Annotated in this window: 39 protein-coding genes and 1 pseudogene (1 of these 40 running past the window's edge); 13 read left to right on the top strand and 27 right to left on the bottom strand. The window is 64.5% G+C overall.

Annotated features, from left to right (window positions below):
• Nucleotides 1–667: the 3' portion of a helix-turn-helix transcriptional regulator gene (locus AC3WQM_RS00200; protein ID WP_492677172.1), read on the top strand. 545 nt of this gene lie to the left of the window's left edge; the window shows 667 of its 1,212 coding nt (coding positions 546–1,212); the start codon falls outside the window, past its left edge; its stop codon occupies nt 665–667.
• Between the two features lie 971 nt (nt 668–1,638).
• Here the strand turns inward: AC3WQM_RS00200 and AC3WQM_RS00195 are convergent.
• From AC3WQM_RS00195 to AC3WQM_RS00175, 5 genes are all read right to left on the bottom strand, one after another.
• Nucleotides 1,639–1,857, bottom strand: coding sequence for a hypothetical protein (locus tag AC3WQM_RS00195; protein ID WP_492676427.1), 219 nt, complete (start codon nt 1,855–1,857; stop codon nt 1,639–1,641).
• A 114-nt stretch (nt 1,858–1,971) separates the two neighbouring features.
• Nucleotides 1,972–3,660, bottom strand: a complete 1,689-nt coding sequence (locus AC3WQM_RS00190; RefSeq protein WP_492676426.1) for a class I SAM-dependent methyltransferase — start codon at nt 3,658–3,660, stop codon at nt 1,972–1,974.
• Nucleotides 3,661–3,669: 9 nt separating this feature from the next.
• Nucleotides 3,670–3,951 carry an exodeoxyribonuclease VII small subunit gene (gene xseB / locus AC3WQM_RS00185; protein WP_492676425.1) on the bottom strand — a complete coding sequence of 94 codons (282 nt, stop codon included), beginning with the start codon at nt 3,949–3,951 and terminating at the stop codon, nt 3,670–3,672.
• Nucleotides 3,948–5,696, bottom strand: a complete 1,749-nt coding sequence (gene xseA / locus AC3WQM_RS00180; RefSeq protein ID WP_492676424.1) for an exodeoxyribonuclease VII large subunit — start codon at nt 5,694–5,696, stop codon at nt 3,948–3,950. The genes xseB and xseA overlap by 4 nt, the downstream gene beginning before the upstream one ends.
• 276 nt (nt 5,697–5,972) lie before the next feature.
• Nucleotides 5,973–6,425 carry a hypothetical protein gene (locus AC3WQM_RS00175; RefSeq protein ID WP_492676423.1) on the bottom strand — a complete coding sequence of 151 codons (453 nt, stop codon included), beginning with the start codon at nt 6,423–6,425 and terminating at the stop codon, nt 5,973–5,975.
• 553 nt (nt 6,426–6,978) lie between these two features.
• Between AC3WQM_RS00175 and AC3WQM_RS00170 the strand changes: the two genes are divergently transcribed.
• Complete coding sequence (locus AC3WQM_RS00170) at nt 6,979–8,505, top strand: hypothetical protein (RefSeq protein WP_492676422.1); 1,527 nt, start codon at nt 6,979–6,981, stop codon at nt 8,503–8,505.
• Between the two features lie 144 nt (nt 8,506–8,649).
• Here the strand turns inward: AC3WQM_RS00170 and AC3WQM_RS00165 are convergent, their stop codons facing one another.
• Together AC3WQM_RS00165 and AC3WQM_RS00160 are read right to left on the bottom strand one after the other, a co-directional pair.
• A complete protein-coding gene (locus tag AC3WQM_RS00165) occupies nt 8,650–9,426 on the bottom strand; it encodes a hypothetical protein (RefSeq protein WP_492676421.1) in 777 nt (258 codons plus the stop codon).
• Nucleotides 9,427–9,530: 104 nt separating this feature from the next.
• Nucleotides 9,531–10,904, bottom strand: a complete 1,374-nt coding sequence (locus AC3WQM_RS00160; RefSeq protein ID WP_492676420.1) for a YozE family protein — start codon at nt 10,902–10,904, stop codon at nt 9,531–9,533.
• A gap of 603 nt (nt 10,905–11,507) precedes the next feature.
• Here AC3WQM_RS00160 and AC3WQM_RS00155 point away from each other — a divergent pair.
• The 3 genes from AC3WQM_RS00155 to tnpC all read left to right on the top strand — a co-directional run bounded on the left by AC3WQM_RS00155 (nt 11,508) and on the right by tnpC (nt 13,895).
• Nucleotides 11,508–11,888, top strand: a complete 381-nt coding sequence (locus tag AC3WQM_RS00155) for a transposase (RefSeq protein ID WP_492676419.1) — start codon at nt 11,508–11,510, stop codon at nt 11,886–11,888.
• Complete coding sequence (gene tnpB, locus AC3WQM_RS00150) at nt 11,885–12,220, top strand: IS66 family insertion sequence element accessory protein TnpB (protein WP_492676418.1); 336 nt, start codon at nt 11,885–11,887, stop codon at nt 12,218–12,220. The genes AC3WQM_RS00155 and tnpB overlap by 4 nt, the downstream gene beginning before the upstream one ends.
• 70 nt (nt 12,221–12,290) lie before the next feature.
• On the top strand, nt 12,291–13,895 hold the full coding sequence (gene tnpC / locus AC3WQM_RS00145; RefSeq protein ID WP_492676417.1) for an IS66 family transposase: 1,605 nt from the start codon (nt 12,291–12,293) through the stop codon (nt 13,893–13,895).
• A 652-nt stretch (nt 13,896–14,547) separates the two neighbouring features.
• Here tnpC and AC3WQM_RS00140 read toward each other — a convergent pair.
• On the bottom strand, nt 14,548–15,492 hold the full coding sequence (locus tag AC3WQM_RS00140) for a LysR family transcriptional regulator (RefSeq protein WP_492676416.1): 945 nt from the start codon (nt 15,490–15,492) through the stop codon (nt 14,548–14,550).
• Here AC3WQM_RS00140 and AC3WQM_RS00135 point away from each other — a divergent pair.
• Entirely contained in the window at nt 15,483–15,719 is a 237-nt protein-coding gene (locus tag AC3WQM_RS00135; RefSeq protein WP_492676415.1) for a hypothetical protein, read from the top strand. The genes AC3WQM_RS00140 and AC3WQM_RS00135 overlap by 10 nt on opposite strands.
• Before the next feature lie 10 nt (nt 15,720–15,729).
• On the opposite strand, the gene AC3WQM_RS00130 is transcribed toward AC3WQM_RS00135, so the two are convergent.
• The gene (locus AC3WQM_RS00130) at nt 15,730–16,035 is read right to left on the bottom strand and encodes a hypothetical protein (protein ID WP_492676414.1); all 306 of its coding nucleotides are present in this window, start codon (nt 16,033–16,035) and stop codon (nt 15,730–15,732) included.
• Nucleotides 16,036–16,156: 121 nt separating this feature from the next.
• Here AC3WQM_RS00130 and AC3WQM_RS00125 point away from each other — a divergent pair, with 121 nt between their 5' ends.
• Nucleotides 16,157–16,438 (top strand): HU family DNA-binding protein, encoded by a 282-nt coding sequence (locus tag AC3WQM_RS00125; RefSeq protein WP_492676413.1) that lies wholly within the window; start codon nt 16,157–16,159, stop codon nt 16,436–16,438.
• 234 nt (nt 16,439–16,672) lie between these two features.
• On the top strand, nt 16,673–16,978 hold the full coding sequence (locus AC3WQM_RS00120; protein WP_492676412.1) for a hypothetical protein: 306 nt from the start codon (nt 16,673–16,675) through the stop codon (nt 16,976–16,978).
• A 15-nt stretch (nt 16,979–16,993) separates the two neighbouring features.
• Here AC3WQM_RS00120 and AC3WQM_RS00115 read toward each other — a convergent pair whose 3' ends face one another.
• Nucleotides 16,994–17,902 (bottom strand): LysR family transcriptional regulator, encoded by a 909-nt coding sequence (locus AC3WQM_RS00115; RefSeq protein WP_492676411.1) that lies wholly within the window; start codon nt 17,900–17,902, stop codon nt 16,994–16,996.
• Nucleotides 17,903–18,425: 523 nt separating this feature from the next.
• Between AC3WQM_RS00115 and AC3WQM_RS00110 the strand changes: the two genes are divergently transcribed.
• The gene (locus tag AC3WQM_RS00110; RefSeq protein ID WP_492676410.1) at nt 18,426–18,632 is read left to right on the top strand and encodes a hypothetical protein; all 207 of its coding nucleotides are present in this window, start codon (nt 18,426–18,428) and stop codon (nt 18,630–18,632) included.
• 12 nt (nt 18,633–18,644) lie between these two features.
• Here AC3WQM_RS00110 and AC3WQM_RS00105 read toward each other — a convergent pair whose 3' ends face one another.
• The 7 genes from AC3WQM_RS00105 to AC3WQM_RS00075 form a co-directional block, all read right to left on the bottom strand.
• On the bottom strand, nt 18,645–18,884 hold the full coding sequence (locus AC3WQM_RS00105; protein ID WP_492676409.1) for a hypothetical protein: 240 nt from the start codon (nt 18,882–18,884) through the stop codon (nt 18,645–18,647).
• 212 nt (nt 18,885–19,096) lie between these two features.
• Nucleotides 19,097–25,768, bottom strand: a complete 6,672-nt coding sequence (locus tag AC3WQM_RS00100; RefSeq protein ID WP_492676408.1) for a prealbumin-like fold domain-containing protein — start codon at nt 25,766–25,768, stop codon at nt 19,097–19,099.
• Between the two features lie 736 nt (nt 25,769–26,504).
• Nucleotides 26,505–33,917: an OmpA family protein gene (locus AC3WQM_RS00095; RefSeq protein WP_492676407.1), complete on the bottom strand. Its 7,413-nt coding sequence runs from the start codon at nt 33,915–33,917 to the stop codon at nt 26,505–26,507.
• Between the two features lie 297 nt (nt 33,918–34,214).
• Nucleotides 34,215–37,130, bottom strand: a complete 2,916-nt coding sequence (locus AC3WQM_RS00090; RefSeq protein WP_492676406.1) for a hypothetical protein — start codon at nt 37,128–37,130, stop codon at nt 34,215–34,217.
• Nucleotides 37,131–37,327: 197 nt separating this feature from the next.
• Nucleotides 37,328–37,903, bottom strand: coding sequence for a hypothetical protein (locus AC3WQM_RS00085; protein ID WP_492676405.1), 576 nt, complete (start codon nt 37,901–37,903; stop codon nt 37,328–37,330).
• A 708-nt stretch (nt 37,904–38,611) separates the two neighbouring features.
• Complete coding sequence (locus AC3WQM_RS00080) at nt 38,612–39,532, bottom strand: response regulator transcription factor (protein ID WP_492676404.1); 921 nt, start codon at nt 39,530–39,532, stop codon at nt 38,612–38,614.
• A gap of 363 nt (nt 39,533–39,895) precedes the next feature.
• Entirely contained in the window at nt 39,896–40,840 is a 945-nt protein-coding gene (locus AC3WQM_RS00075; protein ID WP_492676403.1) for a LysR family transcriptional regulator, read from the bottom strand.
• Between the two features lie 470 nt (nt 40,841–41,310).
• Here AC3WQM_RS00075 and AC3WQM_RS00070 point away from each other — a divergent pair, with 470 nt between their 5' ends.
• From AC3WQM_RS00070 to AC3WQM_RS00060, 3 genes are read left to right on the top strand one after another with little or no spacing between them, the layout of a single operon-like run.
• Entirely contained in the window at nt 41,311–41,847 is a 537-nt protein-coding gene (locus tag AC3WQM_RS00070; protein WP_492676402.1) for a hypothetical protein, read from the top strand.
• Between the two features lie 35 nt (nt 41,848–41,882).
• Nucleotides 41,883–42,080, top strand: coding sequence for a hypothetical protein (locus AC3WQM_RS00065; protein WP_492676401.1), 198 nt, complete (start codon nt 41,883–41,885; stop codon nt 42,078–42,080).
• Between the two features lie 22 nt (nt 42,081–42,102).
• Nucleotides 42,103–42,420 carry a hypothetical protein gene (locus tag AC3WQM_RS00060; protein WP_492676400.1) on the top strand — a complete coding sequence of 106 codons (318 nt, stop codon included), beginning with the start codon at nt 42,103–42,105 and terminating at the stop codon, nt 42,418–42,420.
• A 53-nt stretch (nt 42,421–42,473) separates the two neighbouring features.
• Here the strand turns inward: AC3WQM_RS00060 and AC3WQM_RS00055 are convergent, their stop codons facing one another.
• From AC3WQM_RS00055 to AC3WQM_RS00030, 6 genes are all read right to left on the bottom strand, one after another.
• Complete coding sequence (locus AC3WQM_RS00055; protein ID WP_492676399.1) at nt 42,474–48,668, bottom strand: autotransporter-associated beta strand repeat-containing protein; 6,195 nt, start codon at nt 48,666–48,668, stop codon at nt 42,474–42,476.
• Between the two features lie 317 nt (nt 48,669–48,985).
• A complete protein-coding gene (locus tag AC3WQM_RS00050; protein WP_492676398.1) occupies nt 48,986–49,240 on the bottom strand; it encodes a hypothetical protein in 255 nt (84 codons plus the stop codon).
• A 104-nt stretch (nt 49,241–49,344) separates the two neighbouring features.
• Nucleotides 49,345–49,788 (bottom strand): hypothetical protein, encoded by a 444-nt coding sequence (locus tag AC3WQM_RS00045; RefSeq protein ID WP_492676397.1) that lies wholly within the window; start codon nt 49,786–49,788, stop codon nt 49,345–49,347.
• Between the two features lie 155 nt (nt 49,789–49,943).
• Nucleotides 49,944–50,921, bottom strand: coding sequence for a Bug family tripartite tricarboxylate transporter substrate binding protein (locus AC3WQM_RS00040; protein ID WP_492676396.1), 978 nt, complete (start codon nt 50,919–50,921; stop codon nt 49,944–49,946).
• 30 nt (nt 50,922–50,951) lie between these two features.
• Nucleotides 50,952–52,217: a DUF1254 domain-containing protein gene (locus AC3WQM_RS00035; RefSeq protein ID WP_492676395.1), complete on the bottom strand. Its 1,266-nt coding sequence runs from the start codon at nt 52,215–52,217 to the stop codon at nt 50,952–50,954.
• 23 nt (nt 52,218–52,240) lie between these two features.
• Nucleotides 52,241–53,458, bottom strand: a complete 1,218-nt coding sequence (locus AC3WQM_RS00030; protein ID WP_492676394.1) for a CoA transferase — start codon at nt 53,456–53,458, stop codon at nt 52,241–52,243.
• 90 nt (nt 53,459–53,548) lie between these two features.
• Between AC3WQM_RS00030 and AC3WQM_RS00025 the strand changes: the two genes are divergently transcribed.
• On the top strand, nt 53,549–54,538 hold the full coding sequence (locus AC3WQM_RS00025; RefSeq protein ID WP_492676393.1) for a LysR family transcriptional regulator: 990 nt from the start codon (nt 53,549–53,551) through the stop codon (nt 54,536–54,538).
• A 43-nt stretch (nt 54,539–54,581) separates the two neighbouring features.
• On the opposite strand, the gene AC3WQM_RS00020 is transcribed toward AC3WQM_RS00025, so the two are convergent.
• From AC3WQM_RS00020 to AC3WQM_RS00005, 4 genes and pseudogenes are all read right to left on the bottom strand, one after another.
• The gene (locus tag AC3WQM_RS00020) at nt 54,582–54,806 is read right to left on the bottom strand and encodes a hypothetical protein (protein ID WP_492676392.1); all 225 of its coding nucleotides are present in this window, start codon (nt 54,804–54,806) and stop codon (nt 54,582–54,584) included.
• A 109-nt stretch (nt 54,807–54,915) separates the two neighbouring features.
• Nucleotides 54,916–55,164, bottom strand: a pseudogene (locus AC3WQM_RS00015) (IS30 family transposase); the annotation flags it as partial.
• Nucleotides 55,165–55,357: 193 nt separating this feature from the next.
• Entirely contained in the window at nt 55,358–56,350 is a 993-nt protein-coding gene (locus AC3WQM_RS00010; protein WP_492676391.1) for an alpha/beta hydrolase, read from the bottom strand.
• A gap of 326 nt (nt 56,351–56,676) precedes the next feature.
• The gene (locus tag AC3WQM_RS00005) at nt 56,677–57,366 is read right to left on the bottom strand and encodes an SRPBCC family protein (RefSeq protein ID WP_492676390.1); all 690 of its coding nucleotides are present in this window, start codon (nt 57,364–57,366) and stop codon (nt 56,677–56,679) included.
• Nucleotides 57,367–57,671 lie beyond the last annotated feature (305 nt).

Genomic DNA, 57,671 nt, shown 5'->3' with positions numbered 1-57,671 from the left:
CAAGATCCTGCTGCCGCACCTGAAGCTCGCGGTGCATCTGCATTCGCAGGGTGACGTGCTGGAGACCGAACGCGAGCTCTACGCGGGCACGGTCGACCGCATGCAACTGGGCATGGTGATCCTGGACGAGGCCGGCAAGCTCCTGAAGATGACGACGATCGCCTCCGAGATCCTCAAGGAGAACGACGGCCTCGGCATGTCGCAAGGCGCCATCAAGGCCGACTACCGCCAGGGGGACCGCGAGCTGCAGCAGCTGATCACCGAGGCGCTGTCGACCGCGACCAAGTGGAAGCCCGCCGTCGCCGCGGCCCTGGCCATCACCCGACCGTCCGGACGCGCCAAGCTCGGCGTGATCGTGCGCGCGATCCCGCTGAACGCCTGGTCCGAAGGCAAGCGCCGCCCCTCGGTCGCGGTGATGATCCGCGACCCGGAGCGCAAGTCCGAGGCCTCGCACGAGATCATGCGCAACCTCTTCGACCTCACGCCCGCCGAAGCCGCACTGGCCATGCAGCTGGCCAACGGCCAGACGCTGGAAGAGGCCTCCGAAGAACTCGGCATCCGCAAGAACACCGCGCGTGCGCACCTGCGCTCCATCTTCTCCAAGACCGGCGTGACCCGACAGACCATGCTGGTGCGGTTGATTCTCAGCAGCCTGTCGATGGGATGAAACGCCGCGCTGCCAACGCGGCCCCTCGGGCTCGAGCGCAGGCACACCTCACCGGGCCGGCTGCCGCGACACGCATGTCCAACGTCAGGTCGAAGGGAAGGCCGGCGTCGGGCACGGGGCACTTGAGCGACTGCGGCCGGTGGTGGATTCAACCGGTCGCTGCAACGCATTCGCCAAGCGTCTCCGCCGGTGTTTGAAGCCAGGCGTCTTGTGCGGCTTCTCATTCAATTGCTCGCCATCGCGTTGAGCTGAAGTTGCGAGCACCGCCTTGACAATGCCTGGTTCGGCCAAGGCGCCATACGCAAGCAGTGGGCTCTCGCACATGCGCTGGAACTCTCAGGATGAGCTTTCGCGCGACGTCCCTCCCCCTCCCCTCCCCATCAACGCCCCGCCTCTGCATCCAGAGGGCGGGGCTTGTTGCTGGATGGAGATCGATTCCACCCCTTCAAGGAGGCAACGTGATGCACCTGAACCTTGTACAGGTGACCTCCAGTCGGCTCTGGATCGAGAAGACCCAACGCGAAGAGTTGCTGCCGCTAAAACCCGTACGACGTCAAGGTGACGAAGCGCATCCCCCTGTCGGCCCCTTGCCGGCCGCGACTGGGGCATGGCGAAGGCTGCCCCTGGGTTTGCAGCACACCCGCGCCTTTGTCAGGCACAAAGAAAAACGGGTCAGAGCTTGTGGCTCTGACCCGTTGATCTATCTACTGATTTGGTCGTGTGAAACCGATCTAAAGATCGCCCGCAAGCCGCATGAATGCTGGATTTTTCCGATTTTGAGAAACTGCTGTACCCCCTTTTGTACCCCCTCCCTGAGATCCTCTTAGCTAGTTGACTTTTCGCAACATTCTTGGGGTTCTCAACTGAACCGCGAGACTTAATGAACTGCTGGCCGCCTTGAGACAGCTGAATGGGCATAGCGGTGCGGCGCGCGTCACACGCCACGCGCGACCTAGAAGATCGGCAGGCTCTCAAGATTTGTCCCGGGTCGACTTGTCCTTCTTGGTTTTCAGGTACTCGGTCTCGACCGGCATGATTTCCAGATGTGCGCCCATCAGCCAGGATTTGTCAGCCTTCTGCACGATGGTCGTGAACTTGCTCCCCGCCTTCATTTTCTCGACCGCCTGCGGACGGGTCATTTCGACAGGCTTGCCGGCGCTGAATTTTCCTTCCGCGCCAACTTCAAACACTTTGAGTCACTGGGTATGAGTGTCGTCACTGTTGTAGCGAACGTGACTGAGCGCCCATGTTGGCGATGGCCCGCGCTGCTGCCGGCACCGGATTCCTGTGCGTCGTTGGCCGCCCTAAATCGACCATCGCTCAGCGCCTCGCTGCAGCGCAGTGACCTCCACAGCCTCGCGAAACCGCCCAAACATGGCGTCCGCCCAGCCAAGTGAATCAGTAGGTGGGCTTCCTAAAAACTGGGTCGCCTGACGATCAAACAACACAGGATGCGCGGCTCGCAGCACCGCCCAATCCTCCATCACTGCTAGGCGCCTGTCGCTGAGAAGCTGGGCCGATGGAAGCTTGTCAGACTTGTTGGCGTTGACTTGGTGGTCCGCCTGCAGGAGGTTCCACAGGTCGTTGCTCGCCCATAGCGCAAACGGGATCGCGTGGTCGACCACGAACCGCTGCTTCAGCGGGCGCCCCGACCAGGTACACCGTGTGATCCCGGCCCGCTCGTACGCTTGACGGGCAAGCATGGTGGCTCTCTCGGGATCGGGCCGGGCCAGCAGCAGCGGGAGCACATCCCCCGACGTCACGGCTTGCCGGTACCCAAAGCGCTCGGACAGTGCAGCCCAGCGCAGGACCACCGCATCGGCGATCCAGTGGCCCAACAGGCTCAGCTCGTTCCAGATACCCGCAGGAAGAATCACCAGGCCGGTGCGACGGTCGAACTCGAATACCGTCCCTGTATCCAACGCGCCGCCCGAGAAGGCAACAGGCCCCAGACGTATCGTCTCCGCAATGGTTCGAAGGGTGGATTTCAGCTGCGCCTGGACTTCTGGCGAGAGCCGCCCAGACTGCCAATCCAGGTGCCAGGCGCTGAGCCCACCATAAGCGCCCTGCTCCCGGTACGGCTGCATCAGCGCAGTGAGCGCCGCCCTGAATTTCACCGGCTTTGCATCCCCTGCCCCTTCCGACTGAGACTGCGGAATAAACCGAGAGGCGGCAAAGATGGGCCAGTAGTACATCAGCCACTTCTCAGCGATGCGCATCAGCGGCACGCCGACGGTGCCATCTGCATGCCAAACCGCCACCTTGCTCTCATGCATCGCCAGATCTGCCAAAGCTCGGAACAGCGCCAGCTTGTAGGTGGCGACTTTTCGATCCCTGTTGAGCACGCCTTCAATCTGATCGATGGATCGCAGTGAGCCTGTGGATTGCAGCTCCAGCAGAAGCGTGTACCAGGTGGTACCCGTGCGCGCCAGCGCATCGTCGGAGTTCCAGCGCCCGACGCATTGGAAGCCGAGCCGCTCGAACAGCAGCTGGATTTCCTCAGCGGTATACCCTTCGAACAAGCGTCCACTCGCGTCGCGCTGCTCCACCAGGCCCTCGCCCCTCGACAACGGCAGCGAGAGCAGCACTCGCCCACGCGGCTTCAGCAAGGCGCGCATGGCCAATGCAGCATCGAAAAGTTCGTGGTCCGGCACATGCATAAGCACCGCGCTGCACAGGATTCCATCGAACCCTCCACCGAACGGCAGGCCCGGCGCGGGCAGGGAAGCCGCTTGAAGCCGTTCCAGCAGCTCGGGATGGGCCGACAGGGCCGCCGTGCGCAGACCGTCGGTTGGTTCAATGCCGTAGGCGTCATACCCGCTGCGCAGCAAGTGCGCCAGGTCTCGCCCGGAACCAGCCCCGATGTCTAGCACCCGACCGCCTGCCACGAATGCAAGAGGAAAGTACTTAGCGACAGGGCTTTCCACGGACTCGTACCGGCCCGCGACGTCCTTCGCGTTGTCTTGGTAGAAGCGTGCGGTCGCGGTGTCCATCAGGGGTGATCAGAACGGGATATCGTCTTCACCATCTGGAGCTGGGGTTGCCCTTGACGCACTCGCGCCGGGTTTCGAGACCTGCTCGTCGGAGGTGCGCTGCGGGGCGCCACCCAGGGCCTTTTCCAAGGCCGTCTCCACCGCATCGATGCGCTCCTGGCACACCTTGTAGGCAGCCACGGACTCCTCGACGATGCGCAGGAGATCGTCGATATTGGGCTCGGACTGCTTTCGCAACGTCTCGGCGTGGCGCTGCAAGACGCTGTAGGACTCTTTGAACGTGGTACTCATGGTTGATTGTCCTCTTGGAGCTTGGCACGCCTGGCTCCGTCTCTGAACTGAATGGTGATCTGCGCCTCGGCGCTGGACGCGCTGGTGATGGCGTTGCCGTCGGCATCGCGCACGAGGGCAAAGCCGCGGCTCAATGTCTTTTCCGGGCCCTGCCCTGCAATCTCGCGCATGAGAGCCTGGGTATCGGTCTTGGCGCTCGCCACGGCCTGGCGGGATCGTGCTGCAACGTCCTCGAATGCTCTACTGGTGGTATCTGCCACGAAGCGAAGATCGGCCGTCGCCTTGTCGAGCACATAGGCTTGGTTGGTCCGGATGCCGGCGCGGGCGGTTTGCAGGGACTGCCGCGCCTCGGCGCGGATCTCGGCCAGCAGGGCCGGCACCGTACTGCGGGCATCGGCCAGTTGGTGGGCTGCGAGGCGGCGCACATCGTTCAACTGACGCTCCGTGCCCTCCGCGGCCACGCGCACTGCCTGCGCGGCATCGAGCTGGGTTTGCGCGAGCAGTTCGCGCGCCTCTTGGCGGCTGCGCGCGACTTCGTGTCGTGCTCCCGCTTCGATGGCGGCATAGCGTTCCACCACGGTACGCCGGGTCGCTCCAATGACCTTGGTCGCGTCTCTGATCACGCCGGCGAACAGCGCCTTGGCTTCCTGCGCCCGCTGCAGGATCAACCGTTCGACCCCGACAATGACTTTGGAAGGCGTATCAAAGCGGATGTGCGCCACTTCATCGAGCACAGTGTTGTCGCGTTCATGGCCAATTCCGGTGAGTACAGGAACCTCCAGCTCGCACACAGCCCGCACCAGCGCATAGTCGTTGAGCCAGGCCATGTCGTTGATGGCACCGCCCCCTCGAATGATCGCCACGGCATCGGGCAGAGGGTCACTGCCCTCGTCGCCCGTTCCCATGTGGGCCAGAGCTCCCAGTAGCGCTCGACGGATCTCCGCGGCCGCGCCGTCACCCTGAAAACGGCTGTGCACGTACACAAAGCGGCAAATGCCCAGTGCCTGCAGGCGGCTGGCCTCCGATTGGAAATCACCCAAACCAGCACCGCCCTCCGGGGCGATGACCAGCACCAAGTTGTAGTCCCAAGGTGTTGGCAATCGCCGATTGAGGTCGAAGAGGCCCTCACGCTGCAGGCGGTCTCGGACTTCCCGCTTGCGCGCCTCGAGGTCGCCGAGTGTGTATTCCGAGTCGATGGCATCGACCTCGATGCTGAAGCCGAACTGCGGCTTGAAGACGGGGCGAGCCCGCACCAAAAGCTTGATGCCGGGGCCCACCTGAGCGCCCGTAGCCTCTTCGAACTTGGGCAAGATCTGACTGGCCGTGCTGGCCCAGATGACGGCATTCGCTTTGGCGGTGATCACACCCGAGGCATCCCGCTCGGACACCTCCAGGTAAACATGTCCGTTGCGCATGCGCGTATCCACCACCTCGACCATGGTCCAGACACCGGCCTTGAAAGCTTGCGTCACTGCCGCGGAAACGCCCTGCAGCAGTTGGGAGAGCGGCACACCTTTCTTGTCAGGCACCGCCAGGTCGCGCGACTCTGCCGGAGCCTGAGCCAGCAGATCCCTGGAAGGACTCACGGCGACAGCACCGCTATCCTGCAGCAGCCATTGGGAGAAGGGAGCCAGATCACGCCCCTCGGGCACGTACCACTGCCGGCGGCCCGGGTCCCATCGGGCGCCAAGCGCCTTCACCCGATCCTTGTCCGCGAAGGACGAAACCAGATACGTAGGGCTCATGCCGCTGAAGGCAACGGTGGCCCAGCATCGCACTGGCCTTGCCGCCAATCCTCCATGCTGGCGAACTCCCTCGTGCAACCGGAGCACACGAGCCGCTGGCCACAACGCATAGCGCCCTGCGCGTCACGCTCAACGACCCTACGGTAGTTGGTCGAGCCGCAATAGCCGCAGCGGTTCAGGGGAACAGATTGATCACCTGTCATCGTTGTTCACTCATATCAAATCCATCCACTCCGACTTCTATCGCCCTGCAACCGGTAGAGAACCGCCAAGTGCTCAAAGCAATATTTCCCGCGATTTCAACCAGACCGGTTCGAAAAGTGAGGTGACTGCCTTGCTGAACGCCAAGTCGGAATGAAGACCGATTCCAGACTCGATCTCTTTCGACTCCCCGAAGTCAGAGCTCCCAAGCCAAATGATGTTCGGCGCAACCAGGACGATCTTCGCGTTCACGTTGTCGTTAAGAACGATACGAATTTCAGGAAACTGGGCTTTGAGGCGGCGTGCATCCGCCTCAGCTTCGGTACTGGCAATGATGTAGATCTCGCGCGGTCGCTTGCCCAGGATCCTTCCAACATAGTCGAGATTCGGCAGCATCCGTGTCATCACATACATCGGGCCCATGCGAGCAAGCTGTGAGAGGCGCGTGCTCCATGTGCTCGCCCCGATCGACAATTTTGCGTCGTCGCAGGAAAACCTAAATCCACCGCTGTCGTCCGTGAATGCCATCTGTCTCCCTCCTGAGGTAGTGGCGCAGATGATCCGCGCGACTTCTTCCATTTTCATTCAACGCACAGGGCGCAGGATGCGGCCTGCCCTCGGTCGCATATCCGGTACAGCCCACTTCTTCAGTCGGCGATGACGCCGAGAACGTTGCGCCAGCATGAAGGTGACAGCAAGACCGTCCCTCCCCTGCCAATGCAGTGACCGGCAAGCGCAGTGCGCAGGCCCGAAAGGGCCGCAGGTGTCAGGGATCAAAGCCGAATGGCCGTGATTCGGCACGAAGCACGGGGCGCAGCCCGCGAGCCCGACGTCCGCACGCCGGGACATACGATTGAGCCCGACTGAGCTCAGTGAAGTTCACTTCAGAGTCCCAAACGCTCCGGTACCCAGTGAGAGGAAATTGCTTCCCGGACATGCCTTCGGACAACTTATCAGCCGATTCTTTCAGAATACATAACGTAAGTTGTTGATTTATATAGGATTATCCTGAGAGTCGAAAAAGGAAGCCCGCCCGTGGTAGTAAATGGAATAAATAAAGCTGCGTGACATGGAGGTCAACGTGAGCATTCAGGACTACCTCAGGGACCGCGGTCCGGCTACTGCTGCAACCATTGGTGCGTGGCTCCAAGCCCATGGCGTCAAGGCCGAAGCTGCGCGGAAACGCCTTTCACGCGTTCTGCCCCCTGTCCATTCCTTCCCGGTGCCGCTGTTCCCAAAGGGCACACGGTTCATGTACCTACAAGACCAACGCGAAAGCGAGAGGTTCTGGACCGCGCTGCACCGCGATCTGCGTACGAGTGGATCTGTCTATGGAATGGCGTTGGACGGCCTCCTCGCGCGCCGCGGCGCAACGACTGCCGCTGAATTCCCCGTGATCAGCGGAGCGACCGTTGTTCCCATAAAGCGGCAGGTCACCGCCGAAACCGTGTTGGACAGGCTCGAAGCCGCGCGCCTCGTTACCCAGATCAACTACGGCGAAGGCCCCTTGGTTCTGCTCCACCAAAGCACATTGGGCTTGGCTGACCACCAAGGCATCAAGTCTCGCGCAACGGTCGAACGGATCATCCTCGATGGAATGCGGGATTGGGCCCGCAACATCGGAGCTGCGTCGTACAACCAAATTGCCGTCCGAGGGGAGGAGACGTTGAAGCCCGTTCAGCAGTTTCGCTTCGACCTGGTTGGTCCAAGCTACCTGTTGCCGCTGCAGCGCGGCGACCGACGAAGTCCCGGCTTCCTTGTCGCCGATGTGTTCTCAGACGGCGAGCTCGATGAATTCCATGTCCGTTACTTCCTGCGAAAGGCCAAGGCGCTGCACACCACGCTGGCAAGCGCCACCATCCTCCCGATTCTGGTGGCCAACGAGTTCACTCCCGACGCACTGAGGGCAGGTCATGCCGCCGGCGTTCTCATGGCAACGCCTAAGACGCTGTTCGGCAAACGCGTCGGCGAGGCCCTGCGCACGCTCTTGACCACCCTCAACAATGCAGCTGCCTACGCGTCGGCAGAATCGCCCAACCGGCTCATCGCACTGATCGAGACTTTGAAGGACATAGAGGGTCGATCGCAGAATTTGCGTGGGCCGCTGTTCGAGCTGCTTGCGGCCTACTTGGTGCGAAGGGACGCGGTGTCCATCGATGTCGGCGTGCGTGTCAGGGATCCCAAGACCGCAGAAATGGCAGAGATCGACATTCTCAAGGTGCTTCAGATGGCCAGCCAGTTTGTGGCGATCGAATGCAAGGCGCGAGAGCCGGGAGGGATAGTCGAGGTCGACGAGGTCCAGCACTGGCTGCGCAAGACCAGCGTGATTCAGAACGGCCTTCGACAAAATCGTGATCGAGAGGCGGAGGTCAGCTTCGAGATCTGGACCACAGGAGATTTCAGCGCCGAGGCACTGGCGTTGCTGACTGATCAAAAAGCTGCGCGTACGCGCAGCCGTATTGACTGGAAGTCGGGTAGTGACGTCCTTGCCCTGGCAACGAAACTGCGCGAAAAGGCTATCAGCGAAGTCCTGCGGCAGCATTTTCTGAACCATCCACTGGCCACGATCACCCCAAAGCTCGAGAAGCTCGCTGCACCCACGAGATAGGCGCGCCCCCATGACCGGAACAGTGTCCGCTCCGAACGCACACCCGCGCTTCCTCTAACGCCGCGTCTGTCTCCGATCAGTACAGGACGATGATGCTGCAAGGGCCGAAATACCGGAAGCTCAGCGCGGCGCCTGGCTCATTCGCTAGTTCGGAACCCTTCCCGTTCTAGCGAACTCGACCAGGTCATCGAACGTGAAGCTGACCCCGGCCGGCAGATAGTTCTGCTGCACCGCTTCATAGCGCTCTCGGTCGGGACGGGCGAATACCCGCGCCATCTCCCTGACTGAACGAACTTGTTCGAGAGGAGCGTTGTCAGGCACGACCATGTTTGCCAGCGAGTCAACCCGCTCTCTTCTGTTGCGACCAAAGCTCTGCGCCTTCAGTACGCGCGCATAAGTGGTTGCAAAAAATCTCTCCGCCAGGAAAGTACTGAACTCTGCTGGTAGGCTGGCAAGCGCTCGACCTAAGTCCGGCGCGGTGACGATGATGTCGTAGAACCTCTCTGCGGCGACCTTCATCACGCCCGCGGAAACCACTACATTTGGTCCGGCAAGGAACATGTATGGGGCCGCCTTCTTGATAGTCATTGGCCTAAGGGCTTCTATCCCCTCGCATGCGGCCAGAAAGACACCAAGGTTGAACTGGCTGGCGACGTTGATACGTCTGAAGCGGTCAACAAGCGCTCCCCAAGGAACGATGGGGTAAGGCGGCTCGATACCGCGACGTAGTTCAAAGCCAGCTTTGCATGCGTGGCCCTCAAGGTGAACGATGGCCTTCCGCCCTCTGACGCAATCATTTTCAATCTCATCCAGACACGCCCAGAGGGCATCCCCGGACTCGATGCTGTGCCTGCGAATTCTTGGCACGCCCTCTGGGGTGAGATCTCGAAGGTGGTTGTAGATCGAAATGCCCGTCTGCAAGTCTCGCTCTGCATGCAAGCAATCGATTATCTCGATGGTGCTGTTCGCAATGTGCGACACAAACCTTGAGGGCATTCGGGCTTCTTACGAGAGAGAAAATCGCATCAAGGATGTGACCTACGCGCACCGCTGAACTCGCGCCAACTGTCCTTGAAGGTCTCTATCACTTCTCTCGAGCGAACAACGGTTTCGAGATAGTTCAGCACAGCTTCCCGAGACGACGCGGACACTGGAAATCTCACGTCGCGAAAAACGTCTTGCGCGAGGTCACCGATTTCGTCTTGGCGTTGCGTTTGCTGCTCCAGCCATCGATGAAATGGACTCCGGGACGCTTCGTACGCGGCCTGGTGTGCCAAGGCTGCGGGTGCAACGACGTTCACGGCATTCGAAGGCCGACGCAAGCCGCCTCTGCTCCGAGCCGTCCGACGCTGCCAGCGCTGCAGGTCGGAGAAGTAGCGTTCATAGGACTTGATCCCATGCTCACGATCGAAGTGACCAGCGTTGACATGCGCGTCGCAAGAGGCGCAGAGGTAGACCCCGACACCGCCCTCAAATTCATCGCCGTGCACGTAGTGTCGGTGAGGGACTCGATCGAACCCCTGGACGTGGACAAAGAAGTCTGGTTCAACCCTGACTTGCAGCGATCCGTGAAGACCCTTGATCCGCTCAAGAATCTCGTCGTCCACCCTCACCGCGCCAAAATCGAACTCCCACGCATAGACGACCCCATCGTCAGAAACCAGCTCCTGCAGTGGCGCATCGGTCAGTTCGTCAGCTGCAGCGATATCCACGTCAAGGAGGTCTGCCAGCGCTTCGGCGAGCGACAAGGTCTCCCGCCGGTTCCAGTTGGTGTCGAGCTGAGCATCTTCGATACGACACCCTACCGCCCAGAACGCCGCGCCCTGTCGCACGAGCCACAGCGTTGCGCGCACGTCCACGTGATGTCCCACATAGGGACGTTCGGTGCCTTGCTCCATCGCGATGTGCCCTTCGATCTCGATCTCATAGGGGTCGCCGTTGGTTGGGACGTCATCGAAATCCAACCCTTCGATGGGCACATAGATTTCCAGCATGCCGTCCGAATTCATGACCGCTGTTTGGCCAGACACGGTGCCGTCGTTGGCGACTACGAAGTTCACCCTCGCCTGCAACGAACTGCGAAACGCTTCCAACGACTCGTGCGCAGGCGTCCCCACCCACGACTTGCGAAGTGCCTCGAGCACCAGGGCACTGAGTTCTTCGCCTCCGAGCTCGAGATTCAAGTCTTGCGCGCGTTTGAGCAACGCAGCTTTGTCGAGCACGACGTGTGTTTCTCGTTCCAGCAAGAGCGCCGCATCAGGTGATGCTTGCAGCGCCGCCAAGGACTTGTAGCCCAATGCCGCAGCCAGGCACTGCTGAGCGTGTCCATGCTTGATCCGACCGGTGAATTGAGGATGGTGCGTGATCGCGTATGCGACCGGCGAAATGTCGATAGCCATGTAAGCTCCAAATTGGGCACAGGACGTTCGAGCGCTTACCCGTCCTGCGCCATGCGAGCTCGCATGGGTTGGACAAATCATTCTGGAATCGGTCTTGCTGCCTGGCAGCACGTCTTTTTGGAGCCGCTCGAAACTCAGGCGGACGCCTTGCGAGCAGTCTATCGCGAAATTGCGCGCGCTTGTTCTCAGCGAGCGCCCATCGCTTTCCTCGGCCGTTCCCGCGCATCGTCTTCAAGTAATCCGAGGCAAGGTTCTTCAGACACGCTACGGCTTCGCATGCTCGCCTACGCCGCGTGTATCCATGCCCTCCCACGCCCACCCTCGCCCATGCGGGTTTCGCAATTGCTGCCCGATTCTGAAAATCGAACCAACGAGGCCATGCTCTCCGCATCGCTGGTCTCGTTCATGGAGGACAGAATGAGCAGCACCAGCCAATGGTACTTATCAAACGATTTGCTGAAGTCACTGGTTACAGCTGGCAACCGCGACCTTAACGGGAGAATAGATCGCGACTTCTCTCGAACGGGCCGCGGGTTCGCCCCGCCGTAAGCGCACGGTGAAGTCATCTTGATTGCCTGAGAGTCGGCAGGCATCGTGTCCGCGATGAATGATGTGGACGCAATAGATGGTGTGGTTAAGCGGGCGACCCGTCGCAAGCACAGCGCGCGGTTCAAGGCTGAGGTCCTTGAGGCGTGCCGGCAGCCGGATGCTTCTGCCGCGGCGATCGCGAGGCTGTACAACCTGAATGCGAACGTGGTGCACCGGTGGCGTTCCGATGATCGCAAGGCTGCGTCGCCGAAGACGAATGACGTTCCAACCTTGCCGATGCCCGCCTTCATCGCGCTCGATGTGCAGCCCGAAGCCGAGATGCCTGCCCGTGACATCCGCATCGAACTGAAGCGAGGCGGCGCTACCGCAGTGGTGCACTGGCCGGTGGAATCAGCGTCGTCGTGCGCAGCCTGGCTGCGCGAGTGGCTGCGTTGATCCGCGTCGACGCCGTGTGGCTAGCCACCGAGCCGATCGACATGCGCGCTGGCACCGAGTCGGCGCTCGCGCGCGTCGTGAAGGTGTTCGGCGCCGCGCAGCCGCACCACGCTTACTTGTTTGCCAATCGACGCGCCAACCGCATGAAGGTCCTCGTGCACGACGGCATCGGCATCTGGCTGTGCGCACGTCGGCTGAACCAGGGCCGATTCCTCTGGGCCAACGCGAGCCTGGGCACGCAGATGGCGATGACGCGTGAGCAGCTCGACGCGCTTGTGCTCGGATTGCCATGGCAGCGCTTCGGGGCAGCGGGCGTCATCACCGTCGTGTAATCGCGCACCCCCCTGCAATTGCGGCAAACGCCGATGACAGTCGCGCAATCGCACGGCACCCTACGGGCTCATGGTGGACGCCGAACAACTGAAGGGCCTCAGTTCAGAGCAACTGCACGAGGTGACCCTCCGGCTCATCGATGGCTTCGCCGAACAGCAGCGCTTGCTCGAGGCCAAGGACCGCTCAATCGAGACGCTCACGCGCGAGGTCACGTTCAAGTCCACCAAGGTCGACCAGCTCACCCACGAGCTTGCACAGTACAAGCGCCTGCGCTTCGGCAAGAGCAGTGAGAAGCTCGACGTGGCGCAGGCCAGCCTCCTGGAAGAGACGCTTGACGCCGACCTGGCCGCCATCGAAGAAGAGCTGAAGCAACTTCGCCCGCCGCCCAAGACCGAGGACAAGCAGCAGCCGCGCCGCACGCCGCTGCCGGCAAACCTGCCGCGCGTCGATGTCCACCACGAACCCGAGTCGACCACCTGCACGTGCGGTTGTGCGCTCAAGCGCATCGGCGAGGACGTGGCCGAGAAGCTCGACTACGCTCCCGGCGTGTTCAGCGTCGAGCGGCATGTTCGAGGTAAGTGGGCGTGCGCGAAGTGCCAGACGCTGATCCAGGCGCCGGTGCCGGCCCAGGTGATCGACAAGGGCATCCCCACCGCCGGCCTCCTGGCGCAGGTGATGGTGGCCAAGTACGCCGACCACCTGCCGCTGTACCGCCAAGAAACGATCTTCGGGCGTGCCGGCCTAGCGATTCCACGCTCGACACTCGGGGCATGGGTTGGCGCCTGCGGGGTACGCCTGCAACCACTGGTCGATGCGCTCAAGGAAGCCATCCTCGCTTATCGCGTGCTGCATGCCGACGAGACGCCGGTAGCGATGCTCAGGCCTGGCACCGGCAAGACGCACCGCGCTTACCTGTGGGCTTACACACCAGGCGCCTTCGAAGAAATGAAGGGCGTGGTCTACGACTTCGCCGACAGCCGGGCCGGCCAGCATGCTCAGGACTTCCTGGGCGAATGGCGCGGCGCGCTGGTTTGCGACGACTACTCAGGCTACAAGGCCTTGCTGGCCAAAGGCGTCGTCGAAGCTGGATGCCTGGCACACGCCCGGCGCAAGTTCGTCGAACTGCACACGGCCAACAAGAGCCAGATCGCAGAGGCAGGCATCCAGTACTTCGCCCAGTTGTACGAGATCGAGCGCGAGGTGAAGGACCTGGACGCAGATGAGCGGCATCGCATCCGCCAAGCGCGGGGTCGGCCGATCGCCGAGGCACTGCATGCTTGGATGATCGTGCAGCGGCTCAAGGTCCCGGAAGGTTCAGGGACAGCCAAAGCACTGAACTACAGCCTGAAGCGCTGGCCTGCGCTGACGCGTTACCTAGACGATGGCAACTTGCCTGCGGACAACAACTGGGTGGAGAACCAGATCCGGCCGATTGCAGTGGGCAGGGGGAACTGGCTGTTCGCTGGGAGCCTGCGTGCCGGTCAACGCGCCGCAGCCGTCATGAGCTTGATCCAGTCAGCCAAGCTCAATGGGCACGATCCGTATGCCTACCTGAAGGACGTGTTCTTGCGCCTTCCGACACAGCCGCATAGCCGCATCGACGAACTGCTGCCGCATTACTGGCGTCCCTTGGCCCAGCGCTTTAGCGCTACACGGGCGTTGCCAGTCGCTTGAAATAGTCGACAAGAGCCTTGCCCCCGCACCTCATACAGAGAATCTTGACGGGACCATCTCTCTCCGTCGTATTCATCTCGTCGAGCAAGTCATGACGTCCCTCTATCCATGCGTTGCACCACTGCACCGATGAGTCTGAATACAACTCGCCGCAACTCGGGCAAGCGATGGACTTCAGCAGAGCATCAAAGGCGGTCCGTGGTTCATCAACGTTAGTCATCCTGAGACTGTAGAGCAATGTCCACCTGAGTTCGTCAGAGACATACCGAGCGGCTGCTCACACAGCCGGCCACGTGCTCGCGCTCGCCGCCAAATATGCGGCCCTCGTCAAGATGTGTTGCCGCGTGCTTACGGAAATTCAATGCCCAGCGCCGAACCTCAGCACCTGCACGATCAGAAACTGCGCGCGGGCCGGCCAGGTAATCGAGCAACGGCTGGTAGGCCTGCGGCACCAGGCCGCGCGACAGTTCCAGCGCGTTGGTGCGCAGCCCGTGCGCGCCCCATTCGACAGCCAGTGGGCCACCAGCATCCGGGCCGCGTCAGCGTCACTGGCAGTAGCCAGCCAAGCCTCGGTTCGGGCACAGGCAGCGTTAGGCTGGCCAACGCGGCGTGGCTCGAATAAAAGCAGCGAGCCGCATCGCGCACGGCATGCTCACGGATGTTGCTTGGCGTAGCGAAAGAGAAAGCTCTTGAAATCAAAGGCCGCCTTGCTCATCCCATCGTCCTTGGGGCTCAACACCCCGATGGGCTGAAACGGGGGCATGTCGACCACATCAAGCACCGCCAGCTGAGCCTGCTCGATCAATTGGCGAAAGACGCTATACGGCGCAAGCCCGACAACCCGCTCGCTGCGAAGCTGCGCCATCGCAATAGAGAGCGAAAACGCGGTCACGTTTCCATATCTGGGGGTGATACCGTGATGGTTCATGAGCATGTCGAGCACCTTGCGAGCCGGAATGGCTGGATGCATTGGCAACCACAACTCGTCGGACAGGTCCGCGAAGCCCAGCGATCGCCGGGCCACAAGCGGATGCTGCGGTCCGGTCACCACGACGAGCCGATCCGGCATCAGCTCGGCGAACTCCCAACCTTCGGGGAGTACTGCGGGCTCGCGGCACAGCATCATGTCGATTTCCTGCCTGAGAATCAGCGAGGCAATTCGAGTCATGACTTCCTCCTGCACTTCGACCATCACGTCGGGTCTCGCAGCAACGAAAGGAGGCAAAGCCCGTACCAGCAGACCATTCAATGCGGCCTCGATGCCGCCGACACGTACGATGCTGCGCTCGCTCGTGCGCCGAAATGTCACGAAATCGGTCCCTCTTTCCAGCGAGGCCAGTGCGCGCCGCACGAAGGGCAGCAGCTCCTGCGCGATGTCCGTCATCTGCATGCCGCGCGCGTGGCGCAGGAACAGCGCGCACTCGAGCAGTTGCTCGAGGTCCGCGATAAGGCTCGTGACCGCGGGTTGAGAGGCGCCGATGGATTCTCCGGCCCGCCTGGCGCTGCCCAACTCGGCAACGGCGACAAATGCCTGCAAGTGCCGAACGCGCCCGCCAGACACGAGGCGCCCATAGAGGACTGCTGCTGATGGTGTCATGGCTGAATATCCTCACCGACAAAGAAGCTTCGGCACACATCGCACCGAAAGATGCGGCAAGCCCTGCAACTGCACACGCGGCCGGATTCAGCGTCTGCCGCATCGGCTTTCTCCGCAGAGGCTACACCAAGCAAAGCTCTGCCGCCACTTCCACCATTGCGAGTGAGAAAGTTCGCTTTCGATCGCCACTCTCGAGCTATCGCTTTGTCGGCAACCAAATGCTATGAGTTGGGCGCCTTATGCATGCGGCGCCGTGGCGGGGATTTCCGTGGGAGCTTCTGTGTGCGTCGAGGGCGGTAGTGCGGCGATCAGCACCAAGGCGATCCCGAAGACGATGACAGTGATGGCGGTTTTCAAGTTTCTTTTTCTCTTCTGAGCAGATGCAGTCGCTGCGGGGCCGGGATGATATGCGTCGGCGTCCGCCAGAGCCGTCACTTCGCGTGAAAAATTTCCGTTTGAGAAGACCTCAAGAAAGACACGAGGTAACGGCAATGGAAACTGTGAAGAATTCCGTCGCGTCACAAGCCCTTCGCGGCAGGCCATGATGTTTCCGTTTCGAAACGCTTCCACTCCACAAGTCGGCCATGGTCGTGCGTAGACTCGATCCTGCGCGCATTTGCGTCGCTGATTCCTTATCAACCCATCCATTGAAAGACTTCCTGTTTTGAACAAGACCGACCTCGTCGCAGCCATCGCTGCAGATACCGATCTCAGCAAGATCGATGCGGCCCGAGCACTAGATTCCGTCATCGAGAATCTCTCTCGCGCAATGGCACGCGGCGACACCGTGCAGTTGATTGGCTTCGGCACCTTCTCGGTGTCAGACCGACCTGAGCGCTCCGGCCGCAATCCGTCGACGGGTGAGCCGATGACCATCAAGGCGAGCAAGGCACCGAAGTTTTCCGCGGGCAAAGCGCTCAAGGACACGATCAACAACGTCAGTTGAGAGCCGGTCTGGCACCGTCATGGCGGTCGGTCGAGAACAAAGACCTTGCGAGCGTGACTTTTCCTTGCCGGATCAGAATTAGCTCCTGTGTCCTCGTGACGCCAAAGAACATCGGGCTTCACAATATCCACGCTGCTTCACATGGAGCAGCTCTTCGGTAGTTTTGATCGCTTCACCCGCTTCGGCGGGTTCTTTTTTTGGGCGCCCTACACATCGCCCGTGCAGGATATCTAGATGACGATGGAATGTCTGCGGCACTTTGCCGGACAGAAGCTTCCCTGCGAAACCTTCGCCCTCCCGGAAATCAACGCTCTCAGAATGCTCAGGGATGCGGAACTTGTCATGGCGTTCATCCCACCGCGTGATGCAGTTGGAGACGATGGACTGAACGACAAACCCGCCATGGTGCTCGCCATCACAAAGAAAGGCCGCCAAGCCTTGCGAGACGCCTCGGAGTCGGCAGGCAAAAGCTGCGGCGCGTTGTTCGGCAATCCGCCCGACGGTATGCCGAACGCCTCGCAACGCCCAAGCACTCCCTGACCACCAGGAGCGCCGCTAAGGATGCTGCTTGACGTAGCGGTAGAGAAACTCCTTGAGTCTGCGGGCTGCCTGGCTCATGTCGTCATCTTTGGGGCTGAGCACCCCCATGGGATGGAACGCAGGAATATCGATCACGTCGAGCACCGCCAGTTGGCCGAGGTCGATCAATTGACGAAAGACGCTGTAAGGGGCAAGGATCATCAGCCGCTCACTGCGCAGCTGCGCCAGCACCAGCGGGGTTGAAAGCGCCTCGATCTTCCGGAATTTCGCAGTGAACCCATGGTGGTTCAGCAGTTCGTCGAAGACGCGGCGTGCCTGGGTCGCGGGATGCATCCGTAGCCATGTCTCGTCGCTCAGTTCGGAGAAGCTCAGCGCGCGCTTCGCGACCCATGGATGCTGCGGCCCGACCACCACCACCAGCCGGTCCGGCATGAGTTCGGAAAACTTCCATCCCTCCGGCCGAACTGCAGGTTCGCGGCACAGCATCATGTCGATCTCCTGCTTGAGGATCATCGTTGCAGTGCGTGGCGCGTTGGCCTCGTGGAGTTCGATCATGACGTCCGGTCTCACACTGGCGAATGCCGGCAGCGCACGCACCAGCAGGCCGCAGACCGCGCCGTGGATGGCGCCTATGCGCACGATGTCGTGTTCGCTCGTGTGCCGGAACGCCACGAACTCCGCGCCTCTTTCGAGAGACGCCAGCGCGCGCCGTACGAAAGGCAACAACTCCGCAGCCACCTCCGTCATCCGCATACCGCGCGCATGACGCTGGAACAGCGTGCACTCCAGCAGTTGTTCGAGGTCGGCAATGAGGTTCGTCACGGCGGGCTGGGTCAGTCCGATGGCATCGCCCGCGCGCTTGACGCTGCCCAACTCTGCGACGGCCGCGTACGCCTGCAGGTGGCGGATGCGGGCACTCGTCATGAGGCGACCATAGAGCGTTGCCGCGGATGGCGTCATGACAAATCAACCTCGTCCAAGATCTGACAGCCGCGCCCCACCATCCAGCACCGCCGCACGATCGATGCTCGATCCACGTCATGCATGGAAATTCCAGCCTCTTTTCAAAAAGGCCAAGTGGTCGACGATTGGGTCGCACGCATGGCTTGACCTCCATGCTGCAACGTAAATGACCGTAAATTGAAACGGAATTTTTCCTCGCAGTCCAGACCTTTGCCTGGCAGCGCCGACATACCTGCCATGCGCAGGTGTAAAACATGGAGGCTGTCACGCACCCAAGTAAAACCTTCTGATCAATTGGATCGCTCGACCCGCTTCGGCGGGTCTTTTTTTGCCTCATGGAGAACAATGAAGAACATTCGAATCTCCATGAATTCGAGGCACTGTTCGCACATCCTTTTTCGATTATTTCGCTACCGATACGCGCTGTCGTCCTTCATGCGACTTCGTGCGTTGGGCACTCCAATTTCCTCCGAAGGAGGCCGGAATGTCCAGAACCAATCAACGCACCAGTTTCGAGAAAATCAAGACCCAGTTCGGCAGATCGTTTCAGCGCGGCGATCGCGTTGTCTGTGAAGGCCGGACCGGCACGATCACGGGAATTACCTATCCGCATGTGCGCGTGCGCTTCGACGGGCAGCAGATTTCGGTGCCTTGCGATCCCCGCGAACTCCAGCTGAGCACGCTGCACTGAGTGCTGCTGCAGCTACAGAGGGGGCAGGTCGACCTTTGCCACGTCGAGCGCGTTCAGCGCGCACACCCCGGCCAGCCACGCTTCGGCGGCGGTCTCGTGCGGCGTTTCATCGGTGAACAAGGGGCGATACGACAGACAGTCGACGGCGTCCGTGATGGCATCCAGCACCGTGAAATAGAACGCGCCCGGCGCCAGCTCATTGATGGTAAGCGCCCAGCGCCCTTCCCAATTCATTCGCATCCTGTGGTTCATTCGTGATTTGTACGCCACGACTTCATGCCAGGGCGTAAATGAACATGAAGGAGAGTGGAAGTTTTTCTCGACCTCGCCTGCTTTGTGTATGGCATCGAACGCGGCATCCCGCGCAGCGCTTAAAACAACGGCGCTGCCTTGCTGTGGACGCAGGGCAGCTTTGTGATCGTTGACTGTTTAACCCGCTTCGGCGGGTTCTTTTTTACCCTCTGTCAATCGACCTTGATCTGGAACAGCACGCTACCTGTCGCCCCGGGGTTCAGCGTGCCGGAAAAGATCCAGCTCACAGGCCCTGATCCGCCAGCCGTCTGCGCCGCATTGCAGGCCACCGTGGCAGCGGGTGCTGGGTTGGCCGGCGTCGCCTTGCTGCAAGCCGTGAGCGTGGTGGGCGTCGTACCGGTCGTGCTCGACACGAAGGTGGTGTAGGCCGGCGTGGCGTCGTTCACCGTGAGGTTGCCGATCGGGGTGGTGCCGTTGTTGGTGTAGGTGACGCGGTACTCCAGCGTCTCTCCCGACTTGGCCTGGTTGTTCACGGTGAAGACCGTGGCCCCCTGCGTCACGTTGCGTACTTCCTTCTTCAGTTCCAGCGCCGACGTGGAGACCGTCGTGATGTCGTCCAGCGTGTAGCTGGCGCTGAGCGTTGGAGCCGGCAACGAGTTGGTGAGCGTGAAGTTGGCCTGCACCTTCGCATCATTCGAATAGCCCGGCTGCGCCGTAGCGGGAATGAACTCCTGCACGATCACGCACACGCTCTGGCCTGCGGTCACGGTGGTCGATGCAGACGGCGGGTACAGCGTGGCAGCACCCGGCTGGAGGCTGCCGCTGCAGGTCGGGTCCGCAAAGATCTTCTCGGCCCAACCGGCCAGCGTGGGCGTCGAGGTCGATGCGCTGATTGCGAAGGTCACGCTTCCGCCCGTGCCCGCCACGAAGGTGTGCGCGTAGGTCACGGTATTGCCCGGCTGTCCGGTCTTGGCGCCGCTCGTTGCAAAGGTGCTGGGGTCGACATCACCGAAGTTCAGGTTGGCATGGGCGGCGCCCGTCCATGTGAATGCGATCCGGTCGGGGGTGCTTGCCCGCGTGTAGGTGTACGTCGTGCCTGACGCTGCAATGGCCGCACCTGAAGGCAATGCAAAGTTGCCTACCGACGCACCGGTGGAAATCCGCGCGCCCGTGTTGGCCTCTTCGACGCACAGCGCACTGCCCACGGTCACCGACGCGGGAATAGCCAAGGTGTAGGCACCGGAGCCATCGGTGATCGTGGAGCCGTACACGGTGGCGGCGCAGTTGGTCAGCCGCACGGTGACGCCGGTAATGCCGGCTTCGGCGCCGTTCAGAACACCATCGTTGGCAATGGCGGAGGCACCCGTTCCGGTGTCCAGGAAGACCCTGCCACTCACGGTGGCCGCCACCACATTGGTGAAGGTACACGCTACCGCGGCACCGTTGGCCAGACCGGCAGCGGGCAGCGTCACTGTCCGTGCCGCCGTATCGACCACGGCCGTCGCGCCGCCAGCCAGGCCGCTGCAGGTCGCACCGGCAAAGGTGAAGCCGGCCGGCATCGACCCGGCCGGTTCAGTGAGCACCGTCTGGGCGTTCGCCGCCAGCGTCTTCACGGCACCGGCCACCGTGGTCCCGGCTGTCGTCACCTGGATACTGTCGGTGCCGAAGCCGTTGTCGCCGCTGAATACGAACGTGCCCGTGCCGCCCATTGCCTGCTTGCTGATCTGCACGGTCGGCAGTCGGCTGTTGGTGTACGTACAGACGATGGCCTTGCCGGCGTCGGCTGCGCCGATCAACAGCGTGTTGGTGCTCTGGCCGTTGGTACCGCTCAACGCATTGGCCGTCGCACCGCCGTTCGCGGTACACGACAGCACGGTCGTGTAGCTGGTCAGCGTGCCTGTGGTCATCGTCTCCGCCGGGAACGTGAGGACATCGCCCACTGCAATGGCCACGGCCGTGCCGCTGTTGTTTGCCGCCGGCGCGGTCGCCGTGAATGTCGTGGTGTTGCTCGCGCCGCCCGTGCTCGCGCCGATGCGGGCCACATTGCCCGTCGTGCTGCCGACGCCCCAGGCCTTCGCCAGTTGCAGCGTCGCGGTCTTGCGCATGTTGACGTAGGTGCAGGTCACCGCGCTATCCTTGGGCATGACGAAGCCCCGGCTCAAGCCGCTGCCCGTCGTCACGGCCACGGCGCTACCGTCGAGATCCTTGGTACAGCTCAGCGTGGTGGTGTAGCTGGCCTCGTTGCCGCTGGTGAAGACTTCGGCAATGGTCACCGCGCTGCCGCTGGCCGCTGTGGCCGTTGCATTGGTGGTAGTGGCGGGCGCGGTGGACGAGCCGGCGGTGATCGCCGTCACGTCGGTGGCGGTGCCGCTGATGGCGAGGCTGACCGCATCGCCTGCATTGGCGTTGGTCCAGGTCTTCGTCACCTTCACCGGGAACGTCTGGCGGGTGTTGGTGGTGATGCAGCTGACGGGGTACGTGAGGTCGCCCACCGTCACCGTGGCACCGCTCACGGTCCATGGGGAACACGAAGTCAGCACGCCGGTGTAGCCGCCGACGTTGCCTGGAGCCAGCGTCTCGGCCAGGGTCAGCGTTTCGCCGGCGAACACCTGCACCTGCGTGGCCGCCGCATCCGAATCGAAGTCGGCGGGCGAGGCCGCATCGGAAGCAAGGGTGTGGAACACCGTGCCGCCGCGCGTCACCGTCAGGGTGGCGTCGTCACCGGGCACCGCGCCCGCCCATTGCTTAGCCAGCCTCAGGAAGCCCGACTTGCGCGTGTTGGTGTAGGTGCAGACGATGGTCTTGCCGGCGTCGGCTGCGCCGATCAGCAGCGTGTTAGTGCTCTGGCCGTCAGTGCCGCTCAGCGCGTTGGCCGTGGCCCCGCCATCGGCGGTGCACGACAGCACCGTGCTGTAGTTCGTCAGCATGCCGGTGCTCATCGTCTCCGGCGGCAAGGTGATGGTGTTGCCCGCCGCGACGTTCACACCCGCACCGCTGTTGGCCGTCGAGGGCGCGGTCGCAGCGAACGCCGGCGTGTTGCTCGCCCCGCCCGCGCTGGCGCCGATGTTCGCCACGTTGCCCGCGATGCTGTTCGCGCCCCAGGCCTTCGCCAGTTGCAGCGTGGCGGTCTTCTTCGTGTTGATGTACGTACAGACGATGGCCGTGTCGGCCGCGCCGACCGTGAGCGTGCTGCCCGACAAACCGCTGGTGCCGGTACAGCTCAGCGCGCTCGTGTAGTTGGCTGCACTGCCCGTGGTGAAGGTTTCGGCCAGGTTGATGATGCTGCCCACGGGCACGGCCTGCGGCGCACCGGCGTCGGTCTCGGCAGCCGTGTTGGCCACCGAGGCCAGCGTGGTCAGGCCCGTGCCCGTGATGCTCACCGCGTCATTGACGCTCGCACCCACCCAGGTCTTGGCCAGCGTGACGTTCGCCGTCTTCGCGGTATTGGTGATCTCGCACACGATCGGCAGGCCGGCATCGGCGATGCCCAAGGTCAGCTGGTTGCCGCTGAGCGAGCCGCCGCCGGTGCAGCTCCAGGCACTGGCGGCGTAGGAGCCTGCGCTGGTGCCGAATGGTGTCTCCCCCAGCGTGACCGTGTCGCCCACGGCCACGCGTTGCGGACCGCCGGTATCGGTCTCGTTGGGCGTGTTGGCGATCGCCTGCAGATTGGAGGCATAGCCGATGTTGTGGTTCGGGTGCACGGTGCCTGTGGCGGTCAGAGTGAAGGCATCGTTGACCAGCGCGTTGACCCACTTCTTGCGCAGCTGCACGGTCGGCGCCTTGGCGTTGGTGACGGTACAAACGATGTTGGCCCCCGCTGACGTGGCCGCGGCATCCAGCGTGAACTGGTTCTTGTTTTGCGCGGTGCCGCGCGTCACCGTGCCGCCGCTGCCCATGCCGGTACAGCTGACGCCCGTGATGACGTAGTCGGGCACACCCGCGGCAGGCGTGTAGGTTTCGGTGACCGTGGTCGCAACGCCTGGCGCCGTCAGCGTCTGCACCGCCCCATTGACGGCGGTGCCGGCCACGGTGGTGGTGATGGTGTGCAACGCGACGCCGTTGGTGCCCGTGAACTCGAAAGCCGCCGTGCCACCCAGCGAACGCTTGGCGATGGTCAGCGTCGGCGGCTTGCCGATGTTGGTGTAGGTACAGACGATGGCTTTGCCCGCATCGGCCGCGCCAATCAGCAGCGTGTTGGTTGCCTGGCCGTCTGTACCGCTCAGTGCGTTCGCTGTGGGGCCGCCATTGGCGGTACACGACAGCACCGTCGTGTAGTTGGTCAGCGTGCCCGTGGTCATCGCCTCCGCGGGCAGCGTGATGGTATTGCCCGCCACGACCATCACGGCCGCGCCGCTGTTGGCGACCGTGGGCGCCGTGGCGGTGAACGCGGTGGTGTTGTTCGTTCCACCCGTGCTCGCGCCGATGCTCGCCACGTTGCCGGCGATGCTGCCGACGCCCCAGGCCTTGGTCAATTGCAACGTCGCAGCCTGGACCACGGCGGTCGTCGCCGTGCTCGCATCGCAGGGTTGCCCCAGCGCCGTCGTACACAGCGGGTCGCCGCCGCCCGACACATTCACGACGTTGGTGGCACCCGACGGCCCCACCGCGCCCACGGCCACTGTGACCGGCACGGTGATGACGATATTGCCGTTGGCCACGCCCGTGGCGATCGTGCAGCCCGCCAGGTTTGTCGCACCTGCCGCCGGGCATCCGCTCAAGGTGCCACCCGTGGCCGTGACAGGACCACTGGTGGTGATGCCCGCAGGCAAAGGATCCGTCAGCGTGATCGGCGCCGTCGTCGGTCCGTTGGCCACCGTGATGGTGATGGTGTAGCTCTGCCCGCTCGCGCCCACCAGCAGCGGGTTCGCGCTGGCCGTCTTGGTCGTCGTGAGCTGGGGCAGCTTCTTCCGGTTGGTGAAGGTACAGGTGATGTCGTCGTTGCCCGTGGGCGTCACCGAGAAGCCAGTGGTGCCAGGACCACTCGGCAGCACAGTGGTGGAGCCCGCGACCGCATTGGTACAGCTGAGGCTTGAGACGTACTGCGCCATCGTCGTCGTGAGGTTGCCTCGCGTTTCCGACAACGTGTAGGTGCCGCCGGAGTTCGCAGGGAACAAGGCGTTGGTGTCGGCCAGACCCGTCGCCGTGGTGCCATTGCCGAGGGTGGTGAGCAGAACCGTCGAGGTGCTGGCCGTCGCCCCGCTCGGACCGACGATCGACAGGCTGAACTGGTCGGGCGTGAGCAGGCCGTCATTCACGCGCCCATCGGGCAGCAGCTTGGTCAGGCGAAGGCGCGGACGGGCGTTGGTGAACACGCAGGTGAAGTCGGCACCGGCCTTCACGTTCACTGCTGGAATCGTCAGCGTGCTGCCCACCAGCGTGCCGATCGGGCCCGCAGGGTTGCCGGTGGCCGTGCTGTTGGCATCGGTGCAGCTGGCGGAAACCAGCGCCCATCCGGTCAACAAGCCGGTCAGCGGCGCTTCGGTCAGCGTCACGGCCACGCCCGTCGTGGTCACGTTGATCGGCGTCGGCGATGACGGCGTCGGTGTGTCGGCAGCGATCGTGATGACGCCCGTCGGTGCGCCCGCCAGGTTGGTCTGGCTGAAGTTGAACGTGCCGCCCGTTCCCCCCTGCGTGACCTTCTGCACCTTCACGGTCGGCGTCTTGGCGTTCGTGAACGTACAGGTGACTGTCTCCCCCGCCCCCACGGTAATGGAGGCCGTGCCGCTCGCCACGCTGCCGCCGGTGGTGCAGCTCACATTGCTTTGCGTCCACCCGCTGGGAAGCGTCGCCTCCTTGACGGTGTAGACGGTCGCGCCGGGCGTGACATAGAACGTGCGGCTGTTGGGCAGCGTGGCGTCCGTCGGGTCGTCGTCCAGGTCGAAGCTGGCAGGCAGGTTCGAACCGCCCGTCGTGGTGAAGCTGAAGTCCTGCGCGTGGTCGGGCTGCGCGTCCTTGACGATGACGATGGTGCCCAGCACGGTGTCGGTATCGGTCGCCGTATTGGTCGCAGGCACGAGATCGGTGTATCCCGCCGGAGCCGTGAGGGTCGCGGTGTTCGCGACCGTGGCGATGCCCGTACCCACCGTCGCGGTGACGGTGAGCGTCAAGGAGCTGTTCGGCGGAAACCGCGCAATCGTCGCGCCGCCCTGCAGCGCCGTCACGCGCAGCGCCTGGTCGGCCTGCGTCAGGCTGGCCGGGCACACCGCGGCGCCCGTGGTGACCGCGCAGGTCACGTTGGTGAGGGTCAGCCCCAGGGTGGCCGGGTCGGTCACCACGGCGCCGTCCGCAAAGTTGACGGAGGGGTTGGTCACCACGATGGTGTACGTGGTGGTCGCGCCCGGCGCCACGGACGTCACGCCGTCGGTCTTGGTGAGCGTCAGGTCCATGCCCGCACGGGTCAGCGTGAACTTCGCCACCTGGCCGCCGGTGGTAAGCGTGGCCGAGCCGTTACGCGACTGCATCACGACGTTGGGAGGCGCGACACCATTGCGAAACTGGAAGGACGTACTGAAGCCGTCGGATTCGGTGCTCGTGATGAAATTCGCCCCCGCGCCGGTGCCTCCACCCATCACCGGATCGGTGTTGATGACTGACGGATTCGCCACCTCGGTGTATCCAGCGACCGTATCGAACCCCATCGACCCGGTGCCGGCGTAGCCGTTGAAGCCGAACAGCAGGACACCATCTCCAGCTGCCACAGGCGCCTGGCCTGCGTCATAGCCTGTAAGGCATTTCGACCATGTCCCGGACGTGGTGCCCAGCGACGTGCTGGCGCCTGTCGCGCAGTTCACGTCGGACGTGTCGGCCCCCGAACGAACAATGCCCGTGCCGGCAGTTCCGTCCTTGCGCTGGCTCACATTGTTGAACTGGAGGCCTGTCAGCATGGCCTCATCGCCAGCCCTATGGGGTGCTTGCACATTGGGCAGCGTGACAGTGATCGAACCGCTGCCCGTGCCGCCAAGCAAGGTGCGTAGATCGGCTTCATACAGTGCAAGGAAGTAGCTTTCCTGACTGTAGATCGTGCGGTCGATCGTGGTGGTACCGGGAAGGCCTATCCACCGGTTGGCAAAGCGAAGGTCTCCGTTCGGCGGTGCCAGTGGACTGGACAGCGTCATGGAGCCGCCCGGCCCGCTAGCCGTGAACTGGATCTGAACGTTCGCCCCGTTGTTGGCCACCATGGTGGGGCCGGCGAAATTGCTGTTGGCCTGACTGGCCGGTTCATCGACGCAATCCGCAACGGTTTCGCTGCCGCCACTGATACAGTGATCCCGCTCAAAAGATGCAGAGAGAAGCACGACGCGGTTCTGCCCTGCCGCCACATTGAACACCAGCGTGGGGGTGCCGAACGCACCCGAGCCACTGGCCGTAGCCGTGGTCGTGCCGGCGAAAGTCACCGTTTGCGCTTGCGCCTGCATCGGTGCCAGGGCCACTGCGGCCAACGCAAGCAAACCGCTCGACAGGGCCGACGCAAATCGCGCGCACAAGGTTCTGGGCATCATTCTTCTCTTCTGTCGGTGAGGCGGCGTGACGACGGTGTGCGTCACGGGGCGAGCGGGCGCAGTGCTCGCAGGCAAGAAAATCGGCAGGTGAACGGGCAGCGCGGCATCGTGGGCAACCGGCTCAGCCGGCCACTTCGATCTCGAGCGGCTGCTTGCGCGCACCGCCTTGCGGCACGGGCCGGTCGGCCTTGACGCGGGCCGAGCTCACGCCCTGCCCCACGAGGTAGGCGGCGACGGCTTCGGCGCGCTGTGCCGGCAGCTCCGGCGCGGCATCGGCCGCGCCTTCAGGTGCGGGGGCACCGATGATCTCGACCACGTCGTAATGCTCGCTCTTGATGCGCGAGACGACCTCGTCCAGCACGGCGTGGGCATCCGGCTTGAGCGTGTGCTGGCCGGCTTCGAACAGGGCCTGCGCCTGCAGCGTGATCTTTCCCGGCGGCAGCGCAGCCGCGGGCTCGCCTGTCCTGGCCACAGCCCCCGCAGAAGCGAACCCCAGCGCGGTCTCGTCGAACTTGAAGCGCAGCCGCACGAACGCGCCCTTGCTCGTGTATTCGCCGGCGGTCAGGTCGCGGTCTTTCAGGCCCACGACGTTGTAGCCACCCGAGAGCCACAGGTCCTTGTAGACTTGGTAGCCGACCTCGAAGCCCAGCGTCTTCTGCAGCGAGCCGCCGCTGCCGTGCAGCAGGCCCGCCTGCACGCCGACGTCCCAGTCCTTGTTGATGTCGTAGGTCAAACGGCCCTGCAGCAGCTGCGCCGAATAGCTGCTCTTGAGCACGCCGTCGTCCTGCGTCGCGCGCTTGGCTGCGAAGCGACCGGTGATGTAGGTGCCGGGCTGCGGGTTCACGTTGACGTGCACCGACACGATGTCGGCCTGGTAGTCGCCGGCCTGCGTGGCGTCGGAGCCGAAAGCGTTGCCGCTGATCGTGCCGAGCGTGGTGCCCGCGCCGCGCACGGCTTCGGTCTTGTGCTCGTAACGGGCCAGCATGTTCCACACGTCCTGTCCCACCGGGCGGTAGGCCACACCCACCTGCTGGCGCGACAACGTGCGGCGGTCGCCTTCGTTGGCGCCCTTGCCCTTGCTGTCGCTGTAAACGCTGCGCACGAGCAGGCTCCAGTCGTCGTCGATCTTGTAGCCCAGACCCGCGCTCGACAGCACGGTGTTGGAGTCGTCGGCCCAGCGCGCCTCCAGGATCGCGCTCGCCTTCACGCGCTCGCTGGCGTACTCGACACCGCTGACCACCGCGGTGGAATCGCCCTGCCCCAGGATGCCCGCGGTTGCCGGGGTGGCGCCCATCGCCTTCACATGCTCGACGCCGCCGGTCAGGCGCCAGCGCTCGTTCAGCTTGAAGGTGTTGCGGATTCCGATGGCGTTCTGCGCCGTGGGGCCGTCGACCGAATCGGCCAGGCGGTACTCGTTGTAGACACGCCCGCCTTCCATGTAGTTGCTCTCGACGCCGAGGATGCCGGTATTGCGCGACTGCCGGCTGTTCAGGTCGTAGATGCCGCCGAGCGTGGAGATGAACTCGTAGCGGCCGTAGATGCGCGTCTTGTCGGTGATGGCGTAGTTGCCGCCGATCGCGATCTGCTTGCCGCTGCTGCGCAGATCCTGCTCGCCTTCGACGAAGACCTGGGCCTGGGGCAGGCTCGGCACCTGCGCCGTGAGCCGCCCGCGCACGGTGGCGAGGTTGTCCTGCTGCTTGTCGAGCAGCGCGCCCGCGGCATTGGCCACGCCGCCGAGTGCGGTGACCGAGCTTCCGACCGTGGGCGAACCCAGGGCGCCGTTGTAGCTGGAGACCTGGTTGTAGTCGAACAGCGAAGCCGACGCGCTCGAGGTGGAGCCATAGCGCAGGCCGAGCTCTCCCGTGAGGCTGTCGTTGATCTTCTTCTGCGCGCTGACGGTCACGCCCTGGGTGTTACCCACCGCCAGGTTGTCCTTGCTGTAGAGCGCCTCGGCGCGCACCTGCAGCGTGGCGTCGACCTTGTATTCGGCACGCGCGCTGGCTTCGGTGCGCCCCGCCGCGAAGGTCGCGCCCGGGTTGTCGAAGCCCTTGCTCGTGCGCGCGGCCTGCACCGCGACGCCGAGCGTGTCGTCCTGGTGGCGCAGTTCGATGCGGCCCGCCGAGCCCTTGCCGTTCAGGTCGGAATCGGTCTGCACCAGCTCGGCCGCCGCGCTGGTGTTGTCGCCCAGGCGCGCCAGTGCGGTGACCGCGCCCAGCTTGCGGCGGTTCTCCGGGTTCTGGTCGGTACCGAGCACCACGCCCAGTTGCAGGTTGTCGGCCACCTTCACTTGCACGTCGGTGCCGGCCACGGTGTACTTGGGGCCGCCCGCGTCGATCTCGTAGGTGACGCGGATCGACTGCGGGTTCAGGTTGGCATCGACCGATGCAATGGGGCGCGTGAACAGGATGCGACGCGACAACGGCTCGATCGTGTAGTCCACGAAGCGCGTTGCCGCCACGTTCTGCAGCACCACGTTCGGCTGGCTGCGATCGCGCACGAGGATCTCGACGCGCTCGCTGTTCTCCACGAAGTCGCCGGCGCTGCCCGTGCCGACACCCAGGTAGTACGGCCCGGAGATGCCGCGCGCGGCGAACTCTTCCACCTGCTGCGTCTGCGACGTGCGCGAGGCGTAGCTGGTGGCGCGCACCGTGTCGGTCTCGTACACATGCTTCAGGCCGGTGAGCGTGCGGCTGGTCTGGCTCAGCTGGCGCACGTCGGCGCTGCTCGAGGTGACGAAGTCGCCATACATCAGGAACGAGCGGTTCTTGTCGATGCGCACATACAGGCGCTGCGAGCTTTGCGCGTCGAAGCCGCGCACCGACGAATCGCCATAGACCGGGTAGAACTCGTCCGGACGGATGTCGCGGAACAGCCGGTCCTTGCGGTTCTTGTCGGTGTCCAGCGAGGCCGTGAGCAGGTACTCGCCCTTCACCGCGCCCTTGAAGAAGAACGCGGCGCGTGCACCTGCACGCGTGTCCTTCGGGTCGCTCGACAGGCTGCGCAGCTCGGTCTCGAAAGCGGCGCCGGCCGGCATCTCGCCGAGCGCGAGCGTCCCGCGCTTCGTGAAGTCGAGCGTGCCTTCGAGGATGCCGACGCCGATCATCGGGCGCAGGTCGGGCAGCAAGGCGATGCGCACCTCACGCACGAAGGCCGAGGTGGACACGCGCACGCGCACGTCACCCGGCTCGCCCGGCGGCAGCAGATGGAACTCGGCCTCGCCGCCGTCCATGAAGACCTGCGTGCCGGGCTCGTTCGGGTTCAGGTCTTCCTCTACCCAGCGCCCACGGTCGGCCTCGAGCGTGAGCTGGGCGCGGGCCGACACCGCCACGCCGGCCGCGTCGGTCAGGCGCACCTTCACAGGCACCGGCGTGCGCAGGTCGGCGCGCGCGCCTTCGGGCACCTGCACGGCGATGGCACCGAGCTTGTCGGGCGCGACCACGGTGACTTCCACCGGCCCGCCGTGCACCCCGCCGAAGTCGTCGCGCACCTCCAGCCGCAGCTGGTTGGTGCCGGGCTGGAGTACGAGACCGATGTACTCCCAGGCACTCAAGGTGGCGCTGGGCAGGGTCGCCTTCTTGCCGACGCGGCGGCCGTCGATCTTCTCGCCGTTGACCAGCAACTGCAGGTTCGCGCCCGCCGGGCCCTTGACGCGCACGTTGACCGTCTGCGACGCAAGCGTGTCGCGGTCCTTCAACCCGATGAACCCCGGTGTGTTGTCCAGGCCGGGCATCATTTTTTCCAGCTCGATGGTGCCGGGCGCGGACTGCGGCAACAGCGGCTGCGCCAACGGCGAGAGGCTGCCGCTGCGCGCGTTGATGCCGTTGGCACCGAGTGTGCCCACGCCGCTGCCCACACCGCCAGGCAAGAGGCCCGACGTACCGCCGGCCCCCCCCACCGGGCTGCTGAAGGCGCCGGCTTGCTGCACCGCGCCCAGCGTGCCGGTCAGGCCGCCGGTCGCGCCGACGCCGCCGACAAAGCTGCCCGCGCCGCCCGCGGGTGCACTCGGCAGCGTGATCAGCGGCTGGCTCGACACCACCGTGGCGCCGATGGCGCCCGAAGCGCTAACCTCGCCCGAGGCCGGCAGCGAGCGCTGGTCGCCCACGGGAACGATGGTGCCCTGTGGGTCGAGGCGCGAACGAACCGCGGCTTCGCCGTCGGCATCGGGCCGCAGGACGATGAGCTTGCGGCGCCGCGCCACGTCGTCCATCACGACAGAGTCGTCACAGCCGGCCAGCGGGAAGTTGGCCTTGTGCAGTTCGCCCTTCTTGAGGTCGACGAAGCGGCTCGCAGGGTTGTTGGCGTTGCGGTTGTCCAGCAGCACGATCTGCGCCTGCGGCGGCAGCGTCGTCTCGTCAAGTCTCAGCACGTGCGTGACGGGCTTGAGGCCGTACAGACTCCACTTGCCTTCCACGTCGGTCACGACACTGGTGCCGTCTTCCATATACAGGCGCACGCCGGGCACGCCGGGTTCCTCGGCGCCCTCTTGCGTGCGGTCGCGCTTGCAATCCATGTAGACCTTGCCGAAGGCAAAGGCCTCGTCGGAGAAGACACCGCCCGTGACGCGCACCGTGAAGGTGGCCAGGTTGGACTGCAGCGCGCCGGAGTTCGCAAGCGCGCGATTCACCACGTCGCCCGACACGGGTGCGCCCACGCCCACCCGCACGCGGTAGCGCACCATGACCGACTGGTCGATGGCCAGCGACAGCGCGGGATAGCTCCAAACCAGCTGCGGACCGCCGCCGCCGCGCGGGTTGTCCGTGGCCACGCCGTTCAGCCGCGCGCTGCCGGGCACGTACGCCAGGCCGGGCGGCAGCGTGTCGACGACGTTGAGGCCGTGGACGGCAAAGCCGGTCTTGTTGGTGACGGTCAGCGCGTAGTCGAGAAAGTCGCCGAACTCCACCTGCCGCTTGCTGCCGTCCTTGCGCATCACCAGGCCCGTCATCGAGCCCGGGTCCATCGGCACGTGGTTGTGGGCCGCGTCGCAGGCGCTGCCATCGGCATTGAAGCCGGTCACCACGTTGAAGTAATACGTGGTGGGCTCCGCGCCCTGCGGCGGCACTGTGTTGGGCACGACCTGGCCGCAGCTCGCGAAGCTCCCTGCCCGGGCCGGCAGCAGCAGCGACGGCGCCACGTAGCCGCTGCCCGCGGGCGGCGTGACGGCGATGGCGTAGGTGCACAACCCGGTCACGGGCGGGTTCTGCAGCGGGAACTGGTAGGTGCCGTCAGCGCCTGTCGTCATCGACACGCTGCCGTCCGCATTGAAGGTGTACACGCCCGTGTCGGCCCCGACGATCTCGCCCGGCTGGATGGGCGTGACCGGCCCCGCATTGCACGACTGACGCGTGAACCTGACCACCGCGCCCGCCACCGGCAGGCGCGTCACGGCGTTGTAGACCGTGCCCATCGGGTCCATCAGCACGGCGCGCGCGGAACCGACGGCCGCGGCCAGCAGGTTGGCCGGCGAAACGTTGACGGTGTTCTGCGCGAACGCCGCAGCCCAGGCCTTGTTGTCGAGCGTCACGCGCGTGCTGTCCGTTGCACGCTTGGTGGTCACGCGCACGGTGAGGGCGAGCTCTTCGCTCTGGCCCGGCGCCAGTGCCCTGCTGCCGTCGACCAGGCTCAGCGCGACCTCGGTCGGCAGCTTGTATGGGTCGGTGCTGGCCGCGGTGTCGCGGTTGCAGGTGGCGCGGCCGGTGAAGCCCGACGACGGCGACAGCAAGCCGTTGCGCGCCCGCACCGGGCCCGTCAGCTGCCACGACGCAATGCGGCCGTCCGACCTGTCCATGTCGAAGGTGCAGTTCAGGTTGTCGATGACGCGCAGGTTGGGCGCCGGGCCGTTGCCGGTGTTCGTGGCCTTGAAGCCGTAGTCGATCTCGTACACGCCGTCGCCGACTCGGCGGGGCTGCGACGCCGTCTTCACGATCGACAGCGAGGGGCCCTGCGTGGAGATGGGCGTGGGCGAGGCGTCGTTGCCGGGGTTGCCGTCGCCGTCGGCGTCGGGGTTGCTTCCATCGACCGAATCGTCGAACACCTGCGGCGCACCGCCCGGCGTGAGCGAGGCCTCGGCGCGGGCCGTGTTCAACAACGTGCCCGTGCGGCCCGTGAAGTTGATCCGCACGTCGAACTGCACCGTGAACTCCGCGCCCACGGGCAGCACCGCGCCCGGTGCGAGCAGGCCGCGTGCCGCGGCCTTGCCGGTGAAGCCGGTGTTGACGGCAGCGACCGTGCCCCCGCCGGGGTTGCCCACCACGCGCAGCGTGCCGGGCACGACCGTGTACTGGTTCGCGCCCGGCACCACGGCGGCCGTGTAGCTGCCGAACTGGGTGGCGCCCGTGCCCTCGAGCAGGTCGTTGACCTGCACGCCGTACAGCCAAGTCGTGCCGTAGTTGCGCACGTGCAGGCTGAAGCCAACGGTCGCTGTGCCGTCGGGCGAGCCGTCGGCGTTGCGATGGATGCGCGGCACCGTGGCCGCCTTTGCCACGCCGATGCGCGCGGGCGACAGGGGGATGACCACCGTGTTCGACTGCGCAAGCGTGTCGACCGCGCTGTCGTTGTAGTAGCTCTGCGCGTTGTTGCGGATGTCGCCTGCCACGTCGGCCTTGGCCTTCACGGCGAACTGCATCGCGATCGAGCCGTTGCGCACGAGCGCCGTCGGCACGCCGATCGCCACCTCGATGGCGGCCGCGTCGTCCGTGGTGCGGTAGTTGAACGCCGCGTCGCCCGGCAGGCGGTACAGCCGGACCGCACCCGCGGCCGTGCTCTGCAGCGTGCCGGCCATATAGACCGTGCCCTCGGGAATCAGGTCGCGCACCAGCACCAGCGACGACGCCACGCCGTTGACCCGGATCGCCGACGGGCCGGGCACGGCCGCGCCGGTGGGCTGCGCATCTTGTGCGCCGATGTTGGAGCCCTTGACGGTGAAGTCGATGCGCGTGGTCCCCGGGATGATCACACCGGGGTAAGACGCCGACTTGACCAGCGAGATCACCGCCGCGCTGCTGACGGTGATCACGTCGCGATTGGTGGCCGTCTGCGATTGCAGCGCCGTGGTGGCTGTCAGCGCCAGGCACGCGGTCCCGCCCGATGCCGCGGGCAGCGAGCCCTGCACCAGCAGCGATGCGGTTTCGCCGGGCTTGAGCGACAGCGCGCCGGCGCTGCCCAGCGGCAGCACCGGGTCGCCCGCATCGACCACGCCGTTGTTGTTGACGTCGCGCACGACGCGCAAGGCGCTCAGGTCGAGCTGGTCGGGGCCGCAGCCGCCGGCGTTGTTGGCCCAGGCCAGCGTGTAGCCCGACGTCACGTTGCCGACGTTGCTGAGCAAATGGCTCAGCGTGACCTGCGCGTTCGGCGGCCGTGTCACGCTCTGGTCCTGCGTGAGCAGCAGCGCCTCGACGGGCAGCACGGTGGCCTGCACGGCGTTGGAGCTCGCGGTTTCCTGCTGGCTCATCCCTGCCGGCACGTAGGTCGCGGTGGCGACGTTGCGGATCGAGACGCCGGCCGGCACAGGAGCGGCCGATGCCGGCGCGGGTGCCATCGAAAAAGCGAACAGGCACGTCGCCACCGCCAGTGCCCATGCGGCTGCCGGGAGGCGTGACCAGAATTGACGGTGGTGGATGACGTGTCGCACGAAAGGGGTTCCGAATCGGTTGCGTCGCCGTGCGAATACGCACGCGCGCCCAAGGCTCTTTCCTGCGCTGCCTGGCCTCGACAGCCAGGCGCACAGTGCGGTTCACAGCGCAGGAAAGAGCAGAAGCAGCACCGCCTGAGGGGCGCCCTTCTGGGTGAAGCTCCCACGCCCGCGAAAGGCGTGGGAGGTCGGGTCGATCGACCGTTACTGGTTGATCTTTACGGCGAAGATCAACGTCGCCGTGCCGCCCGGTGCCAGGGTGTTGGCCGCGCTGCCGCAGCTCACCGTGGTGGCCGGTGCCGTGCCTGCATAGGTGACGGCCGTTCCGGTCAGGCCCGTCGACGAGCACTGCGTGGCCGCCGCGGGTTGCGTGGCACCCGTGAGGCTGGTGTACGCAGGCACCGCGTCGGTGATCTTCAGGTTGGAGATCGGTGCCACGCCTTCGTTGGTCGCCACGATCCGGTAGAGGACGCACTGGCCCGGCTTCATCGTCAGCAGCGCGGTCGAGAAGTTCGCGGGCGTGGCCGCTTCGGTCGCGTCGCAGTTGACGTCTGCCGCCTGCGTCTTCACCACGCGCACCTGGCCGCTGATGACCGTGCTCACGTCGGTGGCCGAAGGCGTACCGCACGAGCCGGCCCCCGAGGGGAACGTCACGGTCACGGTGGCCGTGTCGGTAGCGCCTGCCGTTGCGCCGCCGGGTGCGAACACCTTGACGAGCAGCTTCTGCGAGGTGCCGCCGACCAGCGGGCCGGGGATCGTTCCGGTGATCAGCGGATCACCGCCGTCGATCTGGCCGTCGCCGTTGGCGTCGATGTACACCGCGGTGGTCCATCCTGCCGTCATGTCTGCCGAGGGCAGCGTAACCGACACGGCGTAGGGGCCAACGCAGCTCTGCGTGCCAGTGGCGGTCAGCGTGTGGGCATACACCACCGAACCGCCGGGTGCGACCTGGCCGCTGTTGTCCGGCGTCAGCGTGGCACCGAGGGTCGAGGCGGCAATCACCGTCACCGCGTCGGTCTTGGTGTCGTTGGCGGGCGCCGTCGTCGACGTGGGCTTCGTGGAATCCACCCGGAAGTAGATCTTCTGCGCCGTCACAGGTGTCTGCGTCGCAGGCGGCGTGACGCAGACGTCGACCTTGCCTTGCGCCCCGACCGCCACGTCGATCTGCGTGATGGCGGCTGCGGTCGCACAGGTCTCACCCGCCGCGCCGGCCGTACCGGCGGTGACGAACTTGACTGTCCAACCGGCCGGCAGTGTGCCGGGGAAGCTCGGCGTCTGGCTGGCCGACAGGTTGTAGGTATTGGCCAGCGAGTCACCGTTCTTGACGAACAGATTGAAGAACGCTGCGCTGCCTGCTGCCACGGTCCGGGTCGTCGTCGGGTTCGGACTCGGGCCCGGGCCCAGGTCGCCGCCGGCGACCGTGCCGGTGCCCGTGCCGCCTGCGCTGTTGGTCAGGTCGACCAGCGAGCCGATCACGGCGGTCACGATTTCCTTGGTTGCATCCACGGCAACCGCCGGATTGCCCGCCGACTTGCCGGTGACCAGCACGGTGAACGGACCCGAACCGAGGGTCGCGGTGGCCGGTACGTTTGCGCGCACCACGATGTCGACGTAGCCGCCGGCTGCGATCGGCCCCGTGTCGGGAATGCCGTCGCCGGTCGTGTCGAGCAGCGGCGTAGCGCCGTCCACGGCCAGCAAGGTGAACGTGGTTCCTGCGGGGAATGTGCTGCCGCTCGTCGCGAGGTTGATCGCGTCGGTCGCATTGCCGGTGTTGAACACCCGATTCGGGAACGAGACGCTGCCGCCGGGGATCACCGAGGGTTGCGTGGTCGTGTCCGCGCTACCGTCGGCGGCGCCGGGGATCACGTCCTTGGCCGTCACGGCGGTGGACACGGTCGGCAGGTTGGTACCGATCGCGAAGCCGTAGCTGGCCAGCACGGTGAAGGCCGCGGGGTTCGACGTCGAAGGCAGCGAGCCCGGCGCCGTGGAGCTGGCGCTGGTTCCTGCATCGATCGGGTTGTACTTCACCGTGTTGGTGGTGGTCGTCACGCCGATGGCCGCCGTGTCGTTGACCAGCACCACGAAGCTGATGGTCTGCGACACATTGACGGGCAGTGCCTGGATGACCGCCGTGATGGTGTTACCCGACGCCTGGTAGTCGATGCCACCCAGATCGGCCGTCGAAGCATCCGTGAGGGCCGTACCCGCCGTAGGCGAGTTGCTCCACACGGCCGAGCCGGCAACGTAGGTGAAGCCGCTCGGGAGCGTGTCCTGCAGCGCCAGGGCACCGACCGCGCCGCCGGTGTTGCTCACGTTGATCGTGTAGACCGTGTATTGGCAGGTCGGGGTCGACGTCATGCCGGCCGCCCAAGTCGTCGAGCAGCTGACCAACGACGAGCGCGGACCGCTTGCGGCCGCCGTGGGCCAGGCACCACCGCCCGGTGCCTTCACGGCCGGCACACCGATCGCCTTGGTGACGTTGAACGCCGCCTCGGTGGTCAGGTTGACGTTGTCGCGGTCGGCCGCCGACGTGCTCGCATACGAGCCGAACACCGGCGACGAGGCGGGGACCGTCGCGGTCACCGTGCCGTAGCTGTACGGCGTCGTCGGCGTGCTGGCCGTCGAGGGAAGGCTGTAGGCCACCACGAACTGGAACACGCCGTTGTTGCCGGCGACCGTCTGCGTGGGCACGCTGCAGGTGGCGGCAGGAATGGCCGTGCACAGCGGCGTCGTGCTGTCGGGCAGGCCGTCGCCGTTGGCGTCCGCGAAGACCTCGACGCGCGAGAACCCGCCGGCTGCGGCGTCGACCTTGATGTCGAACACATCGCTGCCGTTGCCGGTGTTGGTCAGCACGTGAGGCGCATACACCGTGGCACCGGCCGCGCCGGTCTTGTTGTTCACGACGTTGGTCGTGACCGTGGTGTAGCTGTCCAGGTTGAACGAGCCGACCTGCTGCACCGTGGTCTGCACCAGGTTGGAGGTGGCCAGTTGCTGGTTGCCGCCGACATCGGAGTACGTTGCCGAGGCCTGGTTACCGATGACGGTGTTGGCGGGGGGAGGCGCTGCAAACGCGACCGAGGCTCCAAATACGAGCCCCAGGTACACCGTTGCCTGAGCCACCCACGAAGCAATCGGCCTGGAGCCGGCTGCGCCTGGGAATGGATGAGGTTTCACTTGGTTTGTCCTATTGATTTGTGGATGCGTGACGGAACGAGAACGGAAACGGGGACAGTCGACTTGCTACGAGAACCCGACCTGCGAGACCGGGTGGTGCCCGGCGCAGATCGAACGAAACACCTTCGGGAATGCCTTCGCGCTCACGGCTTCGACGTCGAGGGCGCGGCCAGTGCGGCACCGGGAACCACCTGCACCGCGCCTTGCGTCAGCGGCGCCTTGGGCACCACCACCTCGACCTTGGCGCGCGCGCTCACGGCAGTGACGCCGCCTGCGGGCAACTGGCCCAGCGTCCAGCGCAACGCGCGGTACTGGCTGTAGGGCAGCGGTTCGGTCTTGCCGCCGGGCAAGGCACGCACCAACGGCTCCGCAGCGAACACGCCGTCATCGGCCGCAGCCTTGACCAGCGAAGCGCCGGGCTTGGCACTGCGCGGCAGGTACTCCAGGCCTTCGGGAATCGGCAGGTTGCCGACCAGACCGGTCACGGCCTTGGGCGACTTGTTGGTGTAGGTTGCGCGGTACTCGATGACGTCGCCGGGCTTTACGGAAGCAGCGTCCACCAGCTGCTCGTCGCCCTTCTCGTTCTTCGTGACCTTGTGCTGCGTCAGTTCGACGACCACGGCAGCGGCAGCCGCAGGCCGCGCCGCCACGGGCGACTTGGCCACAGCGGGTTGCGCGAGCGCCGACACCCAGGCCCCGCACAGAAGGCTCAAGACCACGGCACCGCGAACATGCCACCGCATTGCGTTTCGTTGTACCTGTTGGGTCGCGTTTGCACCTTGCGATGCGGAAGGAATCGAACTCATGAAGTACCTTTGAATGAAAGAATGGCCAAGTGAAGACGTGAACCGGCATGAACGCGTTGCGCCATGCGAGGCATCGCCAAGCCTGCAAGCAACCTTCTCATCGGCATCCACGCATATCTCATGGAAGCCGGTCGCGACTGTAGAAAGAAAAGATCTGGAAAAACTGTTTACTAACATTGCTTAATATTCAGATAACTTAAAGTGTGAGAAATTCGATCAGCGTGTTTCATCCGTGATCAAAGTTTGAATATCTGGGAATCGTCGCCCCATCTCCTCGAAATATGGGCGCGACACTTCCGCCCTCTGGAAGGCTCCTTGAGTGCTTCGGGCAGGCGCGCACCCGCAATGAGCCTTGCGGTCTCGCGTATCTTGAAAATGAAAAAATGCCGCGCCTTGACAGCGGCGAAGGCGGCTTTTCAGTGCCTTGCCAATCACCTCGTCATCATCTGATGATGGAAGTGATTTCTCTCTAGCGTCGGGAGCGTCATCGACGCCTCATGGCGTGAGATGTCCCGGAACGATCGGATCCTGGCGTCCGCGCAACCTGCGCGATGTCGGAGAGGACAGCAGATGCCCGATGCAACGCGCCGCGCCTCAGCAGCGGCAGCAGACGGCCAGGACTCAGCCTCCTCCGGACTCCCCGTCGCGTGCCTCCCAGACACCAAACGACGGCCGGTCATCGGGAATCAGCGTTCCCTTCGCACCCTCGAAATAGAAGTTAAGGCGATAGCCTATGTTTCTTACGCTTTGAAGCTCACAGCCGTTTGGCTCTCCGATTTCCAGCTTTTTTCTCAGACGCGCGATGTGAACATCGAGCGTTCTCGTGTCCGATTCATCCGTACGCATGCGCGTCCACACAGCATCGAAAAGTGCCTTTCTCGAATGCACCAAGCCGGGGTTCCGGAAGAAATGCAATGCCAAATCGAACTCGATCGGCTGGAGCTTTATCTGCCGGCCGTTGAAGCTGACAACTCTTCCGAGAGCCTGAAAGTGATAGGCCCCGGAACGAAACTCCCCGTACAACTCGGCCGACGCACTGAGCCCCTTGAATGCCAGCACTCGGGCTTCGAGCTCGACCGGGTTACATGGCATCACGATGAAGTCTTCACTCGCCCCCTTCATCAACGACGAAACGGCGCCCAGCTGCGCTTCTCGAACCATCAGCAACAACGGCGCCTTCGGTCCCAGGACACTCCTGAGCATCTTCGCGCCAGACAGCAATCTGTTTTCCGAACCATCGAAGCCCGCCAAGAAGAGATCGAAGCGAGATCCGCGCATCAGCGCCGTCATCAGGTCCTCGCTGCAGTCGAACTGGACGGCCTTGTAGCCGAGCGAACTGACGATATCGCTCGCGCTTTCTCGATCCTGCTTCTCCACATCGAGAACGGCTGCCGACTTTTGAGGTTCCCCGGCATCGACTCGTCGCGATAAAAATGACAAAACGTTCGAACCCTCTAACGCAAGGCGCGTTGCATGGAGATCATTTCCGGAAGGAATCATGGTTATCAATTTCAGCCATCCGGAGCAGGATCGAAGGCTCATTCATCGGTTTCGGACCATCCTCCCCAAAATCGCACAAGCCTGCTCACCTGGCGCGCAACGACTCACATCACCCATCTCCGGACAGGCGCATCCAAGGCCGACTCTGCGGGACGGTGCCGACTGACGTGGCCGGCGTGCTGCGGGCGGACGCCCGAGCGAGGCTCTTGCATGGCCTCGATTTGTCTCACTCTCCCTTGCGTGTCCAGCTCGACGGACTGATTCGTTCAGCCTTCTTCTACCGAGGACTCAATTGTCCCGTTCTGAACCTTTCACGACAAATAAGAATTCGTCCGAAGACATCAGTACACGCTATACGTGAGGCGGAGCGCGTTCCTCGCCAGCGTCGTCCGTCCCTTCGTCTGCCTAGGGATGCTGGCTGACGTAGCGATAGAGAAACTCTTTGAGATCCAGTGCTGCCTCGCTCATCTCGCCGTCCGCGGGGCTCAGCACGCCCAGCGGCTTGAACGGGGGAATGTCAATGACGTCGAGCTGGGCCAGTTGGCCCAGTTCGATCAGCTGACGGAAGACGCTGTACGGCGCCAATACCAGCAGCGGCTCGCTCTGCAACTGGGCCAACACCAGCGGTGTGGACAACGCATCGATCTTCCGGTACTTCGGGCTCAGGCCGTGATGCTCCGTGAGCTGGTCGAACATGCGGCGCGCATGGGTCGCGGGGTGCAGCAACAGCCATGTCTCGTCGAACAGGTCGGCAAAGCCCAGCGAACGCCTCGCGACCAGCGGATGCTGCGGCCCGGCGACCACGACAAGCCGGTCGGGCATGAGCGCCGAGAAGCCCCACCCTTCAGGCTCCACGGCAGGTTCGCGGCACAGCATGAGATCGATCTCCTGCTTGAGGATCAGCGAGCCGATGCGCGGCACGTTGGCCTCCTGCACTTCGATCATCACCTCGGGCCTCGTGCGCGCGAAAGGAGGTAGGGCCCGCACCAGCAGCCCGCAGATGGCGCCGTGGATGGCGCCGATGCGCACGATGCTGTTGGCGCTCACGTGCCGGAACGCCACGAACTCCGCGCCTCTTTCGAGCGAGGCCAGTGCGCGGCGCACGAAAGGCAGCAACTCCTTCGCAATGCCCGTCATCCACATGCCGCGTGCATGGCGCTGGAATAGCACGCATTCGAGCAGTTGCTCGAGATCGGCAATGAGGCTGGTCACCGCGGGTTGCGACAACCCGATGGCATCGGCCGCGCGCTTGACGCTGCCCAGTTCGGCGACGGACACATAGGCCTGCAGATGGCGGATGCGAGCACCAGACGTGAGGCGCCCGAAGAGGATTTCTGATGATGGCGTCATGGTGGGTTGAACGTGCAGTGATCCCGGCATCGGGATCACCCCCCACGCAACAGAACCGCATGCGTGAGACGCAACGCTTGCACATGGAAAGTCCCGGCCTGCGAGCTATCTCTGCGATTCTTCTCCAAAAGACTATGTCGCTCGGATGCACATCCTACAAACGTCAACAAAGTGTCAACTTCCTCACTGTCTCGCGATGCAATGTGGGGATTTCAACTTGATTTTTTTATGAACAAACATTAACGCCGCACAGCGAAGTTGAACTGTTCGGCAACAACGATTCGAAGCCGTCTACATTCGCTGTGCCTCGCTGTCCACGTCCGCACCAGCGCATCGCAAACTTTGTGATCAAGTCCACCATCCTCAGCGGAATCTCGTTCGCGGCTCGCTGCCTCTCCTGCAAAATTTAATACGAAAGAAAACGCACCCAAAGTTATCTCGCCCCCTCCAAGCCCCCCCGAGACGCATGCATGTTTGAAATCATCCAAGGTGGAAGGTCCCGCACCGAAAGCAGAACACCGCCGCCCCCGGACTGGCACGCCAAGCTGCGGCAGTTGCAACGCATCGACTGGCGCCGCAAGCAGCGCATGATCAGCTCTGTCGGCCCTCGCACGAGCAAGGCAGCGGTTGTTTCGGTGACGGCATTCCTCGCAGTGCTGGCTGTCTCTCGCTCCCTGGAATGGCTCGGGTGGGTGCCCGTAGCGACCGCATTCGACATGCGTTGCTCGGGCCTGATCTCCGTTGCAGGCGGGGCCATGGCTTATGTGCTGGTGCAGCTGTGGAGTTCGGCGCCGAAAACCTGGAGTGCGCTGCTCGATGTGGATCTGGCAGCCTACGAACCCGTGGATCGCGACGCCTACCGGTACCTTCAGGACCGCACGCGTTCCACCGGTTATTTCGAACATGCCGCCGTCGCGTCATGGCTGCGCGACGAACGGGATGCCGTCGAGACGGCGGCTGGTTGGCGCAAGCCCCGGAACAGTGCATTCCTGAACAAGAAGGTGTGAGGCACGCACACGCGCCTCGTCATCGAATTTCCGCGATGAAACTTCCCTACTTCGCCTGCCTGTGCCACATCAAGCACCTGGCGTGGTCGCCTAGGCAGGGATGGATACGCCTGTTGCCGCGCGTGGGCCTGTATCGCTGCGCGAACTGCGGCAAGTCGCAGTTGTTCTTGCAGCAAGCCGCCGATGAAGCGCTCGCCAGGAACGCCGGGGTTCCCCAATCCCCCCGACATTGACACCGCAAGGAGACCCAAGGACATGGCACGCTGGACCTCGTCGATCGATGACATCCTGAAGATCAGGCTTGTTGCCCGGCAAATTCCCCTGGATGGCATCGCACGCATCGTGCTGCTGGACGACACCGCGATCGAAGGCGTGATCCGCGAAGTGAACGTCGGCAACAGCGGTGGCCACGGTGGGTGGCAGTACTACGGGGAATGCCAGATCGAAACCAGGAAGAAGAAATTGCGCACGGTCGACTACCTCGACGTGCGCTTTGCCTCCAGCATCTGGAGCAAGGACACAGCGGCGGAGTACGAACGGCTCGGCCTTCTGGTCAACGTGCAGCGGACCTGAGGCGGGCGCCGTTCGCGGCGGCAGCGAGCGCGATGCCCGCTGCCGCATCAACCTCAGAACCTGAGCTTCACGCCCACCGAGCCCTGCACCGACGACTTCACCCGCAAGGCGCCCCCGCCCGCGTGGAAGAGCTTGCCGACTTCACCGTACACGCTGGTGGTCGGCGTCAATGTCAGGGTGAAGCCACCCGCCACCTCTACCGACGAGTAGCCAACACCGTTCGCGAACGACGTCGTGCCCGCCGGGCCGACGAAGCGCGTGGTGTCGGTGCCCTTGAAGCCATGCCACAGGTTCAACCGCGCGTAGGGCTGCAGCCGCCCGGCGCGCGTCATGACGTCGCCGGTGAGCCGCACGCCCAGGCGCCCGATCACCGCACCGGCCGTCTGCTGTTCGACCCGTGCACCGCCGATGCCCACGTCGCCCATGTTCAGGCGGTTGTAGATCAGCTGCGCCTGCGGCTCCACGCCCCAGCGCTCGCCGAGCGCGAAGCGCTGCCCGACTTCGGCGGAGGCCGTGATGCTGTGCCCGTCAGCACCTGTGCCTGCGCCCATCGCGGTCGTCATGCCCGACACGTCGTGCATGCCGTACTGCAGCACGAAGTCGGCATAGCGACCGTTCTTCGCATAGGTGGCGTAGCCGCCCAGGTACAGCGCTTCCGCATCCAGGCGGCCCGCCTGGGCGCCCGACAGGTTCAGCCCGTAGATGCCGTTCACGCGTCCGTCACTGTGCAGCTGGCCCACGTACAGGCCGGCATTCCAGGCGTCGTTGGCGAAGAGGTCCACGCCCGTCTGGAAACCGCCCATGCTCACGCGGCTGCTGCTGGCGACCGGCCCGCCCTGGGCGATCGAGGTGTTGCTGCCGATGGCGCGACCCCAGCCGCGGCGGTTGGCACCGCCCCAGCCCGACGCGGCCTCGCCGCCGGACGCGGACGCGTCGGCCTTGATCGGCGTGCTCTCGTCGCCCATCCGGCGATGCAGGTTGGACAGCATGGCCAGGTCGCCCTGGCGCAGCATGTTCGGCAGCGCCGAGTAGAGCGGGACGTCGGCGCGGTAAGTCGGCACGGTGATCGTCGGCGATGTGGGCGACGCGGGCGTGCCCGGCGTAGCGGGTGGGGTCGGTGTGCCGCCACCGGGCACGGTCGTCGTCGAGCGCAGGTACCAGTTCTCGCCGGTGCCGTTGGCGTCGGCCGCATGCAGGCGGTACTCATAGGCGCCGGCATCGACGTGGCCGCCCGCCAGAGAGAACGCATCGCGCGTGGTCTGCGCCGTGGTGGTCGCGCCGTTCTGCGCGGTGATCACGTTGATGCCGTTGCCGGTGGTCAATGCACCGAGGCCGCCGATGTTGGTGACCTGCACCGTGGTCCTGCCCGTGGCCGCGGCGCCCGGTCCGTTGAGCACCAGTCGGTCGCTCACGCTGCCGCTGTCGCCCAGCGTGGTGCCGAGCTTGAGCAGGCCGCCACCACCGACGTAGTTGCCGTTGACGGTGAGCGTCGAGCCGGGCTTAGTGCCGACGAGCGAGACCGTGCCGCTGTTGGACAGCGAGGCCACGGTCTGGTTGAAGCCGGCGGTGTCCAGCGTTGCACCCGTGGCCACGGCGTGGGCCGAGCCGGGGCTGAAGACGCTCGCCGCGCCGGCCTTGAACGTGCCCTGTGCCACCTGCGTGGCGCCGCTGTAGGTGTTGGGGCCGGTCACGATCAGCGTGCCGCTGCCGTTCTTGGTCAGCGTGCCGCCGCCCGTGATCGCGCCCGACAGCGTTTCGGTGAAACTGCCCGTGTCCACGATGGGGTCGGCGATGCCTGTGAGCAGGATCGGGTTGGCGACGTTCAACCCGTCGGCCAGGAAGCCGAGGGTCGTGCCTTCGTTCATGGCCAGCTGGCCGCTGCCGAGCGCACCGTTGCTGCCGACGTCGATGCGCCCCTTCACGAGCGACGTGCCGCCGCTGTAGGCGTTGTCGCCCGTCAGCCGCGTGGTGCCTGACCCGATCTGCGCCAGCGAGCCGGCGCCGGTGATGCCGCCGTTCAAGGTCACGATGCCGCTCTGGTTGATAGCCAGCACGCCGTTGTCGACGATGGCACCGCCGCCGGTGAGCGCACCCGTGGTGCCGCCGTTGCCAAGCTGCAGCGTGCCGCCGGCGTCGATGGTCGTGGTGCCGGTGTAGCTGTTCGTGCCGGTGAACACCGTGGTGCCGGTGGCGGCGCGCGTGAACGTGCCGGTGCCGCTGATCGCTCCGCCGTAGGTCTGCGTGTCGAGGTTGTCGAAAACCACCGCGCCGTTGTTGGCGATGTCGTGGTTGCCGACATTGCCGGCAGTGGTGCCGCTGCCGCCGACGCGCAGCGTGCTGTTGCCGCCTACCTGGAGTTGTGAGCCGCTGCCGGCCAGCACCAGCGGATCGATGACGCGGACATCGGCGCCGTTGGTCAAGGCCAGTCGGTTCCAGCCGGTGCCGATGTTGGTGCCGCGCGCCACGTCGTCCGCAGCCAGGGAGCCGACGCTACGCTTCACGCCGTTGAGCTCCAGCAGGCCGCCTGCGCCGGTGCCGTTGGTGATGTGCGTGGTGTCGGCCAGCGACACGCCCTGCACCAGCACCCTGTTGCCGACACCGTTGCCGGCTTCGATGGCGCCGGCCAATGTGCCGCCCGTGAGGTTCACGGTGTCGGTTCCGTTGCCGGTTCGCACGACACCGGTGACGGCGCCGCCGCGCAGGGTGTAGGTGTCGCTGCCGGCATTGCCGGCCACTGCGACGGCGCTCGTGCTGGCGGCCTTGATGGTGCCGGTGTTGTCGAACACCACCCCGCCGCTGCCGCCGAGATCGACCACGGGCGACGCCGTGCTGGCCGACACCAGCGCGCCGGTGTTCGAGACCGACGGCGAGTTCTTCGCAACGAGCGCCGGACCGCCCGTGGCGCTGTTGACCGTCACGCTCGCGCCATTGACGACCGTGCCCGTGGTGTTGGCCACGACGCCCGAGCCTGTGCCGCTCGCCACGGTGACCGCGTAGCCACTTCCCAGTGCGAGGTTGCCCGTGGTGGTGGTGCCGTCCGCGTTCTGGAAGGCAAAGCCCGTGCCGCTGCCGGCCACGTTGAGCTGCACGCCCGTGGACGTCGGGTCGAGGCTGGTCGCGGTGCGGATGCCCGCGCCATTGCCGGTGTTGATGACGACATTGGTCAGGCGGATCGCGCCAATCTCGGCCTTGTTCTCGATGCCCGATCCCGTGCCGGTGGCCTGGATGACCACGTCCTTCGCGCTCAGGCTGGCAGCGCCCGTGTCCACGAGGATGCCGGCCGCCGTGCCGCCCGCACGGATCTGGCCGGCACCCGAGAGGGCCAGCGAAGCGCCGTTGCCCGCCAGGTGCACGGCCGCCGTGCCGTCGCCTGCCTCGATGGTGCCTGTGTTGGTGAGTGTCGCGGTGGCGCCCATCACCAAGGCGCCGGTGCCGTTGCTGACCTGCACCACCGCGCGGTTGTCGACCGTGCCCTGCATGCCGACCACGACACCGGTGGAGCCCGCGCCGATCAGCTGCACGTTGCCGTTGTTCACGAGCGTGCCAAGGTTCTGCGCCACGAAGCCGGTCACCGCGCCGGTGCTCGACGCGATCAGCGCGTGGTTCGTCAGGGTCGTCGCCACGGGCGCGCCATTGTTGGCGTTGGCCAGGTCGTGGGCCTGCCCGTCCACGACGCCTGCGGTGGCGCCAGCGGCGTTCAGGTGAATCGTCGTCGCAGCATCGATGGTGCCCGCCGCGCCGCCTTCGTTCACGATGGCGATGCCGTTCGCGCCGTTGACGTTGTAGACCGAGTTGCCCGTCGAGAGCGTGGTACCCGCATCGGTCGCGACCACGCCGCGCGCGCCCGCGCCGTTCACGTTGATGGTCAGCGTGCCCGCCGTCGAAGAACCGGTGTACGCCGCACCGCCCGCCACGCGGAACATGGTCGAGCGGTCGGTGGCCACGTCGAGGCTCTGCGCACTCACGTTGATGCGCGAGCCGGGTCCGTACGAGAAGAAACCGATCTGGTCGGTGCCGTTCGAGAACACGGGCACCGCGTTGGCCGAGACATCGACGACCGAGGTGCCGCGCGCATGCACGCCGATGGCACCGGTGCCGGTGAGCCGGATCTGTCCGTCGACCTTGGCGGTGGCCGTGTGGCCGTTCAGGCCTTCGGCCCAGATGCCGATGTTGCGCGTGCCCGTGGCCACGTTGGCGCCGCCGGCCACGCTGATGGTACCGGTGCTGGTGTGGCTGAGGGTGGCGTCGGCGCTGGCGGCCATGGCCTGCATGGCGATGCCGTTGACGCCGTTCAGCGAGATCACACCGTCGTTGCGCACGGTGGCACCGCCGCTGCTGTTGGCCTGCATGCCGATGTTCATCAGCGGGCTGGCGGCGTTGGCGGCGCCGTTGACCGCGATGATGCCGGTCGCATCGTTGACCAGCTCCAGGTCGGCCGTGCCGTCGCGCGCCGTCAGGGCCACGGCATTGCCGATGCCGCTGCCGATGGTGATCGTGCCTTCGTTGTGCACCTTCGCCGAACCGGCGGCTTCCACGCCACGAATCGCCACCAGGTTGCTCTGCACATCGGTCGCGCCCTGCCCTGCTGCGTACTGGCCTGTACGGCCGATGTACATCGTTCCCTTGTTGGTGAACGTGGCGCTGTCGACGGCCTGCACGCCGTAGGTGTCGCCCGGATTGCCCGTTTCGTTGACGCCGATGTTGATCACGCCCTGCACCTGGTTGACGGCACTGGCACTGCCGGCCGCACGCAGGCCGATGTTGACGCGGGCGAAGTCGGTGCGGTCTGTCACCGCGTTGGCCACGTTGACGAAGCCCTCGTTGCTGAATGTGGCCTGGTCGTTCAACAGCACGCCGAACGACCCCACGCGGTCGCCCTTGCCGCTGTTGATGCCGGTGGTGCCGTTGGCGGTGTAGGTGTCGGGGTCGTAGCCGACCGACAGCGAGCCGGTGTTCCTGATGGACGAGTTCTGCGACGCAACGATGTCCGGGTGGTTGCTGCCCGTGGTCTGCGACGACAGGTGGCCCGCGTTGTTGAGCGTGGCGCCGTTCACGAGGTTGGCGGTCGAGCCGCCGCTCCACCAGCTGGCGTTGTGGATGTGGCTGTCCTTGTCGATGTTGACGGTGCCGCCGTCGGACTCGATGAGGTTCACGCGGCCCAGCGGCATCCAGGTCTTCATGCCGGGCGTCTGCGCGGGCGCGGCCTGGTACTGCACCTGGAACGACTGCGTCGAGTAGCTGCTCGTCAACCGGCTCGCATAGTCGGCGGGCGACAGCAGCCCGGCCTGCACCTGGCCGATGAGGTAGTTGTTGTAGCGGCGGTAGCTGTCCAGGTCGGTCACGTTGCCGCCGGCCACGGTTTCCTGCTGGCCAGTGAGTGGGTTGGTCCACGTGCCGCCGGCAAAGCTCACGCCGCGGTCGAACTGCTGCGTGAGCTTCGTGACCGACGCGATGCCCGTGGCGGGATCGACGTTGCTGGGCGGCGGGGCGAGGTCGCCGCTGCCGAGGTCGAAACGCGTGTTGGTCTTGTAGTTCAGCGTGCTGCCGCTCTCGACCTTGAACACGCTCGTCTGCTTGGACAGCATCGAGAGCTTGTTGGCCGCGCTGGCGTTGGGCAGCGCCGTCGGGTCGCCGATCGTGACGTCGAGCGTCGAGCCGTTGGCCACAGTGGCGATCCGGCCGTCGACATAGACGTCCATGTCGCCGGGGCCCCACAGCTTGCCCACGGTGTTGCCGCTGGGTGCCAGTTGCGAATAGTTGTAGACCTGCAGCTTGCCCGTGTCATAGACCGTGGCCGTCTTCGAGGCGCCGGTGATCGGGTCGCGGTAACTGATGTTGAGCGACGGGTCGTCGTTGTAGACCAGCTGGCGCCCGGCCACCGTACCGCTCGTCATGAGATTTGCGGCCTCGATGGCGCCCAGCGTCGGGTACGAGTAGTTGGTGGCGCCGGGCTGCACGCTGGCATAGCTGCCGGTGAGCGTGTGGGCGGCCCCGTCGGAATATGCCTGCTGACCGGTCTGGTTGCTGTTGGCTGCGGGCGTGTAGGTGCCCAGCACGTCCTGCGCATGCGCCAGACCTGCAATGCCGCCGAAAAGTCCGGCCATCACGAGCAGCGAGGGCAACCTCGCCGTGCGACTGGATTTCGACTTGCCACGCGTGACTTCGGACGTGGCAACCCACGTACCCGACACGTCACTCCAGATGCTCTTATGTATCTTGTTCAACTTTTGCTCCCTGAAAGTGCACACTGAATAGATATGTCTTCATAACTATCTATCCGCGCACTTTCGCACTGCTCGAGAGCCTGCCGAAGGAAGGAATGCTCACAAATGGTGCGCTTGCAAATTGGAAGCAACTATTTGTTCACGCTTTTGCACTCAATTTTTGTGTTCTTTTGGTAACGCGACGAACAACACTTTGTCGTGCCGTGCTTGGGAATGAGAAGAAGCGAAGCGAGACCCGGCCATCGGCCGGATCGCTGCGGACACACGCGCGCCGTGTCGGCGTGGGGTCAAACCATCGTGTGTCGCGATGTACACAGCGAAGCGACCGGAAGCGCCGCGCGCTACTGTTTTTTTCGCTGGTCGACGATGTGCTGCAGCGCGGCTTCGAGGGTCGGCCAGCTCGCAAAGAGATAGACCTGCTCCCCGTGATCGAAGCGGCCGCCGAACTCCGCCAGCACAGAGGAGTGGTCCGACACGCTACCCAGCAGCGCCGGTTTCATGCGGCCGTAGGGCTGGGGAAATTCGCCCACACTGCAACCGAGTTGCGTTGCAAGAAACTGCACCCTGTCGGTGCCGTCGGGACGAGTTAGCAACATTCAGAACACCGCATGCACGGGCGGATTTCGCAGACAACGCGCCCCGATCGGTTCGTGTCTGTGTGATCGCTTCCGCCATTCCCGACGACACCGGTCGAGGTGGATCAGGCCGCCGATGCGGTCGCTACGGCCATCGCATCCGGCGATCCCGCATGTCCGCCCCAGGCCCACTGGGTCTTGGAGCGGCTGCGCGTACGGCCGATGCGCGTGGCGGCCCGGGGATGTCCTGCGAGGAAGGCCGAGACGATCGCGGCCGTGGCTTTCGTGGAGGCCAGCACCTGCGTCATCTCGACCTGCAGCGGCGATGTCAGCCCACTGGTCCCGCAGACGCGGCGGAATTCAACGAGGACCTCGGCGGCCAGTTCACTGTCTGCGCGCGGCTGGCCGTGGGCATCCATGACCCACCGCTCCACCCGCGCTGCCGCCATCGTGCGAAACACCCCGATGACCTCCAGGCGACGATGCGTCGATCCCTCGACGGGAATCGGCAACACGAAGTCGTAGGAGAACACTTCGGCCTGGGACGACGAAACAACGGCCATGTCCATGGAAATTCAACGCCTTGCTTGATGTGAAAAATCTAAGCAAAAAGTATCCGCTTGAAATGACAACGAACTGCAGCGGAAATCTCAACCTTTGTGAACTTTCGCGCATTCTGCGCGGCGGCTCCACACGCGCCACCGCTCGTTTTCGCGGGTGACGCTCACTCGGCCGTGATGTTCGCGGCCTTGATGATCTGCGCCCACTTGCGCGTTTCGCTGGCAATGAACGCACTGAACTCGGCGGCGCTACCGCCACGCAATTGCAGTCCTGCCGCCTCGGCCTTTCGACGGACGTCCGCGTCGGCCACCGCCGCGTTGATCTCTGCGTTCAGCCGCTCGACGATGTTGGCAGGCGTTCCGGCCGGCGCGAGCATGCCGTACCAGCCATAACCCACGACGGAAGGCAGGCCCTGCTCACGAAAAGTCGGTGCGTTCGGGTACAGCGGCGAGCGCTCTTCCGTGGCGACGCCCAGCACCCGCAGCTTGCCGGCCTGTATGTGGGGAATCGCAGTCGAGATGGCCGTCAAGGTGGCGTCGATCCGCCCGGCCAGGAGCTCGGTGTAGGCCGGCGCATCGCCGCGGTACTGCACCACGATGCCCTTCGTGCCGGAGGCCCGCAACAGAAGCTCGGCCGTCAGGTGCGGGGCCGAGCCCGCCCCCGGCGATCCGAAGGTTGCGCCCTTCGGGTCGGCCTTCATCTGCTTGATGAACTCCGCGACCGTCTTGTACGGTGCGTCGGCATTGACCACCAGGAACAAGGGCGCAATAGCCGTGCTGGCGATCGAGGCGAAGTTCTTGTGCACGTCGTAAGGCAGGCCCTTGTACAGCGCCTCGCCGATGGCAATGGGTGCGGCCGCGTGGAGCAGCGTGTAGCCGTCTGCCGGCGCCTTGGCCACGAAGTCGTTGGCAATGCGCGTGCCGGCACCGGCCTTGTTCTCGATCACGATGCCCTGCCCGAGCCGTCGTCCGAGGAAGTCGCCGAGCACGCGCGACAGGATGTCGTTCGACCCACCTGCACCGTAGGGAGAGACCATGCGGATCGGCCGCGCTGGCCAGGCCTGTGCGTGGCTCGATGCGCTCCAGGGCAAGGCCAGGCCGGCTGCGGCGGCAAGAAGGTGTCGGCGGTTCATTGTGGTCATGCGTGCGTGTCTCCGTTGATTTTGTGAGTGTCAGATCGGCTGGATCGGCGGGTAGTCGAACCGCAGTTCCAGATGGTCGGCATGCGGCTGATACAGCCGCAGCACGACGTAGAACAGCTCGCCCTTCGGCGCCGGAAGCCAGTTGACACCCGGCCCTGGGTCGTCGGCCTGCAGCCGCAGGGCCAAGCTGCCATCGGCGTCGTGGTGCAAGCCGGGCGTGCGATCGCCGATCGAGTACCGGTGGATGAGGTTCGCGACAAAAAGACAGTCGCTGCGGCGGTACATCGTGAGCGACCAAAAAGCGCCCACCTTCAGCCCCTTACCCGGCGCAAACCGCAACTCGTAGCGCAGCGATCCATCGAGCGGCGCGCCGCGCGCGTCCACCTCGGCGGTGGGATACATCGCCTCTTCGACGCCCAGAGCGCCGATGAAGTTGCGCGCGATGCGCGCACGCGTCAGGTAGTCGTCGCCCCAGTGGGTCTTCACCATCACCGGGATCGCCCAGCCACCGCCCAGATCGTGCGGCTGGTTGCTGGTGCGCAGCCGTTCGTAGACGGCAGGCAGCGACGCCTGCAGCTCGACTGCGGCAGGAGGCCACATCTCGCACTCCCCTGCCATCGGCGGATTGCGGCGCAGCGCGGCACTCACGATGGACAGGTACAGGTCCGTAGCCGGAGTACCCGCATCGCGCCCGTCCATCCACGTGTCCACCCGCATCGCCGCGTCGCTGCCATCCAGGCGCACGAGCCGCATCCTGGCTTGCGTCTCGCGCACGCGCGCCGCATCGTCGCCGTCGTCCTCCACGAGATGGCGGCCGATCAGCCACACGTCGTCGCCCGGTGCGGCAATCGTCTGCGTGATGTCCGAAGGGACGACGCCGCGCCATGCGGGGCCATGCACCAGCGTGCGTTGGGGCCGGTTGCCCGTCGTGCGACGCCCGACGTAGGCGAAGGGATTTGTCCACGCGTCCAGCAGGCCGAGGGTCCAGTAGCGGTCGCCCATCTCGGGCGATTCGATGATGACTGGCCCTTCGGACAGGTCGAGCCAGGCGTTGCTGTAGACCGTGTCGTTGTTCGGGCTGACGACCTCCTTGTCGTCCGGGCCGAGGCGGCGATGCGTGTGGGTGAACTGGTTGACCCACCGCACGGCCGACGCTGCATCTGGCGCTGCGAAGCCGAGCACGGGGTGCCGGCGCGCGGTAGTGGCCGCGCGCATCCGCATCATCTCGAACAGCGGCAGCGTCTGGATCACGACGGCGTCGCAGCCGTGCGAGAGGGGATCGATCTTCGAATTCATGAGGGGTGTCTTCTCTTTCTGCGTCATGCCACTGCGCCGGCGCGGCGAAGCTCGTCGATCTCGTTCGCTGCGAGCCCGAGGTCGGCCAGGAGCCGATCGGTGTCGGCCCCGCACGCAGGCGCGGCCGGCGGCGTGGCTCGTGGGGCGTCGCCCAGCCGATAGGGCAATGCGAGCGACGGGTAGCGTTGGCCGTCCGCGCCCAATGCATCGACCAGTATTCCGCTGGCCTGGACGTCCGCGCTTTGCAGCACCTGTTGGTAGCTGCGCACAAAGCCGACCACGATCTGGTTACGGCTCAGCAGCGCCACGCATTCTTCGCTGGTGAAGGACGAGAGGCATTCACGCAGCACGATGCGCAACTCGCTGCGGTGCTGCACCCGCAATGCGTTGGTGCAAAAACGCGGATCGGTCGCGAGCGGCTCGCGTCCCATCACACGACAGAACCGTGCCCAGTGTTCGTCCGCATACGCGGACAGCACGATGTGCCCGTCGCGCGTGGGCACCACTTCGGCTGCAGGCGCGTTGTTGGGCTGGCCGTCGCCGATGCGCGTCGGCTCGGGTGCGCCGCCCAGGTAGTCGCACCACGTGGTGGCCTGCAGATGCAGCGCCACCTCGAGCAGCGACGTGCGCAACGTCTCGCCGACACCCGTCTGTGCGCGCCCGTAGAGTGCAGCGAGCACCGCCTGGGCACCCAGGTGCGCCGCGGCCGCATCGATGATCGGCACCCCCACCTTCTGGGGCAGGCGGTCGGGCTCGCCCGTGACCGACATCAAGCCGCTCTCGGCCTGTGCCGCGATGTCGTAGCCGGGACGCGCGCTCGAAGGGCCCAAGTCCCCGAAGCCCGAGATCGACAGGTAGATGACCTTGGGAAAGCGCTCGCGCACCGCGGACGGGCCCAGGCCCAGCGCATCGACGGCGCCGGGGCGCAGGTTCTGGATCACGACGTCGCTGTTTTCGATCAGCCGCCACGCGATCTCCCGGCCTGCGTCGCTCTTCAGATTGAGCGCGATGGACTGCTTGCCGCGGCTGTAGGCACGGATCATCGACTCGCCGTAGCGACCGATGTGCCGAGCCTGGTCGCCCGCCAGCGGTTCGATCTTGATCACCTGCGCGCCCAGCTCGGCCAGAACCATGGCCGCGCCGGGCCCGGCGATGTACTGCCCCAGGTCGATCACGCGCACGTTCTGCAGCGGAGCTGGAGGGGCGGATCCGCTTGTTGTCTCTTTGGATTCGAAGTTCATTGGGCGCGACGTTATCGCCTTCCCCGATTCTTGAAAATTCGATAATCGTGAGGGAGTGATCACAATTAGATATATGCCGTGGAACCTGAAATGGACACCAAAACCGACCGCCTGGTCCGCACGCTGCGCCTGAGACACCTCGAGCTGCTCGTGGCGCTGTCCGAGACCCCCACGATGCGCGGTGCCGCGGCGCGGCTGCATCTGAGCCAGCCTGCCATCAGCAAGATGCTCGGCGAGCTCGAACGCTGCTTCGGGGCCCGGCTATTCGAACGCAGCCATCTGGGAATCCATGCCAATGCGCTGGGGGCGAGCGCGGCGTTTCGCGCACGCGCCGTGCTGCATGAATTGGCCCGCGCCACCGCAGACGTGGACGCCATGCAAAGCGGCGTGACGGCGGTTCTGCGCGTCGGCGCACCGTCGGTCACTGCAGCTGTTCCCGCAGCCATCGTCAAGCTGCGGGAGCGGCTGCCGGGCGCCGCCGTGCAGTTGCGAGAAGGCCGCGTCCACGAGCTCATCCATCGCCTACTCGAAGGGGAGCTCGACTGCGTCTTCGGCGCCATCACGCCCGAGCTGATCTCCAGCGACATGATCCCGTTGCTCGAGCCCGTCGTGCTGCTGAAGGACGAGCTGTGCGTGCTCGCGTCTATTTCAAACCCAAGCGTCGCCCCACGCAGGTTGCAGTGGGCCGACCTGCGCGCCGCTCAGTGGGTGCTGCCGCCGAAGGAAACGCTGGTCAGGCAGGCGTTCATGACCGTCTTCCTGAACGGTGGCGTGACGCCGCCCGTGCCGGTCATCGAAGCCATGTCCTCGGTCACGATCGGCACCGTGCTTCGCAAGGACCCTTCGCTGCTGTGCGCGGTACGGCTTGAGCACGCGCTGGACGAAGTCGCCCGGGGCGGCGTGCAGAGGCTCAAGGTCGGGCCCCAGGTCGTCCTGCCGTCGTTCGGCCTGTTCTTTCGACGCGACGGCATGGCGCGGCCGGCGATCCTCACGGCGTTTGCGGATGCCATACGGTCGGTCACGCGCCAACAAATCGAGAGTAGATACTTCTTGAACCGTCCGAACTCGTCCCTCTCTTGAAGTCGTGCCTTAGCCCATGAGCCGACGCGCACCGCCTCGACCTCTAGGACTCGACGACGGCGCACACATTGGAAGCCGGGGCGAAAGCCATGATCGGGCCCAGTTCCGGCCCTCGACCGACGTGACGAAGGAAGTTTTCGAAAAGATCGCCCGGACTGCGGTGGCGGCGCACAAAGGCTAAGAGCTTTTGCGGGCCATGGAGACCGGTGCCGGCGGCTGCCTCCAGATATTGCTCCAGCGCCTGGTCACGGTCGCTTGCCGCCAGCATCACCGCTCGTGCACTCCGGCAACGTTGACCCGCCGCTTCGGACGCCGAGAGCGCGCCTGTGGCTGAGAGCAGGCCGTCAATGACCGCTTGCCGCGGCGGATTCAACCGGTCAATGCAACACATTCGCAAGCGTCTTGCACGGCCTCTCGTTCAATTGTCTCGCGCTTGCGTTGAGTTGAAGCTGTGACAAGCCCGATATATTCATACCCTTGGGCATGTACTGCCCGAGTAGCCCGTTCGTGTTCTCGTTGCTTCCGCGTTGCCAGAGGCTTTGCGGATCACAGAAGTAGGCTTGGATGTCGGTGGCCACTGTGAACTGCTTGTGAGCATGCATCTCAGTACCTCGATCCCAGGTCAGTGGCGTACCCGAAGCAGCTGAGCGGCAACTGCGGCGCGGCGCTTGTGTCACACGGGACCGACTATCGCGAGTTTCAGAGCAGGGAGAGCGAGACTATCCGATCGTTCTACCGTTGGCAGGTGCGTGCGCTCCACCGCAGAGCCCGCACGATGCGTTCGGCGAGACCACGAGGGCGTGTCGCAGGCTGCATGCCCTATGGTTTAGCATTTTTGCGATCGGCCTGACTGACATTGGCGGCAAGCCACGCTTCGACCTTCTGGACAATCATTTCCGTGCCACGTTCGATGATGAACAAATGTCCATGCCCAGGCATGCCCCAATCCTTCCCCAAGAGGGTCACCGGAACGTTCAGCGCGGCAGCTGTTTGGGCAATGCGATCCGGAGGCACCGTGCGGTCCTCTTCGGCAGCCAGCAGCAACATCGGGACTTGGTCTTTCCAGATCGTCACCTTCGAACGATCGATCTTGAAATCGTCTGACAAGCCGGCCGCAGCATTTCGGATTCGCGGTGAATAGAGAACCAGAGAAGAGAAGTAACTGTCGAACGCTTCCTTAGGGAAAGTCGAGGTGTTGGCAAACCTCTGAAGCGCGCCTTCCCGAGTAGTCCCAGACAGTCGGTCCAGTGGGGCCGCGGGGACGATGTTGCCGACAGTCTCAACCGATGCGGGGGCTAGTGCCACAACTGCGCGTACCGATTCGGGTACGCGCTCCGTTAGTTTGATCGCTAGGGCGCCGCCGATGCTGTGTCCCATGAGGACCGCTGGACCAGTGCGCGACAGCAAAAGGGCCAAGATTTCCACGACATCAGCAGGGGTGTCGTTCAGGTTCTCGGGACGCGAGCCAGAGCGCCCGATACCCGGCCAATCCACGACATGCACATTCCAACCAGCGCGTGCCAAGTGGAATGCCCACCCGGGTCGACCATCGGGCGTCGTCGTCCATCCAGTCCCAGTATGAGAGCCGCCATGAACCAGAATCAGGTTGCCCCTGGGCGCAGCCTGCGGATCAGGCCGCCAAGTCTGAACGTACATCGCATGCGTCGCATTCGCTACGAAAGATTCGCGCAACGGGGCCACACGCTCGTCCGAGTGCGCCAGATTGCTGTGAAACGCAAATAAGCCGAGCAGACAGATCGAAAGAAGCAATCGTTGCGCAGGGGAAATCCACGAGTACGCCAGACCAATCATTGCATCTCTCCGAGTTGCGAGAATAAAAGTATATACATATCGTACCTTTTTTGACGCCAATATCTTCCTTGAAGTGCGACAGTACGCACGCTCTCTGGTTGCCCGTTTGGCAAAGAGAATTGGCGGCAATACACGGAACGCGCGCGGGGGTACTCACCTTCCACCGCCCGTGAGTTGAGTCACAGTCGACAGGGCAGCCGCGCGGTTCGGTCTTGCCAGCGCCGCCTTGCTATTTCTTCCCGCGCGTCGCGTACGAAGAGCCTGGCGCAGAAGCTGCGGGTCATTTCACACGCTATGCACTGGCGCCTCTCCGCGCCGTGCAGTGACTACCTGCGAAACAGGTCCGAAAGCCAGCGTGCCAGGCCCGACTTCTGACGCGAAGAGGTCTGGTCGATCAAGGTTATTTCGATCTTCAGGATCACGGTTCCTTCGGAAGCCGCGGGTTGAGGTGCTGCGGCGGGCATTGCCGCAGCGGGGACGGAGGCGGGATTGACTGCCTTCATCGGCACGGCCGTTTTCCCCGATGGGGCCACGGCCAAGATTGCATCTTTCTGGGCGCCGTCTGGCGCATATCGGATTAGCAACTGCTTCCGGAAGGCATCAAAAAACTCACCGGCCATCTTCTTGGCCGTCATATCAATGAGCCTGGCCCCGATCTGAGCCAACTTGCCGCCAATGTTTGCCGAAGTGGTGTACTTCAGCAGCGTCGTATCGGCATCAATTTCGCTCAGCTCGATGCTGGCGTCGCCTCGGCCGAAGCCCACCGCACCGCCCTGCATACTGAACTCGAGCCGATAGGACGTCGGCTCGATCACATCCATCATGCGCATCTCGCCCTTGAACCTGGCACGAATCGGCCCCACCGCAGCAGCGATCAGCAGTTCGTATCGCCCATCTTCCTGCAGGTTGATCGCCTCGCAGCCGGGAATGCAGGATTGAAGCAAGCTGACATCATTCAGTGCCTCCCAAGCAATCGCCTGCGATACAGGCAAGCTGATCTCGTCACTCATCTTCATGGAATCATCTCTCTATCAGTTGTGCGAAGGGATTGCATGCGGCCACTGACCCGATCCCCGCCTTGTTGAATGTATGGAAGCAGCGGCCAGTGCTGCGTGACACGATTGCCCAGATGCTGTGAACCCTTCCGGCCAAGACCGCGATGGACACGCTCTCAAAACAAAAAACCTTTTAAGCTGAATCAAGACGCTGACATAGTCGAATGCACTGAAACGTGCGTACTTACGCTGATCACCTTTGTTCAGCTTGTATTCGTAGAGCAGCAGCGCGCACGGCACGCACGATGCTGTTGTAGCCAGTGCAG

This window comes from Variovorax sp. FW301-JW7 (assembly GCF_058788795.1).
This window is presented reverse-complemented; position numbering and strand designations above follow the sequence as displayed.

Bases quoted from the DNA above. Each gene is read 5' to 3' on its own strand.
- AC3WQM_RS00095 (WP_492676407.1), bottom strand. From the start codon at position 33,917: ATGGCACCCGCGCCGGCATCGGCCGCTCCTGTGCCGGCCGGCGTCTCG.
- AC3WQM_RS00025 (WP_492676393.1), top strand. From the start codon at position 53,549: ATGGACACCAAAACCGACCGCCTGGTCCGCACGCTGCGCCTGAGACAC.
- AC3WQM_RS00050 (WP_492676398.1), bottom strand. From the start codon at position 49,240: ATGTTGCTAACTCGTCCCGACGGCACCGACAGGGTGCAGTTTCTTGCA.
- AC3WQM_RS00080 (WP_492676404.1), bottom strand. From the start codon at position 39,532: ATGAGCCTTCGATCCTGCTCCGGATGGCTGAAATTGATAACCATGATT.
- tnpC (WP_492676417.1), top strand. From the start codon at position 12,291: ATGGTGGACGCCGAACAACTGAAGGGCCTCAGTTCAGAGCAACTGCAC.
- AC3WQM_RS00115 (WP_492676411.1), bottom strand. From the start codon at position 17,902: ATGACGAGTGCCCGCATCCGCCACCTGCAGGCGTACGCGGCCGTCGCA.
- AC3WQM_RS00035 (WP_492676395.1), bottom strand. From the start codon at position 52,217: ATGAATTCGAAGATCGATCCCCTCTCGCACGGCTGCGACGCCGTCGTG.
- AC3WQM_RS00130 (WP_492676414.1), bottom strand. From the start codon at position 16,035: ATGGCCTGCCGCGAAGGGCTTGTGACGCGACGGAATTCTTCACAGTTT.
- AC3WQM_RS00030 (WP_492676394.1), bottom strand. From the start codon at position 53,458: ATGAACTTCGAATCCAAAGAGACAACAAGCGGATCCGCCCCTCCAGCT.
- AC3WQM_RS00105 (WP_492676409.1), bottom strand. From the start codon at position 18,884: ATGAACCACAGGATGCGAATGAATTGGGAAGGGCGCTGGGCGCTTACC.
- AC3WQM_RS00075 (WP_492676403.1), bottom strand. From the start codon at position 40,840: ATGACGCCATCATCAGAAATCCTCTTCGGGCGCCTCACGTCTGGTGCT.
- AC3WQM_RS00020 (WP_492676392.1), bottom strand. From the start codon at position 54,806: ATGCTGGCGGCAAGCGACCGTGACCAGGCGCTGGAGCAATATCTGGAG.
- AC3WQM_RS00010 (WP_492676391.1), bottom strand. From the start codon at position 56,350: ATGATTGGTCTGGCGTACTCGTGGATTTCCCCTGCGCAACGATTGCTT.
- AC3WQM_RS00175 (WP_492676423.1), bottom strand. From the start codon at position 6,425: ATGGCATTCACGGACGACAGCGGTGGATTTAGGTTTTCCTGCGACGAC.
- AC3WQM_RS00190 (WP_492676426.1), bottom strand. From the start codon at position 3,660: ATGGACACCGCGACCGCACGCTTCTACCAAGACAACGCGAAGGACGTC.
- xseB (WP_492676425.1), bottom strand. From the start codon at position 3,951: ATGAGTACCACGTTCAAAGAGTCCTACAGCGTCTTGCAGCGCCACGCC.
- AC3WQM_RS00070 (WP_492676402.1), top strand. From the start codon at position 41,311: ATGTTTGAAATCATCCAAGGTGGAAGGTCCCGCACCGAAAGCAGAACA.
- AC3WQM_RS00155 (WP_492676419.1), top strand. From the start codon at position 11,508: ATGAATGATGTGGACGCAATAGATGGTGTGGTTAAGCGGGCGACCCGT.
- AC3WQM_RS00100 (WP_492676408.1), bottom strand. From the start codon at position 25,768: ATGCTGACAGGCCTCCAGTTCAACAATGTGAGCCAGCGCAAGGACGGA.
- AC3WQM_RS00110 (WP_492676410.1), top strand. From the start codon at position 18,426: ATGTCCAGAACCAATCAACGCACCAGTTTCGAGAAAATCAAGACCCAG.
- AC3WQM_RS00065 (WP_492676401.1), top strand. From the start codon at position 41,883: ATGAAACTTCCCTACTTCGCCTGCCTGTGCCACATCAAGCACCTGGCG.
- AC3WQM_RS00060 (WP_492676400.1), top strand. From the start codon at position 42,103: ATGGCACGCTGGACCTCGTCGATCGATGACATCCTGAAGATCAGGCTT.
- xseA (WP_492676424.1), bottom strand. From the start codon at position 5,696: ATGAGCCCTACGTATCTGGTTTCGTCCTTCGCGGACAAGGATCGGGTG.
- AC3WQM_RS00120 (WP_492676412.1), top strand. From the start codon at position 16,673: ATGACGATGGAATGTCTGCGGCACTTTGCCGGACAGAAGCTTCCCTGC.
- AC3WQM_RS00040 (WP_492676396.1), bottom strand. From the start codon at position 50,921: ATGACCACAATGAACCGCCGACACCTTCTTGCCGCCGCAGCCGGCCTG.
- AC3WQM_RS00140 (WP_492676416.1), bottom strand. From the start codon at position 15,492: ATGACACCATCAGCAGCAGTCCTCTATGGGCGCCTCGTGTCTGGCGGG.
- AC3WQM_RS00005 (WP_492676390.1), bottom strand. From the start codon at position 57,366: ATGAAGATGAGTGACGAGATCAGCTTGCCTGTATCGCAGGCGATTGCT.
- AC3WQM_RS00135 (WP_492676415.1), top strand. From the start codon at position 15,483: ATGGTGTCATGGCTGAATATCCTCACCGACAAAGAAGCTTCGGCACAC.
- AC3WQM_RS00160 (WP_492676420.1), bottom strand. From the start codon at position 10,904: ATGGCTATCGACATTTCGCCGGTCGCATACGCGATCACGCACCATCCT.
- AC3WQM_RS00045 (WP_492676397.1), bottom strand. From the start codon at position 49,788: ATGGACATGGCCGTTGTTTCGTCGTCCCAGGCCGAAGTGTTCTCCTAC.